At 57.1% G+C, this 57671-nt stretch carries 40 protein-coding genes and 2 pseudogenes (2 of these 42 cut by a window edge); 22 read left to right on the forward strand and 20 right to left on the reverse strand.

Annotated elements, in window-relative coordinates; genetic code table 11:
* The 4 genes from AC628_RS05865 to AC628_RS46085 all read right to left on the reverse strand — a co-directional run.
* On the reverse strand, positions 1 to 960 hold the 5' portion of the coding sequence (locus tag AC628_RS05865; RefSeq protein ID WP_074125784.1) for a nucleotidyltransferase family protein. 189 nt of this gene lie to the left of the window's left edge; the window shows 960 of its 1149 coding nt (coding positions 1-960); its start codon is at positions 958 to 960; its stop codon lies beyond the left edge, outside the window.
* A 731-nt stretch (positions 961 to 1691) separates the two neighbouring features.
* Positions 1692 to 2096 (reverse strand): DUF7694 domain-containing protein, encoded by a 405-nt coding sequence (locus tag AC628_RS46080; RefSeq protein WP_143201453.1) that lies wholly within the window; start codon positions 2094 to 2096, stop codon positions 1692 to 1694.
* Between the two features lie 1230 nt (positions 2097 to 3326).
* Complete coding sequence (locus tag AC628_RS05875) at positions 3327 to 4649, reverse strand: DUF3422 family protein (protein ID WP_074125785.1); 1323 nt, start codon at positions 4647 to 4649, stop codon at positions 3327 to 3329.
* Between the two features lie 107 nt (positions 4650 to 4756).
* Entirely contained in the window at positions 4757 to 5017 is a 261-nt protein-coding gene (locus AC628_RS46085) for a DUF4189 domain-containing protein (RefSeq protein ID WP_074125786.1), read from the reverse strand.
* A gap of 1521 nt (positions 5018 to 6538) precedes the next feature.
* Here AC628_RS46085 and AC628_RS05885 point away from each other — a divergent pair.
* From AC628_RS05885 to AC628_RS43750, 12 genes and pseudogenes are all read left to right on the forward strand, one after another.
* A complete protein-coding gene (locus tag AC628_RS05885) occupies positions 6539 to 7423 on the forward strand; it encodes a LysR family transcriptional regulator (RefSeq protein WP_074125787.1) in 885 nt (294 codons plus the stop codon).
* A 1457-nt stretch (positions 7424 to 8880) separates the two neighbouring features.
* Positions 8881 to 9225, forward strand: a complete 345-nt coding sequence (locus AC628_RS42585) for a hypothetical protein (protein ID WP_143201454.1) — start codon at positions 8881 to 8883, stop codon at positions 9223 to 9225.
* A gap of 903 nt (positions 9226 to 10128) precedes the next feature.
* The gene (locus AC628_RS05900; RefSeq protein ID WP_074125836.1) at positions 10129 to 11598 is read left to right on the forward strand and encodes an acetyl-CoA carboxylase biotin carboxylase subunit; all 1470 of its coding nucleotides are present in this window, start codon (positions 10129 to 10131) and stop codon (positions 11596 to 11598) included.
* A 1-nt stretch (position 11599) separates the two neighbouring features.
* Positions 11600 to 12103 carry an acyl-CoA carboxylase biotin carboxyl carrier protein subunit gene (locus AC628_RS43745; protein WP_168193310.1) on the forward strand — a complete coding sequence of 168 codons (504 nt, stop codon included), beginning with the start codon at positions 11600 to 11602 and terminating at the stop codon, positions 12101 to 12103.
* 1 nt (position 12104) lies between these two features.
* Positions 12105 to 13712, forward strand: a complete 1608-nt coding sequence (locus tag AC628_RS05910) for an acyl-CoA carboxylase subunit beta (protein WP_074125790.1) — start codon at positions 12105 to 12107, stop codon at positions 13710 to 13712.
* A gap of 783 nt (positions 13713 to 14495) precedes the next feature.
* A complete protein-coding gene (trpD, locus tag AC628_RS05915; RefSeq protein ID WP_074125791.1) occupies positions 14496 to 15521 on the forward strand; it encodes an anthranilate phosphoribosyltransferase in 1026 nt (341 codons plus the stop codon).
* Positions 15522 to 15524: 3 nt separating this feature from the next.
* Positions 15525 to 16344, forward strand: a pseudogene (trpC, locus tag AC628_RS05920) (indole-3-glycerol phosphate synthase TrpC).
* Positions 16345 to 16525: 181 nt separating this feature from the next.
* The gene (locus AC628_RS45150; RefSeq protein ID WP_245321045.1) at positions 16526 to 16909 is read left to right on the forward strand and encodes a hypothetical protein; all 384 of its coding nucleotides are present in this window, start codon (positions 16526 to 16528) and stop codon (positions 16907 to 16909) included.
* 466 nt (positions 16910 to 17375) lie between these two features.
* Positions 17376 to 17831 carry a flavin reductase family protein gene (locus tag AC628_RS05930; RefSeq protein ID WP_245321046.1) on the forward strand — a complete coding sequence of 152 codons (456 nt, stop codon included), beginning with the start codon at positions 17376 to 17378 and terminating at the stop codon, positions 17829 to 17831.
* A gap of 1186 nt (positions 17832 to 19017) precedes the next feature.
* Complete coding sequence (locus AC628_RS42590; RefSeq protein WP_143201455.1) at positions 19018 to 19287, forward strand: hypothetical protein; 270 nt, start codon at positions 19018 to 19020, stop codon at positions 19285 to 19287.
* Positions 19288 to 19467: 180 nt separating this feature from the next.
* A complete protein-coding gene (locus AC628_RS05935; protein ID WP_074125793.1) occupies positions 19468 to 21003 on the forward strand; it encodes a class I adenylate-forming enzyme family protein in 1536 nt (511 codons plus the stop codon).
* Between the two features lie 169 nt (positions 21004 to 21172).
* On the forward strand, positions 21173 to 22489 hold the full coding sequence (locus tag AC628_RS43750) for a preATP grasp domain-containing protein (protein ID WP_074125794.1): 1317 nt from the start codon (positions 21173 to 21175) through the stop codon (positions 22487 to 22489).
* 205 nt (positions 22490 to 22694) lie between these two features.
* Here the strand turns inward: AC628_RS43750 and AC628_RS05945 are convergent, their stop codons facing one another.
* The gene (locus AC628_RS05945; protein ID WP_074125795.1) at positions 22695 to 23360 is read right to left on the reverse strand and encodes a 2OG-Fe(II) oxygenase; all 666 of its coding nucleotides are present in this window, start codon (positions 23358 to 23360) and stop codon (positions 22695 to 22697) included.
* On the reverse strand, positions 23357 to 24472 hold the full coding sequence (locus AC628_RS05950) for a GFA family protein (protein WP_245321047.1): 1116 nt from the start codon (positions 24470 to 24472) through the stop codon (positions 23357 to 23359). Before AC628_RS05950 ends, AC628_RS05945 begins: the two co-directional genes overlap by 4 nt.
* Positions 24473 to 25421: 949 nt before the next feature.
* Here AC628_RS05950 and AC628_RS05955 point away from each other — a divergent pair.
* Complete coding sequence (locus AC628_RS05955) at positions 25422 to 26768, forward strand: MFS transporter (RefSeq protein ID WP_074125796.1); 1347 nt, start codon at positions 25422 to 25424, stop codon at positions 26766 to 26768.
* 165 nt (positions 26769 to 26933) lie between these two features.
* Here the strand turns inward: AC628_RS05955 and AC628_RS05960 are convergent, their stop codons facing one another.
* From AC628_RS05960 to AC628_RS06015, 12 genes are all read right to left on the reverse strand, one after another.
* Positions 26934 to 27776 carry an electron transfer flavoprotein subunit beta/FixA family protein gene (locus AC628_RS05960; protein ID WP_074125797.1) on the reverse strand — a complete coding sequence of 281 codons (843 nt, stop codon included), beginning with the start codon at positions 27774 to 27776 and terminating at the stop codon, positions 26934 to 26936.
* 509 nt (positions 27777 to 28285) lie between these two features.
* Positions 28286 to 30070 carry a nif-specific transcriptional activator NifA gene (gene nifA, locus AC628_RS05965; RefSeq protein WP_143201456.1) on the reverse strand — a complete coding sequence of 595 codons (1785 nt, stop codon included), beginning with the start codon at positions 30068 to 30070 and terminating at the stop codon, positions 28286 to 28288.
* A gap of 153 nt (positions 30071 to 30223) precedes the next feature.
* A complete protein-coding gene (locus AC628_RS05970) occupies positions 30224 to 31009 on the reverse strand; it encodes an SDR family NAD(P)-dependent oxidoreductase (RefSeq protein WP_074125838.1) in 786 nt (261 codons plus the stop codon).
* Positions 31010 to 31584: 575 nt separating this feature from the next.
* Positions 31585 to 32604: a nodulation protein NodZ gene (locus tag AC628_RS05975; RefSeq protein ID WP_074125799.1), complete on the reverse strand. Its 1020-nt coding sequence runs from the start codon at positions 32602 to 32604 to the stop codon at positions 31585 to 31587.
* A 211-nt stretch (positions 32605 to 32815) separates the two neighbouring features.
* Positions 32816 to 34849, reverse strand: coding sequence for a carbamoyltransferase family protein (locus tag AC628_RS05980; RefSeq protein WP_074125839.1), 2034 nt, complete (start codon positions 34847 to 34849; stop codon positions 32816 to 32818).
* Positions 34850 to 35021: 172 nt separating this feature from the next.
* Positions 35022 to 35810, reverse strand: coding sequence for an ABC transporter permease (locus tag AC628_RS05985; RefSeq protein WP_074125800.1), 789 nt, complete (start codon positions 35808 to 35810; stop codon positions 35022 to 35024).
* A 4-nt stretch (positions 35811 to 35814) separates the two neighbouring features.
* Positions 35815 to 36735, reverse strand: a complete 921-nt coding sequence (nodI, locus tag AC628_RS05990) for a nodulation factor ABC transporter ATP-binding protein NodI (RefSeq protein WP_143201458.1) — start codon at positions 36733 to 36735, stop codon at positions 35815 to 35817.
* Position 36736: 1 nt separating this feature from the next.
* On the reverse strand, positions 36737 to 38446 hold the full coding sequence (gene nodU / locus AC628_RS05995) for a nodulation protein NodU (protein WP_074125801.1): 1710 nt from the start codon (positions 38444 to 38446) through the stop codon (positions 36737 to 36739).
* Positions 38447 to 38459: 13 nt separating this feature from the next.
* Positions 38460 to 39089, reverse strand: a complete 630-nt coding sequence (nodS, locus tag AC628_RS06000) for a nodulation methyltransferase NodS (RefSeq protein WP_074125802.1) — start codon at positions 39087 to 39089, stop codon at positions 38460 to 38462.
* Positions 39090 to 39140: 51 nt separating this feature from the next.
* On the reverse strand, positions 39141 to 40472 hold the full coding sequence (nodC, locus tag AC628_RS06005) for a chitooligosaccharide synthase NodC (RefSeq protein WP_074125803.1): 1332 nt from the start codon (positions 40470 to 40472) through the stop codon (positions 39141 to 39143).
* A 15-nt stretch (positions 40473 to 40487) separates the two neighbouring features.
* A complete protein-coding gene (gene nodB / locus AC628_RS06010) occupies positions 40488 to 41147 on the reverse strand; it encodes a chitooligosaccharide deacetylase NodB (RefSeq protein ID WP_074125804.1) in 660 nt (219 codons plus the stop codon).
* Entirely contained in the window at positions 41144 to 41779 is a 636-nt protein-coding gene (locus AC628_RS06015) for a NodA family N-acyltransferase (protein WP_074125805.1), read from the reverse strand. The genes nodB and AC628_RS06015 overlap by 4 nt, the downstream gene beginning before the upstream one ends.
* 488 nt (positions 41780 to 42267) lie before the next feature.
* Between AC628_RS06015 and nodD1 the strand changes: the two genes are divergently transcribed.
* The 8 genes and pseudogenes from nodD1 (at position 42268) to AC628_RS06060 (ending at position 52913) form a co-directional block, all read left to right on the forward strand.
* Entirely contained in the window at positions 42268 to 43212 is a 945-nt protein-coding gene (gene nodD1 / locus AC628_RS06020) for a transcriptional regulator NodD1 (RefSeq protein ID WP_074125806.1), read from the forward strand.
* 703 nt (positions 43213 to 43915) lie between these two features.
* Positions 43916 to 44924: pseudogene (locus AC628_RS42005) on the forward strand (LysR family transcriptional regulator).
* 509 nt (positions 44925 to 45433) lie between these two features.
* Positions 45434 to 45643, forward strand: a complete 210-nt coding sequence (locus tag AC628_RS06035; protein WP_074125809.1) for a hypothetical protein — start codon at positions 45434 to 45436, stop codon at positions 45641 to 45643.
* Positions 45644 to 45762: 119 nt separating this feature from the next.
* On the forward strand, positions 45763 to 46476 hold the full coding sequence (locus tag AC628_RS06040; RefSeq protein ID WP_083632622.1) for a MerR family transcriptional regulator: 714 nt from the start codon (positions 45763 to 45765) through the stop codon (positions 46474 to 46476).
* Positions 46477 to 47188: 712 nt separating this feature from the next.
* Positions 47189 to 48292 (forward strand): pyridoxal phosphate-dependent aminotransferase, encoded by a 1104-nt coding sequence (locus tag AC628_RS06050; protein WP_074125842.1) that lies wholly within the window; start codon positions 47189 to 47191, stop codon positions 48290 to 48292.
* Between the two features lie 288 nt (positions 48293 to 48580).
* Positions 48581 to 49609: an LLM class flavin-dependent oxidoreductase gene (locus AC628_RS06055; protein ID WP_074125811.1), complete on the forward strand. Its 1029-nt coding sequence runs from the start codon at positions 48581 to 48583 to the stop codon at positions 49607 to 49609.
* 1364 nt (positions 49610 to 50973) lie between these two features.
* Positions 50974 to 51447 carry a NolY gene (locus AC628_RS42600; protein WP_143201459.1) on the forward strand — a complete coding sequence of 158 codons (474 nt, stop codon included), beginning with the start codon at positions 50974 to 50976 and terminating at the stop codon, positions 51445 to 51447.
* Between the two features lie 731 nt (positions 51448 to 52178).
* Positions 52179 to 52913, forward strand: a complete 735-nt coding sequence (locus tag AC628_RS06060; RefSeq protein ID WP_074125812.1) for an outer membrane protein — start codon at positions 52179 to 52181, stop codon at positions 52911 to 52913.
* A gap of 397 nt (positions 52914 to 53310) precedes the next feature.
* Here the strand turns inward: AC628_RS06060 and AC628_RS06065 are convergent, their stop codons facing one another.
* Positions 53311 to 54036 carry a LuxR family transcriptional regulator gene (locus AC628_RS06065; RefSeq protein ID WP_074125843.1) on the reverse strand — a complete coding sequence of 242 codons (726 nt, stop codon included), beginning with the start codon at positions 54034 to 54036 and terminating at the stop codon, positions 53311 to 53313.
* 1278 nt (positions 54037 to 55314) lie between these two features.
* On the reverse strand, positions 55315 to 56061 hold the full coding sequence (locus tag AC628_RS06075; protein WP_245321048.1) for a hypothetical protein: 747 nt from the start codon (positions 56059 to 56061) through the stop codon (positions 55315 to 55317).
* A gap of 1004 nt (positions 56062 to 57065) precedes the next feature.
* On the opposite strand from AC628_RS06075, the gene hemN reads away from it, so the two are divergent.
* Positions 57066 to 57671, forward strand: partial view of an oxygen-independent coproporphyrinogen III oxidase gene (gene hemN / locus AC628_RS06080; RefSeq protein ID WP_074125845.1) — the 5' portion only. It continues 729 nt past the right edge of the window; 606 of the gene's 1335 nt are visible here — the first part of the coding sequence; the start codon lies at positions 57066 to 57068; its stop codon lies beyond the right edge, outside the window.

Here is a 57671-nt window from a genome sequence, read left to right on the forward strand (position 1 = left end):
TTCCGTAAAGGCAGAAGCAATATCGGCATGCTGCCGGTTCGTGATCATCGCTTCGATGATCGATCTGGCCTGAAGCCGATCCTTGGCGCTCTTTGCGGTTGCATCGCGATCCTCCTTCCGGCGGGACCCGACGATGAGCTTGTGGATGGCGTATCGTTCCGGCGATGGGACAAGGACCGGCACGCCAGCCCCATGCAGCAGCACCGCGCGGATGGGCTGATAGATCAGGTAATCGAGGAAGCGGAGCGGAGACGCCGCCGCCCCGCCCAGCGCCGGCATCGGGACCGGCTTTCCTGCCTGGTCGTCGGACCACTGGTTCGGCGTCAGGAACTCGACGTTGAAGTTGCCCCTCGATACGTATCGGGTGGAGACCCTGCCGTCGGCCTGGCTCGGAACCTCGCGAAACGTCGGGTCGACTTGGCGAAGCACGTCAAGGATGGGTGGCATGGAGTCCTTGATAGCCACCGAGATTTCGTGGAATTGCGCAAAGTCGGCGTCGCCAGTCTGCATGGCGGCCGCCTCAAGGCGTCGACCAAGCACAGCGGCATAGCACTGGTACGCAACGGTGCCGACGAGCACTCCCCGCAAGCGAAAGAAGCCAGCCTTCGCTAGCCCCTCCACGACCTGGCCCGCGATCGGCAGAGGACGCGGCAGATAGGCTTCACGGATCAACGTGGAGACGAGACGGCGACGTCCTTTCAGGTCGGCCTTCAGATCCTTGAACGCCTCGACCCTCTTGGTGATCTCGGGATCGTCCACGGGACCGACATAGCGGCGATGTTGGCCGCCGCCCTCGGGTTTGGGCGTGTCGAAATACCAGTATTTCTTGCCCTTGACCTCGACAGCCACGAACCGTCCGTTCGAGGAAAACTCCGAGGTGAAGCTCTCGTCGAGGCTGCGCTGGACCAGTTCGGAATAGAGCGTTTGGTAGGCAACATCCAGGCCGTGGTTCGCCGGCATATCGGAACCTCGTTATACTATTTTTTCAAAAATAGTATAACTCTCGGAACTTCGGCACAAGTCCGCTATATTATTCTCGCTAAAATAGTATAACTTGTTTTAATTTCAGTATCTTAATGAGACAACGCGCAGTTTTCGCGCACGCTTCGCCAAAAGGAAATGAAAATCACCTGCCCTGTCCCGGGATGATCTGGACGAACTCAGGTTCGGGAAATAACGCGTGTGGATCCGAGCGCAAGACATCACCCACCTCTTTTGTACCCGGAGTCATACGGTGCCCGATGACACAATTCCTTGGCCCGCTCCATGCACTCTCATGGGAGCCAGGATTTTGCCACGTCCTTCCTGGGGCCGGACCAACGCCGCATCGCATGTATTTCAAGCGAGCGGCGTTGTTGTTTAAAGACCAACGAAAATGACCAATCCCGACTGTCCTAATTTGGCGGAGCGAGTGTCCTAACCAGGACAGCACCCGAGAGACGCCGATCTCAACGCTGCGTCCACCCGTCGCTCCCTCCGATGCGACGGCGGAATCACGACGCGCGATTCGACGGAATCTTGAGGGTTCTGTGAGGTCGCGTGGCAGGCGAACGCCTTGCGCCACTTCGAGTGCCATGTTGCTGCTGTTTACCTTCCGAACACCACGCCGAAGGGCGAGCGGCGGCGGCCTGAGTGATCACGGATATTCTCCCACTGGCGCGGCGGCGGTCTCGACCATCACGACATCGCGCTCATCCGCCAAACAACATTGCAGCTTCAGATGGGCCAAGCCCAATGATGCCTACAAAGCTCGGCGGCGGCATCGGAATGTCTCGATGAGTTGGCTTCCAGAGATGCAGGCAGTACCGGCTGTTGTTCACGTACCGCGAATGAGGCGGATGCAGCTGCATCGCGCATTCCTCTTCATCCCAGAATAGGTCTTTGACAAAGGACATCTCGTCCCAGTTCGGGCACCGCCGCGTGGTCGAGACGGACACTTGCTCCCAGCCTGGGCGTACAAGTCCGCTGATCTTGAGCTCGCAGCCGCAAGGCCCTTGTACGAAGAATAGGCCACAAGGACCTGATCCCGGAGCGCTAGCGAACCGGCCATGTCGCACTCGGCCCGCCTCCAGTTTCTCTAATATCTGCGAACGCACTCCCCCTCCTTTGCCTCGCGAATAGCCTTGAAATCGACGTAAATGACGTTATCACGCGACTCACTGAGCGGCGCCATCTGAGCCTTCGACACAGCGTTCCGGCACCATTCTCTAGTTTGAATTATCTGCCGCATTTCGAACAATCTGCTGAGCAGGCCGCAGATGTCGATCATCCCTTGTCCTCCACTGCACCCCTTCGCACTATCCATGCCCTTCTTTCGGCGATCCACCGAAGGGGTGTCAGCGGCACGGCTGGGCAGCGCATGCCCAATCCATCATCGCCGGATCGCGCGCAACAGCTCCCGCTTGCATCAGCTCGCGAGAGCCTCGTCGGCCTGCCCTTCGTGGCTTCAACATCCAGGCTCTCCTCTCTTTCGCCCCGCGCGACTTCGTCCCAGCCTGCCGCACGACGCATGACTTGGTCCCCGCGATTGGCAGGGATTGCCCAACTGTTTCGAACACCCGCGCGCCGAAGAGGGCTTCTGCCGTTCCTCTGCCAGCCAGTTCGGATGAACCCTGAACGTCTCGGTCATGAGCGAGCCTCATGCGAATAGCTCGGAGCAATTGATTATTGTTCATCGATAGCGGCTAGGCTGGCGTGAAAGCGAGCCTCCGCCCGGGCGCGGCAGCGGACGAGCGCGGCGGTCACTTGCGCCGCTTGCTAACCGTCGCTTATTGCTGCACGCATTCATGTTCGTGGGAATGCTTCAGCACATGAGGTAGCTGCGTCACCACATTTGTTGATCGCTGATGCGTCGACAATCGGTATGCTCAATATGATTGCATCGACGATTTTTCGTCAGTGTGTTCTCCATTATTACTGGTGAACCACCTAGCGGCTTCAGCGATTGAGGACCCCCAAAGGCGACGTTGTCCAATACTGGCTCTCCACTTAGCATTTTCAGCCCTCGCTGCTCGCCGCAGCCTGTAACAATGCCAATGAGTCATCTATGTGGCCACATCAACCAAGTTTGCGTTGAGCAGGATCGAACTCGCATTCGCCGCCGCGACCGGTCTCTGGCTAATAGGTGACTCGGCTCGCGCTGAGTCGGCCCGTGCACCGGTATGCTAGAGACGCCGGCCATCTGACCCGACGAAAACCGTATGCTCCGTCGCGTTTGACAGCTCCGTCGCTGCGTCTTCAAGTGGGGTTACGATTCAATGAACGCGACTATTGAAACGGGTCTGAGAACTTCGTGAGGTCGCCGTCGTAACCTTGCTCAAGGGACTTCACTCGCCCGCCACTGAGGATACGTTGTCGTGCTTGAGGTGCCGCTTTCGAACATTGTAACTCACAATCCAGATCACGCCGACCGCGATTGGTACGGAGATTGCGGTTAGAATAGAGGGATCTACACGCAGTCCGACGTCTTGCGCCCCCTTGGCGAGGTAGCCGAACAGGCTGACTACATAGTATCCTATCGCCGCGACCGATAATCCCTCGACCGTGAACTGCAGCCGAAGTTGCTGTCTCGTACGCTCGCTAATTGCGTGCAGAAGGTCACGATTCTGCCGCTCGATCTCGACATCGACGCGGGTTCGCAACAGATCGGCCGTCCGTGCCAGCTTCACCGACAGGCTCGCCTGACGGTCCTCCACTGTCGCGCAGGTCCGCATCGCTGGCGCCATGCGGCGTGCCAGAAAGGACGACCAGGTCGGATACCCCGCGACATCGCTGCCTTCAATGATGGACAGTCGCGATTGGACCAGCTCATTGTAGGCCCTACTGGCGCCAAAGCGAAACAGGCTGCCCGTCGCGCCTCTTTCGAATGAGGCGGCCAGCGCCGTCAGTTCGGCAAGCAGATGGTTGTTGAATTGCAGCCCCTCTGAGCCCTGCATTTCTTCCAGCGCCTCAACAAGACGGCGATCGATGCGATCGACGGACGGCGCAAGCTCAACGGCCGCCGACAGGCCAAGCAGCGCCAAAGGACGGTAGGTCTCGATTTCGAGGACCCGCTGGACCAACGCACCGAGATCATGCGGCGTTAACCCGAGGTCGCAGACAAGGATCCTGGAGAAGCCGCTTGCGTCCACGCGAAAGTCTGAGGCCACAACGCCCGTGGCCCCCTTTGTGGCAACCATGGCGAGGCTACCCTTGTCAAAAAGCTGTTCAGCACGTTTGATCGGCGAGGTGCCCTGCTCCACTTCCAACTTGTTTGCGACCAGTAATGGTCCGGCTTGGCGCAAGGCGCGGATCAGCGATTGAACAGTATCATCGACATCGTCGAATGGGCGAGCGGGACCATTTGCGGTACTCCAGATCCAGGTGAATGTCGCAAATTCCGAATGCTGCTCCCATCGTAACAGAGCGGGCCCGACCACGACCTGATGATGTTTCGCCGACGGTTCGGGCGGTGGGAGGTTGTGCTGCTGGCAGAAATCGACAAAGCGGTGGCGATCGCTGGTGGCCGCTTCGCTCTGCGCAAGAAAGGCGAAGTGAATCACGCTGAATGGCGAGACAAGGCGCATGAACGGCCGCGCGTGCACTTCATTGAGCACGGCGTCGCGTTGCGGATGCAGCTCGAAGGTTCGCAAGTCCAATTCATTGAACATGTATTGACGCCCTCGCTTCTAAAGGAGCAAGCAACAGCGAGCCTCGACACGAGCGGCTTTGGCGATACGGGAAACGGGCGCACGCACGGCCGCAAATCGAAATGACGTCAACGATCAATACAGAGGCCACCTTCAGCTCGAGACAGAGCCTTGGCGAGAACACGATCAAGGCTAGCAAATTGAGACCGAGCCGCATACTGCATTGCCGATCGACGCGTCGAGGCTGACCCCCATCCTGTTGCAGCGCCATCTTGCTGGCGCGCGAAAGCGGTGCAGGATTTGGGCCAGCGCTGAAGCAGCGGACACTCGTTTTCTTTGCATTGTGGATTTCTAAGATGTCGGCGGCGTGGTTTCCGGCGTGACGTCACGCTGCTTTTGACCGCAGCGCGCGTGGTGTGTACAGCTTACGGAGCTGCCTGCTTGAGCAAGCTAACCGCGTCTAGCCATTGCCAAGGCCTCGGAAATTCCGACAAGAGGAGGCTTGCAACAGGATGCTGAATATCTGACGAAAGAAAAACTGACGTGAGGTTTGGAGCAACACCGCGCGCTGCGATCCCCGCCGACTGTTCCCGGCGCCAGCCGGCAAAAGTCACAGCGTCTGATGATTGCAAACCAATCGAGCGGACTGCTCGATGACCGACGGGCCAGACGCCTCCTCAACGTTTGGCGACCTTGGGCGGGATGGGCCGCGAAACAGCGTACCGGCAGATAAGCACTTTTCAAGCAACGCCCCGTACGGCTGCTGGAGCCGGCTGCCTTGTACCGGCCATGACCGGTTGAAGACGTCGATGTAAGGAACCCGACGTCTTCCTCAACCAGCGCCGGCAAACATGGCTTTCCCATCTTAGGCGACGCGCAGCAGTTCTCGCAGATGGCATGCCGATTGCTCAGGATGGAAAACGTTCGAGCCGAGAGGCGGTATGCCGCTGTCCTTTAGCCATGATCGCCGGCATCGAGCAGATGTTCGTCCGGTTTGGTGACTTCATTTGCAATAACCCTAGCCCGGCTCTCCCGACTAGCGCAGTGCAAGAAGGTGTATGGATGACACATTGGCGCGCTTCAAAACAAGCCATGTTCGAGAATGACAAAGCCCCTCGCACGCCAGAGCCTCGCGCTCCACAGCCGCAGAGAGCCTGGAACTTCTGGCCGCTTGCTGCGCTTCTCCTTAATGCGCTCCTTTGGGCCGGGATCTGCTGGCTCGTCGTGGCATTATCGTGATCGAGTCATCGAAGAGGCAAGCCGGCGCACGGCAGGCGCCGCAGAAGGTCCGGCAGGAAGGCGAATCCGAAACCAGTCACTTGGTAACGTGCCGCTGAACCGCTCCATGGCGAGACGACTCACGACGCTCCATCGAGTTTGGCGACGTCCAATGCGGAGCAGACCCGGGATCGTTACGCAAGCAGGAGCAGTCGGCGCCCGCCCTTGATTGGGTAGCTGGCATAGGACTGAGGATCAAGCTCGAGAGTTCGATCTGCGGAGCTCTTGCGCGAGTGCACCCACCAGGCTCCTGCATGGCAGTCCGTCTACGTTCAAATGGTGCACCACGTTTGCCCTGATCACGGCGACGACAATCCGCGATTCACGTTTGATTTTCCCCACGACCAGCTGGTGCGCGAGAACAGCCCTCATCCCGCGGCGACGTTATTAGGTCCTCTCTCTCTTGGCTTGCATAGGCCTGGCTCGATTTGACAACCGGAAGGCAGGCGTGATGTTTGTCCTATCCGGACGAAACGAAGCATGATCCAACAGGCGGATTGAAGACGCGATATGTACGTTACGTACATATTCTTTTGTCAGCAGCCACTCTGGTCGTGCTTTGTTGGCGCCGTGTGATACTGAAGCGACAACTTTAGAGGCTGATACGGTTCGTCTTCACGTTGCGCGAAATAATGCTCCAAGCACTAAACATTCCAATTGAGGCGATCCGCACTATTGTAGCCATCGCTGAGACGGGCAGCTTGTCGAAAGCCGCAACCAAGCTAGGACTTAGTCAGCCTGCCGTCAGCGCACAAGTTAAGCGATTACAGGGCCTAATTGGCGGGCAACTGTTTGTCAAAACCGCGAACGGCACTACCTTCACCGACTTGGGCGAACTTGCCCTCCAGCAGGCACGGATAATACTCAACGCGAACGACCAGATGCTCAGGCTGGGAGGTGGTGGGACCGCATGCGTTTATCGCATCGGCTTAAGCAGCCTTTTTGCTCAAAGGCTTTTCGAGCGCGCCGGGAGGAGTGCTTTTTCGGACCTGTCTATACATGTTGATCAATCTGCTGCCATCCGCAAGGGTTTGATCGAAGGCTACATAGATGTAGCCGTCATTTTCGCTCCTCATGCCGATGCTGAACTTGCCAAGACTGTGTGTGAGCAGCGAGTATTCCCCGCGATCTGGGTTCGCTCGCGCGACTTTGTTCTCAGTCCGGGCGCTCCCATCCCAATAATAATGCTTCCTGGCCAGGATTGGATGACTGGCCCATTGGACAGGATGGGATCGGCTTACAAGGTCGTACTTCACACCTCTGACTACTTGGTGAGGCTGACGGCCGTACGTCTGGGCATCGGTTTGACCGCACTGCCGTCCTTCTCCGTGCCGGACGACCTGATTGAAGCGCCCGACTACTATTTGCCTCAATTATCTGATCTCCGAGCTGTCATATGTGCTAGGTCAGGACTGCGAGGGGACGTTGCGGCGAAGCTTGTGAAACGGATTAAAGGAATATTTGACGACCACATTCCCGATCCACCGGGCAAATGCGCACTGGGTAAGGGGCTCTGAGATCGTCGACGACCGGAAGCATCATGGCAGCCGGCGGGCAACAACGAGCAGAGCGCATTGCTCTCGGTGGAGGCGGCGGCGCCAAGAGCGGCCAACCGACCAATTATCTCAGCATCAACTCGTACAGACACTCAACCGCAATGACAGTTTCACCATCTATGAGGTCTGCGTAACGGGCTCAGCCTTCAGCTCCGCGTCCGGCTACCACGCCGCCGCGTTACCGCGAATTCCTCTCGCTGGCCTAACTTGGCTTTGCTGCACGGTCTCTGCGTCTGACAAGAGTGTAAGGGCTGCAACTTTGCGCTCGGAGATCCGCCGATATCCCCCAATGGCGGTTTCCAAGCGACTTGCGCTCTCCACGGCTGAGAAGATCGAAACCCGACGCACCTTGCTTGGGGGACAATGTGCGCCGGGTCAGTCGGAGCGTTGGTGCGACAAAGGACTGTCTCGACAACTCGCAGCAGCGGATCGTCTCAACGCTCCTTAATACTCAAAGCAAGTGTCGTGCCTGACTAAAGCTGCCGATCATTCTCATCTGACCGATGGGCGGCCCGATCGGATTCCAACGGCGGGCACGAGTTCGTTGCGCATCGCCGGAACACCGATATCTGATCGAACCACCAGGTCTTCACCAAGTGACGTAGATATCTCTTGTGGTGAGTTGCCTTCATGAGAAGCAAAGATCATTAGAAGTGTTGACCGGACTCTGGCTCGTCGTCGCTTCCGCTCGACTGCCACTCTTGGGCACGTCGAGCAAGCTTGTCGTATTCCTCGGCAATCTTGAGAAGCCTATCTCTTGACTTGCCCAATGCTAAGGATTCCGCTTTGGATCGCGTTGCTTCCGCGCGACTCCGCCAATGATTGGCATCGTAAAGTCTACTTTTCAAGTTCATGGCGTCAGCATGCAGTTTATAGATCAAAGGAATGCGACACCGGCTCTCCGTATATGTACGTAACCCCGCCACCGCAAATCGACCACACTGCCAATTCTTTCGCCAGGACCCAACATCGCTCCAACACCCGACGCATATGCACAGACCAGGGGACGCTGCATGCAGGTCTCGCCAGGTTCAAGTCCGCCTCGTTTTGGTCGAACCGCTGATCAACCCGACAATTTGCGCTTGCATTGTTCGAAGACGAAGGCTTGGCGGCGGGTCTCGCTACGCCCAATTGATTGCGGGTCAAACAAGTATTCCGACCTGCCCGCACAAAACGAGTGCACGCCTGCGCTGCAGCCTATCATGCGCGCTTGCGGCTCAATCAACATGAGATCGTCAGTCAGCAAGATATCGCCTTGTATTCGTGCGCCTGCGCTCGGATCCGCAAGATTGATATATATTCACAGGCCCTTCAACGCGGGACTTGAATCGTACGTAGCGTCAGATTGTACGATCCTCGACAAGTGAGAAGCACCTCGGACACTCGAGACGCTTCCTGACAGGTAATGGAAATTGCAAATGTCTCACAGTTCCAAGATAGCGTCGCGACAATCAGTTTCGTTTCACACACCTTCTACCGAACTCGGACTGCGCTGCGCACTGGATGGCACGGCCGGCAAGTCTCCACTGAACGACCACGAGCGCGTCACACTCGAGCTATGCCGTTCTCTCCTCAGCGCCTCCGGGGCTGCAATGACGGATGGAATACGTCGTATTGCAGACGGCCTCTGCGGCTCTTCAAAGGAGCCGGATAATAAGCCAGAGTTTTTCACCGACCGTCGTTCGGGCGCATCGCCCCTCGATGGTTTGCTATTCTCGGCCGGGTACGATCTCGGCGACACACCCAACGTCGTCCGCTTTTGATCGCCTCACCGCTACTGCGCCTCCAAGTATCACTTCGTACAGGCGACTACGGGCTCATCGGCCGTTTGCCGAACCACTGACTCCCGGCCGGAGGTTGCGGGCATGTCACAAACCTAGGCCCAGAGCTTGAGATTCCCGGCAATGAGAACGCCAACCGCACAGTCATTGGGAGCTAACAACTCAATTGCTCGGTCGGTCCAGCTGCAGTGCTGCAGGACGCTCGGTAGTGCGGTCCGGCTTTAACAGCGGCTCATGCCGACATTGTCGCATAGAGGCCACTAACCCAACGCGTTGTTGAGTTCGCAGATACAAAAGGCGCTTCAAACTGCCACTGATCCTTCGGTTCCGACCTGTTTCCGGTGGGCGGATCATATCGCCCCCTGCGCAGGAATAACAACACCGCATAACAGAACGCACAGAGGACATTATGAGTCAAAAGCAACGAGCACATTGGTCTTCGCTGTTCGAGGTCCACCAACTAGCAACTGTTTTCGTTGTTGCGACGATAGTTCTATGTCCCGAGTGGGCGCTCGCGCGCGACCAAGCTCCTACAACCGAGGAAAAGGAGGCCTGCATAGACGACGTATTTCGCCTGTGTAGCGGCCACATACCCGATCGAGCCGCGATCACCGCCTGCCTCAGGGCCAAGCAGGCGAGCTTGAGTAAGCAATGTCGGCACGTAATATCAGTCCGAGATAGTGACAAAGGCAAAGCCGATTTGAAATAGGACAACCACCTGTTCCTTAAGCGGTAAGGGCTGGGCCTATTCCCCGGCCCGAACCGCAGAGCGAAGATGCCGAATCTCGGATGCCAGCAGGTGAGCTAACGGAGGCAGTCGAGGGCGCACAAAACCGATTGCCACTTACGGAACGCCTTCTTCAGGTGTTGTTCGGACAGAAGCAGATGTACACACTTCCCTTTGATACTGTTTTAGTCGCCAACAGGGGCGAGATTGCCGTACGAATCGTCAAGACACTGCGTAAGCTGGGGCTCCGTTCTGCGGTTATCTACCACGAGGTCGATGCACACAGTCCTGCCGTCTCCATGGCGGATACCGCGATTGAGATCAGCGGTCGTTCACCCGTCGCGGCCTATCTGGACATCGAGCAAATGATTGCTGCCGCGCACAAGGCTCGCGCTGGCGCGCTGCATCCGGGTTACGGATTTCTCTCCGAGAATGCGGAGTTTGCCAGGGCTGTAACGAAAGCCGGCATTACATTCATCGGGCCGGCGCCCGAAACTATAGAACTGATGGGCGATAAGATCCGGGCCCGCAAATTCGTTCAGTCCAACGGCTTTCCGGTCGCTCCATCGGCGGTCGACGAAGATGATCCTGAGGAGTTTGTTGTTAGGGCTCGGGCTATTGGTGCCCCCCTGCTTGTGAAACCATCAGGGGGCGGTGGGGGCAAGGGCATGCGGATTGTGCGCGACCTTGATCATCTGGAAGACGCGATTGAGCAAGCACGCCGTGAAGGCCAGCGGCATTTTGCGGATAGCCGCGTTTACGTCGAACGCTATATTGAAAAGCCGCGCCATATCGAGGTGCAGGTGCTCGGCGACTCCTTTGGAAACGTCGTCCACCTCTTTGAGCGGGAGTGCTCAGTGCAACGTCGCTTCCAGAAGATCATTGAGGAGACGCCCTCGCCAGCACTGTCACCCCAATTGCGTAAACGGATCTGCGAGACAGCCGTTGGTATCGCCCGTGCCGCCAATTATCAGAATGCAGGTACCGTAGAATTCATTTTCAGCGCCGGAGAGTTCTATTTTCTTGAGATGAATACTCGCCTACAGGTTGAGCATCCCGTGACCGAGATGATTACCGGCGTCGATCTTGTTGCCGAACAGGTCTATGCCGCCGCCGGCCGAGCGCTTGGATTTTCGCAGTTAGATATCGTCTCGAATGGGCATGCAATCGAGATCAGACTGTACGCGGAAGCTCCCGAACGTGGATACGCTCCGACCACGGGCAACATCCTACTTCTCGAGTACCCCGATGGAGTACGGATCGACAGCGGCATCTTGCAAGGCCAGAGAATTACGGCAGCGTTCGATCCCATGCTTGCCAAGATCATCGCGCACGCGCCGACGCGGACAGAGGCGGCGCTGAAGGCGCATCGCGCAATCCGGGAGACGATTCTCCTCGGCTGCCAGACAAATGCAAACTTTCTCGCACGTATACTTGCCGACGAGGCATTCCTCGGAGGAGAGATCCATAGCGGATATCTTGAGGACAATCCGCACATCGCAACGGATAATTTTGCTTTCGGCTTATCCGCGTTTCTCGCTTCAGCCGCTCTACTGACGAGGCCAGTTCGCGAATCGGCCGACGCCGTGCCCCCGCTTCACGCGGTGCTGGGTAACTGGAGGAATTGACGTGTATCACTCCTTCGAGCTTGATGGTGTAGATCATCAGGTATGGCTTTCAGCGTCCCAGCAGGGCTACCGTCTTCACTTGCGCGATCAAGTGATTGCTCCAGTCGGGTTCGCCCATCACAGCAATAGTAGCGGCATCTTGACTATTGCCGGCGAGCGCGAGCCGGTCAGGTTCGTCATCGACGGCGACATGATTCACGTGCATATCCGTGGCAGGACACGCACGCTGCGCTATCGCGATCCGTTGCAAACGTTGGCTTCCGTAAGTCAAGAAGCAAGCTCCCTAGTGGCCCGCGCACCAATGCCGGGTATGGTCATCACGACCAGGGTCTCACCCGGCCAACCAGTCACTGCCGGCATGGCGCTTATGATGATCGAGAGCATGAAGCTGGAGACCATTATACGCTCTCCGCAGGACGGCGTGGTCGACCGAATTCACTTCAATGAAGGCGAGAGCTTCGAGCGAGACGCCGCGCTGATCACGCTTTCGAAGGAAGGATGTTGACATGCTGCGAATCGCTTCATTGGTCGACGTCAACTCGCAGGATTTCCGTCACAACGAGCTGCACAACAAGCGGCTTGCGGCCGAATTGAAGGATCGACAGCGTGCTGTTCGATTCCACCGAGCCGAGCGAGAGCTGGAGCGATTGCGGCGTCAAAACAAGCTATTTGTCCGGGACCGGATTGAGGCCTTGCTCGACCCACAGACCCCGTTCCTCGAGCTTTCGACCTTGGCCGCTAACAAGGCCTACGACGGCGAGGTGCCTGGCGCAGCGCAGGTCGTCGGCATCGGCATCGTCGCGGGGCGCGAGGTGATTGTTCACGCAGATGACGCTAGTGTAAAAAGCGGCGCATGGTATCCGCTCTCTGTCAAGAAGATCGTGCGAGCGTTGGACATAGCGATCGAGAACCGTCTGCCGGTCGTTCATCTGTGTGATTGTGCGGGTGGCTTCCTCCCTTTGCAAGCGGAGTTCTTCGCGGATCGCTACTACGCGGGTCGAATTCTCCGCAATCAATCCATTCTCTCCAAAATGGGAGTTCCGCAAGTCGCAATTGCCATGGGCCATTGCACGGCTGGCGGCGCCTACGTGCCTGCACTTAGCGAGTACAACATAGTTGTCGAAGGCACAGGAGCGATTTTTCTCGGTGGCCCACCGGTCGTAAAGGCCGCCACCGGCGAGAATGTGTCGGTCGAAGAGCTTGGCGGCGCCAATATGCATACCGCCGTATCAGGCACGAGCGATTATCTCGCAAGCTCCGAGATGCATGCGATTGCAATCGCCCGAGACATCGTCGCTCGTTTCCATCGTCCTGAGAAGACCTGGATCGACCAAGTCGCTCCGGAGCCGCCAGCCTACGATGAATCTCAGCTGTACGGTATCATTCCCAAAGATACCCGAGTGCAGTTCGATATGCGAGAAATCATCGCTCGCCTTGTCGATGGCAGCCGCTTCCACGAATACCAACAGCGCTATGGCGCCTCTCTGGTGTGCGGCTTTGCGCGGCTTCATGGATACCAAGTCGGGATTCTTGCGAACAATGGTGTGCTGTTCGGCGATAGTGCCCTTAAGGGCGCTCATTTTATCCAATTGTGCGAAAAGAACCGGACGCCCCTTCTCTTCCTGCAGAACGTCACGGGGTTCATGGTGGGTCGCGAATACGAGCGGAAAGGCATCACCAAGCATGGCGCCAAGTTGATCATGGCCGTATCCAGTGCATCGGTGCCCAAGTTCACCGTTGTTTGCAACGGCTCTCATGGCGCAGGAACTTACGCTATGGCGGGACGCGCTTTTGATCCTCGCTTTGTCTTCAGCTGGCCGCAGTCTACGATTTCAGCGATGGGCGCCGAGCAAGCTGCCGGTGTGCTCACTCACGTCAAGGCAAGACAATTGGCCCGCGAAGGCGGCCGATTGTCCGACATGGAATTGGCAACCATACGCGAGCCGATTCTCGAGGAGTATCGGGAGCGATCCAGCGCTTACTATGCTACTTCCGAAATCTGGGACGACGGCATTCTTGATCCCGTCGACACCAGAAGCGCCCTCGCAATCGCGCTGAGTGCATCACTAAACGCTCCGATCGCAGCTCCGCATTACGGCGTCTTCCGAATGTAGCAGCAGGATGCAACACGTCACATGGATCTGTCCGCCGCTACCTTGGGAACCAGAGCTAACTGATGACAGGTTCTGCCATCCACTTGGACGACGCTGCTCGAAACCTCAGCGCCGAATCTGACGCAACGTGCCGCCAACGTTGAAGACGCGGCTTATTGCCATTCGGGCTGGCGTACTCCTCATGTTGAATTGTTTTCAACTTCCCTTAGCCGGATCGGATTTCAAGGTTGGTCCAGCATCGGTTCTCGCAACGCGATGAGTTGGCATTGCATCGACGCGCCTGAATTGGATTGGAGCGAATGGATCACACTTGCCGGACCCGATGGGATGGGGCTTGAATCTTACGTAACGTCAAGTTGTAGGCTTGCAAAGCAAACCTAGGATCAAGCCAAGAGTTCACAGCGGGCTGCTACGCCGGGGGACGGTGGGTCCGCTGGCAATGTCGATATGGATGACGCCCGTTCTCGATCGCCGAGCCGAGGGGCTTGGCATTTCATGGCGAGCGTGCGGTCCGGCAAGGCGAGCCCTTGAGGATTGGAACAAGGCGGAGTCGGGTCCGCAAGTCCCGCTGAGGTTGAGAAGAACATGGCTGAAGACGTGATGAAGTTACCGCATGTATTCGAACCCGGGACGAGAGGGAGATTTTGACACTGGTCGGAGCGGCTCATGACGCAAGGTCATCAGCAGTCGTCGAGGTGAATATATGGGATATCGGCCGTCGATCTCTCCTATCCGCACGGCCTCGACTGAGATTGTCAACGAAAAGGAGCACTATAGCGCGCGATGGACGTCCTTAGATCGATCATTAGCAAAGTTGCTACTGGCGCCACGTTGACCCGTGAAGAAACCGCTACTGCCTTCGACAGCATGATGTCGGGTCAGGCGACGCCCTCGCAGATCGGCGGGCTGTTGATGGCGATGCGGGTGCGTGGCGAAACCGTAGAAGAAGTCACAGGCGCGGTTTCCGCGATGCGGAGCAAAATGCTGCGAGTGAATGCGCCATCCGACCCTGTAGACATTGTCGGCACGGGCGGCGACGCCTCATGCTCGGTCAACGTATCGACGTGCGCATCCTTCATTGTTGCTGGCGCAGGCGTCCCCGTCGCCAAGCATGGCAACCGCGCGGTATCCTCACGATCAGGCGCCGCGGACGTCTTGGCCTGCCTCGGCGTGAATATTGACCTCGCCCCTGAAGACGTTGGTCGCTGTGTGCACGAAGCCGGCATCGGTTTCATGTTTGCGCCAACTCATCATCCGGCGATGCAGCGCGTCGGCCGGATCCGGACCGCACTTGGCGCCCGCACCATCTTCAATCTAATCGGACCGCTCTCCAATCCCGCCGGAGTCAAGCGGCAGATCGTCGGAGTGTTTTCACCCCAATGGGTACAGCCCTTGGCGCAGGTGTTGAAGAACCTTGATGCCGAATCGGCGTGGGTCGTGCATGGCTCGGACGGCCTCGACGAGATCACCCTCACGGGGCCTACCTTCGTTGCCGCCCTTGAGGCGGGTACGATCCGCACGTTCGAAGTGACCCCGGAAGAAGCTGGACTGGCTCGTTGCGCCCCCGAGGCGCTGAAGGGTGGCAATGCCGACGCCAATGCAGTGGCACTGCGAAGCGTGCTTGACGGCGCGTCAGGCCCCTACCGCGATGTCGCGCTTGTGAATGCGGCCGCGGCATTAATTGTGGCTGGCCGAGCCTCGACATTGAAAGACGGCGTCATGCTTGGGCAGAAATCGCTCGATAGCGGTGCCGCGGCGGCGCGATTGGCGCACCTAATCGCAGTCTCCAACGCTCGACCGCCGAGCTGACCGATGTCCGACATTCTGACCGAGATCGAAGCCTACAAGCGCGAGGAAATTGCGGCTGCTAAGCGTGCGTTGCCGCTGCCGGACGTCGAGGCACTCGCGCGTCTTGCACCGCCTCCGCGTGGCTTCGTCAGCGCGATTCGTGCTAAACACGCCGCGCGTGAGTACGCTCTGATTGCCGAGATTAAGAGAGCCTCCCCGTCCAGGGGCCGCATTCGCGCCGACTTCGATGTGCCCTCGCTTGCGAGCGCCTATGAGGCGGGGGGGCGCGGCCTGCCTCTCGGTCTTGACGGACACACCGTCCTTCCAGGGACATCTCGACTTCATGGTGGCGGCGCGCGCACAGACGGACCTACCGGTGCTGCGGAAGGATTTTATGTTCGATACCTACCAGGTTGTCGAGGCGCGCGCCCATGGCGCCGACTGCATCCTGATCATCATGGCCGCGCTAGATGACGGGGCTGCCCGCGAGATCGAGGCTGCTGCCCTGGCCCATGGCATGGACGTGCTGGTCGAGGTCCATGACGGTGCGGAACTCCAGCGTGCCCTCACCCTCCGCTCGCCGATGATCGGCATCAACAACCGCAATTTGCGCACATTCGAGACCACGTTCGCAACCAGCGAGGCACTAGCTCCCCTCATTCCGAAGGACCGTCTGATTGTCGGCGAAAGCGGCATTCTCGGGCCAAACGATCTCGTCAGGCTTTCGCGCGTTGGCATATCGACCTTCCTCATCGGCGAGAGCCTAATGAGACAAGCCGATGTGACCGCGGCGAGCCAGCTGCTGCTGCGCGGAACAGCGATGGGGACCGGATTGCACCAATGACCGGAAAAGCCACTCAAGGAGGCCGGATCAGCTTCGAATTCCAATCACAAACGGCATCAAGGCGTCGCGGTAGTTCGATAAGCAACTCAGAACTTGTCAGTTCATGGCACCGAGTAAAGCCAGCTCTGAGACGCCACTCGCTTTCATTCCAGCTGCGCGCTCCAGTAGACGCGCGCGGAAGATGGAAACGCTATATGCGTCATCGCACCGCCGATGGCGAGGCGAGCTTGGCGCATTGGGCGAGGCTCAACTGACGACGGATCACTACCACTCGCAATATCAAGCGCGACGCTCTCCACCGAACAACCAACACGCTGTTGGCGAGATCAAGATTCTCAGCATCGTGCGCGCCGCGCGTCCAAGGAGACAATCAATGACGCCCTCGCCAATGACGGCAGCTTTCGATTCAATCGCACAGATCGAACACATTGTGCGGAAGTTTCGAGAACTGATCGACACAGACGCATCGATCCCGGCAGAGCTGCGCGGTGCGCTGCACGCAACGCTCGATCACCATCTTATTGCTGCAAAAAGGCGCGTTCTCAACGTTGTCAGAACTCAATAGAGGTGCTGATGCTCCACAACAGAGAGAATGCGGAATCCGCTCACTGCTATGGAACTCGACGTCAGTCGGCATCCGAGCGCCTACCGACGTCGTTCAGAGCAACCAGTAGCGATCGCGACCTCGGGTTCTCAAATCATCTTACCGCAAGAGTTTCGCTGCAATGAGCCGAACTGGTCAGGTCCTTGAGACTGCGGTCGTCGAGTGCAGTTCGGCGCAATGCGACGAGCCGTTCCGGGCCTTCTAGGTTCATCTTCGCTACCAACACACGGGATAGTCGTGCCCGGCTGCACTCTGGCCATGGTCACATCGAACAACAACCACGAGGCGCCAGATTAAGGCAAACCAAGGTGCGCATAGCGATGCACTGGAAACCGCGTACCCACTCTATAGGCAGGTTATGAGCTCTCAGTTTCCGTTCCCCATGTGGGACATTCCATCCATCCAAGCGAGCGAGTTCCGTCAGGCCATGCGAAACCTGGCGAGTGGCGTCGCCATTGTGACGACCGGAAAAACCGTCTGCCGACGTGGGCTAACGGTGAGTTCTGTGACCTCAATGTGCATCGACCCGCCTTGCCTGCTGGCCGCCATCAATTCCAGATCTGAGACTCATGACGCGATCCTCGCCAACAGACGTTTTGGAGTGAGCCTTCTCCGCGGTGATCAGGAGGACCTGGCCCTACGATTTGGCGGCCTGGATGCTGCTAAAGGTGTCCATCGCTTCGATACGGCGCAGTGGAATCAGGGCGTTCTCGATGTGCCACTTTTGCAGGGCGCAGTTTGCACGCTCGAGTGCATTTTGTACGATCACAAGACAATTAGCACGCATAGCATCTTTATTGGCCGGGTTGTCGCGACAGGCCCCGGTCATGGCGAACCGTTGATCAACTTGCAAGGCGCGCTTCGAACCCTATCGCGTGACTGAGTGCAGTCTCTGTGTATTTTCTATCGGGACCAAACATCGGCCGGGCTAATTCGACGGCCCGCAATGAGGAGCCCGCGCAAAGGGGATAGAGTATTCGCCACAAACGGTGTTCAAGTTGGCGATTCGTCTGACTTTTTACAACTTCAAGGATCCGGTTTGCCGTGACATTTTCGCTTTGAGAGGGATCACGCTCGTTGACCAAGACAATGCATTGGTCGGCTGCTTGATCTAGTGGCCACGTTGCCCGGTGGCCCCAAGAACCATGAGACCTAAGATCGCCGTACGCCAAGATGGTCGCAAGCGTCTGGAAAGCGGCTGGATCGACCCCGACGCCAATCCCATTCGCGCTGACTGCAAGCGGCCCCTGATCGGGATCGTTCCAGTCGGTTCGAAGGCGACGCAGACTTGGACAGATTGTCCACGTTGTGAACTCAGCATTAGCCGCGATACCCGCCAGCTCGGCAGCGCCGAATAATGTCGATAGGCGATAGCGACAGTTTTGCGAGAAGATCAAACTCAGCGCTCACAGCCAAACCACCACAATTGGTAGGCTGGTGGATCTTTCCACTTTCGTGCGGCGAACGTAATCTTGCAAGGTCGCAGGTTCGCGAAAGAAGCCCTTGCTCGTTGCCGCATTGGTCTAGTGCCTTGCTCACCACCGTCCGTGTAAATGCCAGGCTTCCAATTCGTGCCAGACGCCGGGGCTGCGTTCAGTCAATAAGCCGGAGCTTCGGACATATTCACAATGCGGAGCCAAAGGGCTTGAATCGGACGTAACGTTAAGTTGTACGGTTTCAGGGAGGTGGAGTCAGTCTCGGGACGGGCCGAGGTAAGGATTGCGAATGTCTCAACGTCTCAGAATCACGCAAGAGTTCACTTCACTCCAGCCTACTGATGACGGGCGTCGTCAGAATCCATCTTACTCTCCCGCGCGCTTCCAGAGTTTTGCGCGCTCGAAGCCGCGCTTTTCGGCCGGCTTGACCACGCCCCCAGGTCCGTTCGACGAACGAGCCTTTTCGTTCTGTTCGTCAAAGCTGGCGGGCGCTTCTGGTATGGCGCCAGTATCTCGCAAATGCACGAGGATCAATTTGATCGCCGGCCTTCTCAATGGGCTTGGGTTGTAAGTGTCGCCCGAAATGACTGGTGTGACATTGGAAGAGATTGCCGGGCATCTCGGAGCGGCACGGTGAAAAAACCCGATGGCACCAAGAAGGTTCTATTGACCGACCACACCGAGGGACAATGCCGAGCCATTGTCGGATTCAAAGATGGAGATCTCAGAGCCGCCTATATGTGCGGCGAACCGGTCATTCGACGACCAGGCAAGAAACAATCGTCGTGGTGCGAGTATCACCACTGGCAGATGCATGCAAACAATGCCGAGCAAAACTCGGCGGTGGACCAGGCACCGCGACTTTCAATTCTCAAGCGGCATCCGTCGAGGCAAGGTCCATGACTATTGACATCATCAAAAGCTCCACCTTTCCACTGAGACCGCCTGACGATCGTCCGCGCCTGAGAGACTCTCGACGCAAGCGCTCGCGATTGGGATCTCGCGATGAACTTCATGGGCGCAGCGAGCTGACGCCTCGAGGCAGACTTATTGCGGAGATATCAACGACGGAGAAGAACTGAGATGAATCTCTGCACACTGATTGAGCGTAACGCGGCGTTCGCTCCCGACAAACCTGCGATCCGTTTCGATGGCCGGACTTTAAGCTATGCCGCCTTCAATCAAAGGATCGAATATGTCGCCCGCGCCCTACAAAGCGAACTCGGAGTCGAGAAAGGTGACCGCGTCGCGATCCTAAGCCAGAACTGCCCTGACTATCTGGCCCTGCTTTATGCTTGCGCACGGCTTGGCGCAATCCTCGTGCCCCTGAACTGGCGACTTGCGGTCGGCGAGCAGCTCTTCATCCTGTCCGACGCCGGCGCCAAGGTGCTCGTGCTTGAACACGTCTTCGCGGCACTCCTGCCAGCTTTGAAGGAGCAACTGCCCGACACGCTCGTTGTCGGCCTGGATTTTGCGCCTTCCAGCGGGAGCAAGTGGGACAGGCTGCTGGAGCGAGGCTGCGGTGACGGCCGCAATCCCGGGGCAGACCTGCCCTGCCCTTTGCTGCTTGTCTATACGTCTGGGACTACAGGGCGACCGAAAGGGGCCGTGCTGCGCCAGGAAGCGTTGCTCTGGAATGGAGTGATGAGTCAGCACATGCATGACCTCAGTTCGGCCGATCATGTCTTGACAGTGTTGCCTTTGTTTCACGTTGGCGGTCTGAATATTCAGACTACGCCTGCATTGCATCACGGCGCGACGGTTACCATTCACTCACGTTTCACGCCAGAGGCAACGCTTGCCGCGTTTGAGCGCGACCGGCCTACGCTGGTCGTTTTGGTACCTGCCACGATGCAAGCGCTCACCAACCATCCTCGATGGCCGACGACGGATTTATCCTCCTTAAAGGCTATTTGCACTGGCTCGGCAATGGTGCCGCAACACCTTATCGAACGCTTTGCCGTACGCGGGGTGCCAGTTCTGCAGGTTTACGGCTCGACAGAAACTTGCCCCATTGCCGTATATACGAAACTCGGCGGCGACCTTGCGCGTAGCGGGTCGACCGGCTTACAGGGTCTATGCTGTGAAGCGACGATCATCGACGAAGCAGGCAATGCGTTGCAGCCCGGCACCCCAGGCGAGATCGCAGTGCGCGGCCCCAGCGTCTTCTGCGAATATTGGGGCAATCAACAGGCAACACGCGAGGCTTTTCACAACGACTGGTATCGTACCGGTGATATCGGCCACCGCGATGCCGATGGGTATTTCTCGGTCCTTGATCGGAAGAAGAATCTGATCATTTCTGGCGGAGAAAATATCTACGTGGCGGAAATCGAGCGTGTGCTGATCGAACATCCCGATGTCTACGAATGCGCCGTCATTGGTCGGCCCGATCAGCGCTGGGGTGAAGTGCCAATCGCTTTTGTGGTCAGGCGGCCGGGGGCTCGTATCGAAGCGGACGCACTGACAGCGCACGTCCAATCGCAGCTCGCCCGCTTTAAGACGCCGCGCGAAATTATCTTCACAGAAGAGCTCCCGCGAACGGCGTTAGGTAAGGTCCAGCATTTCATGCTGAAGGAGCTCGGTACTCGATCAAGTCGGCAGGAACACCGCACTTAAATATCGCGGACTGTCGCCTGGCAGGACTTCCATTGCCAACCGCAAGGTGAGCTTGCGTCTCAAGGGTTCAAGCACTTGCCAACTCCTTTACGCGAAGGCGCTGCTGCGAGCTTCTCGTGGCGGAGCATTGGGCTGTGTCCATTAGCGCCAAACGCTCCGGAGATTGTTGATGCCACGGATCCTGATTATGAATGCCGGTACCGCACAAATGTCGGGCACGGACCTGACGAAAATTCAGCTTTCGCTTGCCGCCAAGTCGGCTTTGCGCTCCGTTTGGTTTGCACAAGAGGACGACCTAATAGTCTCTCCCGTAGCTATCCCAACGGAACTGCTATCCTTGGTTGGCGCGACGCTCAACTTCGATGCTTCGACCCTGTCGGTTCTTGCGCCCGAAAGCGCGGACGAAGCGTCGATCCTTAGCGATTCCAACCTGCAGTCCGACACCATCGTCGAACGAATCAACCGCCACATTCGTCGGACCACTCCTTGGAGAATATCTGCTTGTTACCCTTCCGAAGGCGTTGCGCGCTTGGCCGCAGCGCTCGGCATACTTCAAAACGGGGACAACTTCACTCTGCAGCGGGGGCCTGATCTATTGAATCGCAAGAGCCACTTCCGTCAATTGGCAGCGAGCGCCGCACTTCCGGTACCCAGTGGTTGCGCAATAACAAGCCCAGACGAGCTCTTCAGAGCGGTCACCTTGCTGAGGTGTGAGACCGGCAGCGTGATTGTAAAGCTAGATAATGGGGCCGGCGGGCTTGGAAATGTCATACTAACCGGCAAGGAAAGCGACCCATTACCGGGGGCAAGAGAAACCCGGCAAGTCCTTTGGCCGTCGTTTGATCCGAACGCAATTTGGACAGAGATGACAACTCCGTCATGCAGGACAGCGGTCGTCGAATCGTATCACTTGGCTCGCTCTATATTTTACCTTGAGTTCGAAATCGAGGCAAACGGCTCAATTGCGTACGTCAATAGTGGGAGCATACGTCTGCGTCAAAGCAAAGATAGATCCGAAAGGGCTCTTGTGTGGACTGGACTCGAGCTTCCAAGCGATCTGAGCATTGAGCAATGCTCGACCGCTCGGGCGCATGCCAATCGATTTGTAGAGCTTGCGCGAACCTTGGGATATCGCGGAATGATCAACATCGACGCCATCTTCACAACCGACGGGCGGTTGCTGTTTAATGAAGCAAACGGCCGATGGGGCGGAGGCTCGGTGTTACATAGCATTGCTGCCCGACTGCTTGGCCCCGATTATTCCGATTCCTACGTAATTTCGTCTGTGCGAAACGTTCGATCGAACTCCCTCCAAACAGCCGTCGATCATTTCGCCAATGATGGATGTCTATTCGACAGCACATGGAAGGAAGGGGTGATTCCGCTTGCCGCAGACCAAGAGGCAGGCACGGTAGAGTGTATCGTGATCGCGCGAGGCAGGCTGGCGTGCCGCGATTTGGAGCATCGGCTGTTGAGGATGACCTGATCGGAATCATTGCGCGCTGTTCCAGCCCTTCAATTCACTTGAGCGGGCCTCCCCCATGCCCAACCAGCGCGCTTGAAATCTGGTGCTTGCGACTGCTGGGTGAGCAGTGATGCGGAGAGGCCAGCCAAGCTTGCGGATCTACGCCATGTATTCTAGACACGGTACGATCAAGCTATGCATAGCTGCGGCGCGCCGGCCGCCAAGCTCAACCGTCATGGGCGGAGTTCTTGATGATGCGGCGGTTCGCACCACCGCGCTTCGAACAAAAATAGACCAGTGACCGGCGCTCCCCGGCGTGCACCGGCTTTACTTCATGGCGGAACCTGCATGTGGTGATAACTACGGTCCCCAACAGGGGACGAAATACTTGGGCGTCGCGCTCTGTTGGATATACCACGAATTCACCGCCCTCGAAACCTTCGGCGAGCTGAACGATCACCGAATACTCGAAGTCAGGGTCGCTCTCAGCATCCAAATGGACGCCAACAAAAGACCCAGGCGGCATGCGATGCATTTGGCATCGGCGAATGATGTAATCTGACGACGCTCCGAAGATGTTTCTAAGCGCGAAGACCCGGTCATTCCTTTCGAGCAATTCGATGATCTGCGCCGAAGCTGTACCATTCACGTTACTAGGACAACGGCCGGGGCGATCTTCGCGCAGTCGTTTTACAAAGACCCTGTGGGAATCGCCAGCATCTCCCTTCCGAACCTCCGCTTCTGGAATGTCTAACTGCAGCCGATCGATCTCCGCCAAGTCATTTTGGGTGAACAGCGTCCCTGGGGCAACCAGGACGGTCCCTTTATCTCTCAGCTCTACGCGGTATTTGGCGAGGACCTCTTCTGAAAGCAGACCAGATCTATCACTCATTGTGGAGTCCTTTCAGGTTCATTCGAAACCTCATACTTCAGGGAGCTCCCTAATGCTCCTGGCATCCCGCAGATCGCCTGCTCCCAATCTTCGCCGTCGAAAACCTCTACGCTTACACTTTCAATGGTCGTTCTATCTAGGCATTGAACATTTACGCTGAATCCTGAAGGATTTGATCGCGGCCGATAAAATGGCTTTACACCACAAACCCGACAAAATGTGTGCTGGGCGATATTCTTGTTAAACCGGTACGTAGTGAGGAATTCTTCACCGCACTCGATGCTCAGGTTGTCGCCAGGAACGAGCATGTGCAAGAATCCGGACATTCGGCAGATTGAACAATTGCACTTCACCGCGGAGATCTTTTCTGGCGCTCGGACGTGAAACTTGACACATCCACAATGACAGCGGCCACGGTGTAGGACCTGCGGACGACTATCTCCGTCAAGTTGACGAATTCGGATCAGATTGCGGCACCACTCCAAGCTGACGCTATACGCACGATCGAATACATCCAAGAAACGATCATTGTCGCCGGCGGAGACCAGTTCGCTAACGAGCCTGCTCGTCATCTCTGCATGATATTTCTCTGCGGGATCGTAGCCCCCCACATGGATCCGGAAATAATCGAGATCCTCGGGCCGCACATCAAAGGCATTGACTATGGTGGTCCAGAGCGACTGGATCATTTCCGCAGCATGTAGCTCGAACGCGACCATATGAGCGCAACGCGCTATGGGGTCCCTCGACGCCAAACCATGATACAGCGCGCGCAGGTACCTTTTGGTTGTGGTGCTGTAGTTTGGCTGTATTGCTCGACCAAGTAGCCGCGACGCATCTCTTCTAAACAGCTTTGAGTGAAAGTTTTCTGTGTCCAGAATATCCGGTAGCGCAGCGTTGCCGCCTTCAAGAATCCGACTATGGCCTCCCGTCTCATCCCAGCAGATGAAATTCGCGACCACGCTGGTCATCTCGACGTCCCGCGGAAGGTCTCGATTTTGTTGCATTGCGTCGAATATGAGCTCTTTTTGCGACCCCGCTTGCAAGTACGGGAACGCTTGTGACATCGCGAAATATTCAGGTAATAGCCCGACTAGCTCATCTTTGGACATCCCCGCAGCGAACGGATGCGGGCCGAACACAGCCCGGGCTCGGTCACCCAAGTACTGGTCGACCGGTCTCTCTGAACCCTTATGCAGTTTAAAACGAGAAACATGGGAAGACGTCATTTAGACACCGGCTATGCTGGGAGAACGTTCGTTGGACGAAAGGAGCTAATAGTAGCGAACTGACATGTGCTGACGTTTTCCCAACAGCCCGTGCAGCGCTGAATGTCTGCAAGGCGTGGTTTCCATTTCCGTCTTGTATGTTCGACCTTCCTTTAGACTGCTGCTTGCTCCAGATCAGGTAGCCAGCACCGCTGGTGTAATCTGCGAGATAGTCGACTTCCGATGCCGCTTGTCGCGGAGTGTCTGAGTGACGACATGTTGCTTTTCCATCAACGGACTTGAAAACAGTTGCGCGTGTTGGGGCACGGATCCAAGGAAAGGAGAGCATCGCTCATCTTGCGAGTCTGCGTACACTCATCCCCCCTCGGCGTGGCTGCATTCACTTAGCAACCGCCTAGCAACCGCCGTGCCAGCGTTGTCCTTGTTCCTTAAGCCTACGCCGAGAACTTGCGGCCGACCGATACGCCAGGTGTTTTGAAGCTGACAGGATTGTCCAATGGCTAGAAACCAACAACGATCGCAACAACTGTTGGCAATTCTCCTTCGTGGCTGGCTTAGCCATGAAGATTGGTCTGATGGCGGATCGGCCTATCCTGAAGATCGGCTTATGCTCCGCCCGGTCCGCGGCCGGTTCCTCGCAAAAGCATGCAACAACCTTTAAAAAATCTGTGCACCCGCGCGGCAGTCGCCGAAAATATGCCGAAAAGATCGGGCGCTTTCGGGTCGGTCGTAGTGTCTATAATGAGAGATTCCGGCCTAAGTCGCAGTTGGGCTGGCGTGAAGATTTCCGCAACCGGCCATTTCAAACGGGGAGGAACTCGCAGTGCCACACATGTCCATCGTTCAGGGACCCATGGTGAAATCGCGCATCGGCGCAATCTTGCGTGCGACCAGCGGCAATTTTCTGGAGCAGTTCGACTTTTTTCTGTTTGGCTTTTACGCCAGCGCCATTGGGAAGGCATTCTTCCCGTCCGAGAGCGAAACGGCTTCGCTGCTCAACACCTTCGGCGTGTTCTGGCTGGGCGCCTTGATGCGTCCGGTCGGCGCGATCGTGCTCGGAGCCTATATTGACAAGATCGGCCGCCGGAAAGGTCTGATTGTCACGCTCTCAATCATGGCAATCGGCACTGTGATCATCGCCTTTTGTCCCAGTTACGCGACGATCGGCATTGCCGCCCCCATTATCGTGCTAGTCGGACGGCTGCTGCAGGGCTTTTCAGCTGGCGTCGAAGTTGGCGGCGTCTCGGTCTACCTGTCGGAAATTGCAGCTCCGGGCAAGCGTGGTTTCTACACCTCGTTCCAGTCTTCCAGCCAGCAGGTTGCGATCTTTGTCGCGGCGATCGTCGGCTACGCGCTGAACGAATCGATGTCGGCGGAAACAGTAGCTGCCTGGGGCTGGCGCATCCCGTTCTTTATGGGTTGCCTCATTATTCCCCTTATCTTCTTCCTGCGCCGGACGCTGGAGGAAACGCCAGAATTTCTGACCATGAAGAAGCATCCTACGGCCCGCGAGGTCTTTGCCTCGGCGCTCACCAATTGGCGCGTCATCATTCTCGGCATGATGATCGCGATCTTGACTACGACAACGTTTTATTTCGTTACAGTCTACACGCCCACATTCGGCAGGAACGTCTTGAAGCTATCCAGCCAGGACGCTCTCTTGGTGACGCTTTTGGTTGCTGTCAGCAACTTCATCTGGAATCCAATTGGCGGCGCCGTCTCCGATCGAATCGGCCGCAAGCCGGTTTTGCTAACCATTGCCGGCCTTGCGTTGGTGACCACCTACCCGGCCTTGCACTGGTTGGTGAGCGCACCCACTTTCGGCAAGATGTTGGCAGTAGCAATGATGTTCTCGTTCTATTTTGGCATCTATAGCGGCACTATGCTGGGCGCTCTTGTTGAGATTGTGCCGTCGCATGTGCGCACTACCTGCTTCTCTCTGGCTTTCGCACTCGCGGCCGCATTGTTTGGCACGTTTACGCCACTCGCCTCGACTTGGTTAATCGACCGAACGGATGACAAGGCTTCGCCCGGCTTTTGGCTGATGTTTGCAGCCCTGCTCGGCATCATCGCAGCACTTACCGTCTATCCAGGGACCGCTAAGCCATCGAAAGTTGCGAAACCATCCCGGTCTGAACGGCCGGGCAGGGCTTTAAGCGTACACGCCACACCACGCTAGCATCGCCATGGTCGACGCTTTCCTGGTTTCCGGCGCAATCCGGCCCCGACCATTGCTATCGACCTCTTGGTTTCGATCAGGCCCTCTCATTCCTGGCAGTGGTGTCCCCTCAGCGGGCGAGCCGTGTGCTCTAATAGCATTTGATCGTCGCCAACGTCCTCGAGATCAGGCATCTCGTGCCAGTGTCGCAAGGTCAGTTTCAAGCTTTGGTTGATGCTTGAAGATGGCATCGATCAACGCTTGCGCCGGCTGCTCGCCGGCCTCCACCAGCGCCGCCTTCTCAGCGCGCGCAGAGGGGGCAAACACCCGCTTGACGACGGTCGGGGAGCCCTTGAGACCGCACCTGGAGAGGTCTTCGACACCAGCATCTTGCGCGCTCCATTTCACGATTGGCACGCGAGCGGCACGCAATGCATCGGGCATGGCACCGCGGCGAATTTGGTTGGTCGCCTCCAGCATAGTGATGAGACACGGCAATCTGGTGTGCAGGACCTGGACACCGCCCTCGGAGCGCCGCTCCGCTTCAATAGTACGCGCGGTAAGATCCAGGGCTTTGACCTTGGCGACATAGGTCAACTGCAGCACGCCAAGCCGTTTAGCGATGCCGGGGCCAACCTGCGCGGTGTCCCCGTCGATCGTCTGCTTGCCGGTAAAGATGAGGTCTGGCATACCATATTCCTTAGCGATCTTTCGGATGGCAGTTGCCAGTGCGTAAGTTGTTGCCAGCGTGTCGGAGCCCGCGAAGCAGCGGTCGGTGAGCAGAACGGCACGATCGGCGCCAAAGGTCAGCGCCTTGCGTAGGGAATCCTCCGCTGAGGGGGGGCCCATTGTAAGTACGGTGATTTCGCCGCCAAACTGATCGCGCAGCTGCAGCGCGGCCTCCAGCGCGAAGAGGTCGTACGGATTGATGATAGTCGGCACGCCCTGACGCATGATCGTATTAGTCACCGGGTGCACGCGGATCTGCGCGGAGTCAGGGACCTGCTTGATGCAGACGACACTGTGCATATGCTCCTCCAGAAGCTGCTAGCCTGACGAAGAGAACAGCAAGTGTCATACCAACGCGCGAAGGCTCATACTTGACGTCAAAGGCAATGACTTAAACGAAACGCCAGTACTGCCGCCTCGCGTTCGCCGACGAAATAAACTTGACATTCATGGTTGCTGCGACAGCGTCTTGTAACGACATGGTGCGTGGCCAATCTGATCGAGGAGAGCTTAATCTAACGAAAGGCGCTTCTATCCCGAGTCAATCCAGACGCAGAATCGACCCGCCGCAGCGGGTTCAGCGCCTAGGCCCCTGGATCCTCACCCAATTTCCAGCGGATGGCGCCTTGCACGGCGAGGAGCAAGTCGATCGCTCGTGGACCTCGTGCACTCTCCTGTACACCTGACTAGCACGGCATCGTCGATCATGACCAAATTCGGCGCCACACACCGGGCGCATCCGATCTTGCACACGATTGTCATGGTCACGATCGTTGCGATTGGGATCGGCCGCGAGTCTGATAGCCTGTTCAAAAACGCTTGATCTCGATGCCGTATTTCCTCAGCGCGTAGCCGATCTGGCGCGGCGTTAATCCAAGCAGGCGTGCTGCCTTGGCCTGTACCCACCCGGATCTTTCCATGGCCGCAATGACCCGCTCACGATCAGTTATCTTCGCGCCACTTACCAAGGCTGCGCCCGCAGGCGCCAGCGGAGCGAGATCGCCCCCGACAGGCGAGGCTGGCGCAGCAGCTTCTGCTGGCGGCGCTGCGACGCTCGCGGCCAAGGATGCTCTCGGTCCCGGCTCGTGCGCTATCTCGTCCAATCTGCTCTTCCACAGCACCGCAGACAGACACTGACCATGGCAGCATGCGAAGTCATTTCTGCCGATCGATGGACCGGGCGCCAGGGTCGCAGTACGCGCGACGCAATTATCGAGCTCGCGGATATTGCCGGGAAAGCCGCACTTCATCAGCACTTCAATAGCACTCACATCGAAGGTCAGTGCACGGCCGTTCTCGCGGTTGAATTTTTTGAGAAACTCGGCGGCGAGAAGCGGAATATCGCTCCGCCTTTCACGCAACGGCGGCAGCAGCAAAGGAACAACGCTGACCCGATAATAGAGGTCGGCGCGGAACTCATTTCTTGCCACAGCCTCTTCAAGGTTCTTGTTGGTCGCGGCAATCACGCGAACATCGACCTTGATTGTCTGGTTACTACCGACACGTTCGAATTCCTGCTCTTGTAGCACCCGCAGCAACTTGGCTTGGAACGAAGCTGAGATCTCGCCGATTTCGTCCAGGAACAACGTCCCTTTGTCGGCGAGCTCGAAGCGCCCCTTGCGCGAATTGAACGCGCTGGTAAAGGCTCCCTTCTCATGCCCGAACAATTCGGATTCCAAGACGGTCTCAGGGAGGGCCGCACAATTAAGCTTAACGAAGGGTCGCTTGGCACGCGGCGAGAGCTCGTGAATAGCTTTGGCGACGAGCTCCTTGCCAGTACCGGACTCGCCTCGTACCAAGACCGTGCTGTTCGATTTGGCTATCACCGCGATCTTCTCCAGCAACGCTCGCAATGGCGGGCTGTCGCCAATGATCCCGTCGATATGAACCTTTTTGCGTTCTCGCGGAGGTTGCTTGAACTCTGGCTTCTGCAACCGATCCCTCTCGGTCATCAACCGCTCGTGGTCGCCCGCAGACATGCGATGTAGCTTCACCGCCTGGCCCACCAGATTCGCGATCATGGCGAGGAAGCGCACGTCGTAATCGAGCCGCCCGCTCGAGCTTTCATCGAAGATGCGGTCGATAGTCAAAGTACCGACGACTTTCGCATCAATCCGAATAGGAACGCCGATGAACGACACTGATATGTTGTCGCAGGCTCCGAGCGCATTTACATCCGCAGCACTGAAAGCCGCCTCCGTTGTTACGTTCTCCGCAATCAGCGGTTTATCGGTCGCTACGATATGGTCAATGGCCTTCTTCGGCAGGCTCATTCGGTAGCGCTCATCGCTACCTTCGCTCCAGCCGGCGCCCACGGTCATGTCCGGCATTCCATCATCGTCGAAGAGCAAGACAATGCCGTTTCGCATTTGCACAAACGATTGAAGAAGATTGACGACATTCGCCAACGCAACTTCGAGCCGGCCTGGCGCCGCCAGTACCTTCGATATTTCGGCAATTCCGGTTAGCGCGCTCTCGCGTGATGACTCAATGGAGACTTCACGGCCGCCCTCGGACTGTGAGATAAGCTTTTCACGTGCGGAAGGGATATGCAGCATGACACCTTGTTCGGGTTTGCGAGCTTCGTGTTGCATGTCATTGTCGATCTAGCGTCAATTTTTGACGAGATGACATAGAAAGATGGCATCTTTTCCTGCACGGCGATCAATTGGATACGCGGATCTGGCGGCAAGCAGGAGTTTCATTGACGTAGCTCAAATCAACTGCAAATTGCCAAGTCTCGCCGACTATAGGTGTTGCCCACCATTGATCGGCATTTCGGTCCCCGTGACATAGCTTGCCGCATCCGAGCAGAGAAAGAAGATGACCTTAGCCACTTCCTCGGGTGTGCCCACGCGGCGCAGGGGGATATTTGGCACAAGACGCGCTTCCGTGTCCGACGACAACATGTCTGTCTTGATCTCTCCGGGCGCGATTGCATTCACACGAATGCCGTGCGGTGCATAATCATGTGCCATTTCGCGGGTGAGGCTCGCGAGCGCCGCCTTTGACGTCGCATAGGCGCTGCCGGCAAACGGATGGACCCGCGAGCCCGCGATCGAGGTGACGTTGACAATCGATCCTGACGCGGCCTTCAGCTCGTCGAACAAACCTTGCGCCAGCAGGATCGGCGCCACGAGATTGAGGTGGAACACCCTCATCCACGTTTCGATTGATGTGGTCAACGAGGTCAGCCGGGCGCCATCTGACGTTTTCGGTGAAGTTCCAGCGTTATTGATTAATGCGTGCAACGGTGCACCCGCGAGGCGCTTTTTCACCTCGGCGATCGCGCGGGGCAGTATTCGATGGTCACTGAGGTCGACCTGCAGATGGTCGTCGGCTCCTGACTCCCAAGGGCAGCGCCCGCCATCGAACGGTTGACGAGCACATGAAATGATGCGCCATCCCGCTTCCGAAAATAGCTTGGCGGTGGCGTGACCGATACCGCGGGACGCGCCGGTCAGAAACAGTGTCTTCCGTTCTGCGTGCTGGACGCACGCCGTCTCGGCGTGAAACCGACGGCCTACGTCCACCGCCGACCCCGCACCGGCCACCGTGTTGCCGTTTGGTAGATCGATAAGCAAGGGGCACCTCCCATCCTCTAGTCGCGCCCACGCGCACGCTGCAGGATTTGGGCCACTGCGATGACGCGGAATGCTTGGCAGTTTCGCGGCCAAATGTCTCGTTCTGTCGGATTCCAGACACTTCCCGTTTGCTTTCCGACAGCAGCAACGCTTGATCTGGCGAGCCTGGCCTAGTGTACACTCAACTGTGAACATGCGTTGCGACACCGCGTGTCGCGGATTCTCAAGAATTAACCAACCGAGCCGCGGTGCTGCTTGATTCCTCCGCACCGCCCACGGACGATCTCAACGAATGAGTTGGTCAGATGGCTGCAGCCTCTGATCCCGGCGCTCGCTTTAAGCTACCCCTCATATTACTAAACAATGTGCGGAATAAAATTCTAGTCGAGAACTCCACCGGGAACCAGCATCCTGTTCTTCAAATGGATCATCAGTTGACGTGACGGAGAATCTGACGTGACCCACTTGCTAGGTGAGCTTCGTCCGCGACGGGCCACAACTGGTACAGGCCTTCATCATTTGCTTTAGCGGGAGGGATCGACCAAATTCAAGCTTTCACGGAACTCGAGATCTCCAGATAGTTCCTCAATCACGGTTATCCGACTCGGATCGTTCAAATCGAACTCAAAAATCCGCGGCACGAAGAGGCGGGCATAACGCGTAAACGCGCTCGTTGGCGGGAAGCGGATCACGGTGTCGCAGCGCGCGAGGAGATACATCTCGATGAGAGCGGAGACGCCACCATCGACCCCGAGCGCCGGACTGTGCAAGGGGCCGGCCTGCTGGGTGAGAAAGTGCTTTGGGATAGTCATGAGATCAGGAAACGCGGCCGTGAGCCGCTCAAGCACTTGCGCGCTGTCCGTGCATAAAAGCACCTTCACGGGCTTGGGATGCGGAGATTCCTTTGCCTTGTGAATGGCCATGCATACTTGCTGCAGCGCGAATTCCGGATCGGCCCAGTATGGAGTATGCCCCATGATATCTTCGCCGTTGCCGTGCCGCACATGAACGCCGATTATGCTATGTCCCGCAAACTGATCTCGATAGATGGCGTCGATCCGCCTCTGGATTTCAGACCGAGGCCGGACGCTCCGAAAGATCTGTCGTTCGGCATCTTCATCGCACCCCCACATCAAGCAGGCGTCACACACCACCGTGTTGGCCTCGCAATCAGCTTGGCTTTCAAACAGCTGACGCAGTTCGTCACGCTCTCGGAAAATTTGTTCATCTGGACGGAAGATGCTGTCGATCGATGGCTTATTCCACCACCCTGGAAAGAATGGGCCGGGGAACGAGAATTGATTGATCTGATCATCGCAGATGACCCGTACGCCAGCAATGTCGTGAATCGGTTCAAAGAACACCGAAAAGGCGTTCACGAATGGCTGATCGAGATAACAGGAGCCCCGCCAGTCGATAGCGAGCGTCCGATTGGTTCGCTTCGCATAACTCCAAGCCGCCGCCAGCGACCACAGGCAATCGCCGAACCCCGTACGTCGGCGAGAAACCACGAATCGCTGATTCATCGAGCCACTAACCCGCATTAGCCTTGCCTCGTTCCCGGTTACCGCCTGGATAGCGGCGCATTTACGCCAGACTTTTCTCAATGCTATTGTCGTCGAACGTAATCCAGATCAGTTCCGCTCTACGCTTCACAGCATGGCGCACCGACTTGTCAGGGCACTCCAGCCTGTTAGCCTGCATCAAACTCAAGCAAGCTTGTGCGACGACGCAGAAAACGCCGTATTCTTCGCCTCACGTTTGAGCGGTGCCTGGATGCATGCGCGCGGCGTGTGAAGGATACAGGTTCACGCGGCGCTGCTCCCACAGACGCCGCAGTTCGTTCACGAGAGCTTCTCGCCTCGCCTGATCGAGCGTCACTGCGTCAAGGAGGTCTCCGATAACGCCCTCGCCTTTGATCCGCATCAGCAGATCAAACAAGTCATGCGAGAGCGGCACACTGTTGCGACTGGAGTGACCAGTACGGATTTCGCACACCGTCTCCTGGTGATCTGGCGAGGTATGCGCACGAACTTGATAGAGAGACGCATAAGGCGGCAACGAAATCGAGAACGCTGTCCAGTCCTCAAGCTTTGTCGCCCGCTTTTTGACTAGGAACGGCCCAACCACAAGTCCATCCAGGTCTGTTGTCAGAAAGGTTGCGATCGCGTCCGCAACCGAATCCACGATCGGCTCGGCATGATTGTTAAATGAAGTATTGAGCAAGACCGGAATGCCGGTCTTCCGCTTGAACGCATTGATGACATCCCAGTAGGCCGAATTTGTCCTCTGCGACACCGTTTGCAGCCGCGCAGTGCCGTCGACGTGAGTGATGGCGCCCAGCAAGCCGCGCTTATCGTTGCGGACGCGAACGACGAAGTTCATAAAGGGAAAATGGCGCTTGCCATCAGGAAGTTCAAAGAACTCGTCCGCATCCTCCTCGAGCACTGACGGCGCGAAGGGTCGATAGCCCTCACGCTTCTTGACCATCGCATTGATTCGGTCCTTGTTGGCGGCCGGCCGCGGATCGGCAAGAATGCTACGGTTACCAAGAGCACGTGGCCCGAACTCTGAACGACCCTGAACCCAGCCAATCACGGCGCCGTTGGCCATCCATTCCGCCGCACTGCCCGCGACGTCATCACTGCGTTCGATGTCGAGGTGATTGGCCCATGCATTCAGTTCCTGCTCCACGGCGCTATCGCTGCCGAGGTGGGGACCCCAATAAACCGCCTCAAGGCGCTCACGGGGAGCGGGCCGCCCCAGCTCGTCGGACACCATAAGGGCAGCGCCTAATGCACAACCGGCGTCGTGCGCCGCAGGTTGCACGAAGATATCTTCGAAAAGCCCCGAATACAGTAGCTTACCGTTCACGGTGCAATTGTGTGCCACGCCTCCAGCCAGGCACAACCGCTTCATCCCAGTGAGCTCGCGATAGTGCCTTAGGATATGAAACACGATCCGCTCCAGAGCCTCCTGCAATGAAGCACTCACATCTCGATGCTGCTGCGTGAATGGCATTCCCTTTCTCCGAACCTCGATGTTGCGGAGTAACGCCGGTCCGATTCGGTCCAGATGGACGCGGTAGCCACCATTGTCTAAGAGTTCGTAGAACTGTTCGAAGAGCTTGCGATAGACTTCGGGATTACCGTAAGGGGCCAGCCCCATCACCTTATATTCGTCGAATAGCCCGTAACCGAGATATCGAATTGCCTCGAGATAAAACAGCCCCAGAGAGTTACTCTCCGGGAAGGCTGTGAGTCGCTCAATATGAGCGCCAGATCCCACCGCCACGAGGCCAGATAGAAAGTCACCGCCTCCGTCAATCGAGAGGATCAGGCTTTGCTCAAAGCCAGACATGGCAAACGCGCTAACGGAATGGGTCAGGTGGTGATCCACGAATGAGATGCGTGACGGATCAACCTCGGTGCCGAACTCCTGCATTAGCAGCTTTTGCAGCAAGAGTTTGGCATCCAACGGAATCGAGAGATCCGGCTGCGAAATGAACAAACGCTCAAGCATAGCGTTGCAATAGGCCTCGGTCGCATAGAATGCGATGCGATCGATGTCGCACAGCTGCACTCCGGCCGATGCCAGGCAGTGTTGTATAGCACTGCGTGGGAACTTGTTCGAATGCTTGATCCGATTGAGTCGCTCTTCCTCGACCGCTGCTATCACACGTCCGTCGCGGACCAGTACGGCGGCTCCATCGTGGAGAAATGTGCGAGGCAGTTCGAGTGGATTTTCGTGGACCTTGTCTAGACCGCCGCTCATTCCAAGACACAGCATTTTTCTCTCCATTTACCCGACAGCGAGGCCGCGGTGGCCTGTCACACAATCATTTTCTTTATGCGTAAGGTGCTAAACGCGCGCCCAGCCGAAGCTCGTCGCATTTGGGTTGGCCGCAAGCCGAGTTCGCAACAGCACCATATTCGTCTCCTTCGTCCCGTCGCGCTTCGCGTCAACGCATCAGGCGCCGGCGCAAAATCGCCGTGGACAGGAAGAACGGCAGGACCGCGTAGACGCAAAGTGCACTGATATGCAGGCCGGCGCTGCCCGCTGGCCGTCCGAGCATCGTAGGGCGGATCAGGTCAACCGAATGTGCCAGAGGCAGAAAGCTCGCTACGTGCTGCACTGTGCTTGGCAATTGATCCAAGGGAACCACGGCGCCGCACAAGAACACCATCGGTGTCATGACAAGCGTTTGGTAGAATACGAAATAATCGTAGCTAGGCGCGAGAGATATCACGACCATGGCCAGGCTTGCGAAAACGACGCCAGTGAGCGCGATCGCCGGCATCGAGTAGAGAATGGATGGCCACTCCGCATAGCCTAGGATGGCTGCAACGGTCCAAATTGCCGTTCCTGCCAGAACGGCCTTGCTGGCTGCCCAAACCAACTCACCTAAGACGATGTCGCCAAGTGTTAGCTGCGTGGACAGGATAGCGTCCCAAGTGCGCTGACTATCCATGCGGGCGAAAACCGCATACAGAGTTTCGAACGTCGCGGCGGTCATCGCGCTAGTTGCGACCATGCCAGCTGCGAGAAACGCGATGTATGAAGTGCCGTCGACTCGCCCTACAATTATTCCGAGACCAAAACCGAGGCCAAACAGATTGGTCATCGGGTCGGCGAGGTTCCCGAGAACGGATGCGAGCGCGACCTTCCGCCATGCCAGGAAGTTGCGATGCCACACCGCGATCCAATTGTACGCGTTGGCAGGCATGACCGGTGAATAGCCTTCACTCATCGCTTCAATTCTCCAACTCCCGTCCGGTCACTCTAAGGAACACGTCCTCGAGGTTCGGAGGCCGCTGCAGAAGCCGTAGACCCGCGTACCCACGCAGTTGCGCGCGCACCTGCTCCGGATCTCGCGCGTAACAAAAGAGGGTCTCGCCGCTCACCTCCATGTGTCGCACATAGGGTCTCACCTGCGTACACAAATCATGAGGGTTTCCGCCATAGATCTCGACCACGTCACACCCGATATGCGCGTCAATCAATTCTTGAGGCTTGCCTTCAGCGATCTTGCGGCCCTGCTCCAGCACGCACAGCCGGTCGCATAATCGCTCGGCTTCTTCCATGAAATGCGTGGTCAAGAGTATCGTCTTGCCGCGCGCCAGCAACACACGCAAGCGCTCCCATATCAGGTGCCGAGCGTGGGGGTCTAACCCGGTTGTTGGCTCGTCCATTATCAATAGATGCGGATCGTTGATCAGCGCACGGGCCAGCGTCAACCGCCGCTTCATGCCGCCGGATAGCTCCGCAACGCGCGCCCCCGCCTTATTCTCGAGGCGGGCGAACTCAAGCAGTGAAGGCATGAGCGCTTCGATCTCGCGTACGCTCTTATTAAAGTAGCGCCCGAATACGAGCAGGTTCTCGCGTACGGTAAAATTGAGTTCAAGGTTGTCGAACTGTGGGACCACACCGATCCTCACTCGCGCCAGGCAGGCGCGCGCGGGTACGTGCTGGCCGAGCACGGTGATCTCGCCCAGGTCCGGCGATACCATCCCGAGCAGCATACGCGCGATCGTGCTCTTGCCCGCGCCGTTCGGTCCCAGCAGACCGAAGCACTCCCCCCGCGCGACCGAGAACGACAGCTCGTTGACAACGATCTTGTCGCCAAAGGCCTTCGTTACGCCAGCAAGGTTGATCGCTAGGGTGGACATGTTCATTTTAGGCTGAAAGAAGTCGCTCAGCCGGCGACGACTCCCTTGCCGCTGTCTTGGTCCAGAGCCGCCCGTCGCACCAGATATGCTCAACACGTCCCCATTGACAGGCCGCGGCCACATCCGGGAAAAAGCCACGCCCGAGGTGGTTGGCACTTGTATTGCAAAGCAGCGGAATGCCCGTGAGCCGTTCGTACTCAATGAGAAGCTCGGCGACCTTATGTTGGGAGGTTCTGGAAATCGTCTGCAATCGCGCAGATCCGTCCAGATGTATGACAGCGGGGATTTTGTCCCGCCACTCCACTCGCGTCTGGTGATCGAAGAGCATGTAAGGATCTGGTGTACCGGGGTCGAAAATTTCCGGCGCCCGATCTTCCAGACATATCGGCGCCACCGGTCGAAAGCGTTCGCGACGTTTGATGTCGTTGAGATGATCCTTCATTCCGGGGGCCGTCGCCGCCGCGAGAATACTTCTGCCCCCCAAGGCCCGCGGTCCGAGCTCGGCGCGACCCGCGAGGAAGATCACGGGCTTGTTGTCGGCAAGAAGTGCTGCAAGCTCGCGCATACCGCACGGCACGACCTCCCATTCAGCCGGACTCTCATTAGCTTGCAAGGCCGGCCCACTATAGACCGACCATTCCAGCGGCACGAAGCCATTCTGGGTTGCCATCGCGCAGCACGCGGCACCGATCGCCGAGCCACTGTCGTTAGGAAAGGGCGGAACCCAGACATCATCGAACAAGCCCGTACCGCGCAGGGCACTGTTCCACTTGATATTGAGCCCGCACCCGCCTGCTATACATAAATTGCGCGCTCCCGGAAGCGACGAGTGCCGCAGCAGCGCCATCGCGATTTCTCGGACCAGAAGACGCTCAAGGAAACAATGAAACGACGCAAGTACATCTTCATGCCGCTTGTCGGTCAATAGCAACGCGCTCGCCTCGAAGAACTCATGCATAGCGGCAAGTGACGATTCCGCGCTATTGATATCGGCGCGGTAACGACGGGCTGACTGCGTGTCGCCTGCAAAATGCTTTTCATAAAGCTCTTGAAACACCGCAATGATGTCCTCATCAATAGACCCAAGCGCGATGTACGCCATCAACTTGCCTGCGACACCCAAGTCCCAGTTGCTGCGATCTGCCTTCTTATAGGGTCCGAAGTGATGACCAGCGGCGGCATAAGCATGTCCAATCATCGGAAAGAGACATTTGATGAACCGCGCGCCTTGGCGCTGTACATGATACAGGCGCGGTGTAATTGACCCGTCCCACACGAGGCAGAGCGCGGGCTGTCCGGCCTTGACAAAGGGACTAGTACAATAGGCCGAGGCCACATGGCCTGCGATGTGCGGATAGCTGCTATAAGGGAAGTCGCTCCCGTCGAGCATCAGGCCAAGACCGTCACGTGAATTGAGAACGCCATCGGCGTGGCGCTCAACATAGGGTGCTCCTTTGAGCGTGAGCGATGCTGCGCCGCTGAGGACTTTGAACTGCGACTCGATCTCCCCGTCCCATCCGTCGATGACAAAGTGATCAACATCCTTCGGGCTAAGACCATGTTCCGCCAAGGCGGCGACAACTGCATCGAGATTGTCGATTACCTGATAACGCGGATTATTGCCGCGCTTCTCCTGCTCGACGCAAAAGACCAGCCGCCCGTCTTCGACAAGAGCGACCGCCCCGTCATGGGTCAGCTTGATACCGCAGATGCGCATCGTATCTCCGTATCTAATGGTGCAAATTCGATGAATTCGACGTTTGACCAGGATTTATGAAGCTTGCGAGCAGGCAATCTTCGTCAGCCGACTCGCCATGACATTCCAGCCGCTCAACCTCGATCAATGATTCACTCAGCACGGCCATCACCGTCTCGGCGCCAGCCGCATGCCCCCAGCGTTGGCATATCGCATCACGCGCGGACCCAAACACCAGACACCCTTCTGGCGAAAGCATCTGCACGAGGTTACGGATGGCCGCACGTATTCTGGCTACATCATCGAAGTAATAGAGAACCTCGGCCACGACGATCAAATCGAAGCGCTCCGCGGTCGAAAATCGCTCAATGTCGGAGACTGTCCAGGTAATGTGCGAGCATCGCTGCATCCGCTGCCGCGCGCGATCAATCGCTCGCGGAGCGACGTCGACGACGGTGAGCCGTTTGCAATAGGGCGCGAGCTTCGTCGTGAAAGCGCCGGCCGCACACCCGACCTCCAGCGCATTCCGGATAGCTCCTCTTGAACGCGACATCCTGAGCAATTGTGCGTGACGCTCACGCTCGAAAGGGTTGCTATCAAGTCGCCACGGATCCTCGACGGCCAATTCCCGATCCAGCAATTGATACGTCTTGTCCAGGCTCACGAGTTATTCCTTCTCACCAGAGTGCGCGTTAACTCGTTACAGCACGCGGTTTCAGACGTCTTCAACGTCGACAAGTCGCGTAACATGTCCTTTTCTGGTCGGCCCGCCGCTTCCTGCGACGCTGGTCGCGCTTGTCTCAATGATCGGATCTAAGGAAATGACCTGCTCTTTCGCCTTGTCGGTCGGGTTTGTGGACTTGCGCGACAGCCAATCGCTGTTGCTCAATGTGCACAAGGCATACGCTTTTACCGGAAGCAGGAGAAAGAGGTTGATAGGGGTGTGCAGCGAAAAGCCGACAAAGCGAATATCTCGGGCTCGGAATGCGGCGACGCAGCAGCGCACCATGGTCATCGCTGCGATCGTCACACCTGTGAACCAAGGCAAAGTCACGGTGAATGCAAGTTGCGCGAGTCCTGCCAACAATGACAGAGCGAGCAACAGCGGACCGAGATTCTGTCCGACCACATCGAGCGTGAGATAGCGCCCAAGCCCCGGCAGCAGGTGGAGCGAAAGCAACGTGTCCCGGAATGTGCTTCTTGCCCAACGAAGCTGCTGCCGCAGATAAGGTCGTAGCCGATCAGGCACTACCGTTGCGGCGATTGCGTCCGGGACGTACTCGGTTCGAAAGCCGGCTTGGAGCATCAGAATCGTGAGGTGACGATCTTCGCCGAAGTCACTTGGCTTCCCACGGAACAACTGGGTCTCGTACTGATCCAGCAGTGAGAGAAGCGCAGACCGGCGGTACATTGCACATGGGCCACAGCAACACATGACAGCGCCGAAGCGGGCCTGTGCCGCGCGCTCCTCGTTGCAAGCCAGCCAATACTCCATATCGATCAAGCTGGTTAACCAGGTGTCGTCCCGATTGCTGGCAGTCAGCTGGCCCATAGCCGCACCGATCGCCGGATCCCGCATCTTCATTGCGAGCTTTGTGACCACGTCGGCCGCAATCATCGTATCGGAGTCGACGTTCAACACGAGATCTCCGCGCGAGCGACGTATCGCGGTAATCTGCGCCTTGCGCTTTCCAACGTTCTTGCGCTCCAGAATAATATGGAACCTCGGGTCGCGCGCGTAGGCATCATATACAGGTCGGACAGCGTCGCGGTTTGAGGACCCGTCATCAACCACGTATACCTGCAGCTTTCCCGAGTAGCTCTGCCTTGCGATGGCCTCGAGGCACGCAGACAACGTCTGTGGGGTCTCATTAAAGCAAGGAACGATGATATCCACGCTCGGCAACGCGTCAGCGTCCGGCACATCGTCCGGCAACGCTGGTCCGTCGCTCTTGATTGCATAAATCGCTTGCGCGCTCTTGTAGACAGCCGAAAGCAACGCATAACATGAGATCGCAACAGTACTAGTAGTGGCAAGCAGGTTCATGGAGCCCGGAGCTGTTTAGTGGGGTTGAGGAAGCGGGCGAATTGCAAATCCGCAGTCGCGCATTGCTGGAATCAGGCGGGACAGTGCCTTGACGGTCTGCCCGCGTGGACCCTTAGGGTCGTGACGTTGCTGGTCGCCAGGAGGACATCCGTCATGGAGAAGCACAATTGCTCCCGGCCGAACGGAGGCCATCACCGTGTCGACAATCGTATCGGCGCCGGGACGTGACCAGTCCCGCGGATCGACCGACCAGTGCACAGCAGCGAGCCCGGCTATCTCAGATGCGTCCAACACTTCCTGGGTCCACGCCCCATACGGGGCGCGCATGTGTCGCAGGGAGGCGCCGGGGCACACACTTCTGATCGTCGCGCTTGCAGCTAGTATCTCGTGCCGCACTTCGGCAGGCTCGCATTCGGACAGATTCGGATGACTCATCGTGTGATTGGCGACTTCGTGTCCCTCTGCGATTATTCGTCGGATTAAGTCCGGCTGCTCGCCCGCATAGACGCCGATGACAAAGAACGTGGCGGGAGCGTTGTGTACGGCCAGCACATCCAGCACATCCGGAGTGCAAATGGAGTGAGGACCGTCGTCAAACGTCAAATAGACGCTGCGACTCTCGTTGGCGTCAGCGTACTCGCTGCACACTCCAAGTCCGAGGTCGAGACGTCTCATAGCTCTGGCCCGTTCCGATCAATCATCGTACCGCTCGGCCACTCGCTCATGGGCCGGGCAACCGGCAGAACGACCACGAGCGCCTCTTCAACGAGCGTGGGTGGCACGTTGAGATACACATCCCGACGGGTCGACCGCACGCGAACTCCCGTAACAATGTTGGCCATCCCGCTCCTGCCAATCCGTTCGATGTGCTTGCGCATCGCTGGGCGCACTGTGCCGAAGCCGAACGGAGCATTAAGTTTCTGCAGCATCGGATATCCGAAGCACATTGCTCCCTGATAGCTGACTCCATGCCCCTCCACGTCTCGACGTACCGCGTAAAGCCCTAGTTCGGCCACCAGCAGATCAGTCTCCCCGACCTTGATGAAACGTCGCAGGATGCCCGCATGGCCAGCTACGCCGCTTGAGTCGTAAGCGATTATCCGCAGTTCAGGTCTTGCACCCGCCCAGCTTCGACTGCCTTCAAACGGCGCTGCATTAAACTCACCGTTTGGCCCGTACGCTTTTCGGAAGAACTCGGCGAGTTCAGTATGATCGGCGAGCGTTAATTCATTTTCCCAACACAATCTCCACCGCACCTGAGAGCGCGCTAAGAGATTGCCTGTAGAGCTGGATACAGACATATTCATCGGTGCCTCTGACGTGCTGCCGGGCGTTCGAGAGTAGACTTGCTTTCAAGACGATTTGACTGCCCAGAGGCGATCGTTTTGCCTCTTCGTAGCGGCATCTGACACCTACAATCGGCAACTCGCTTGGCCGCGAAAGTAGGAGCAACTCGACACTACCTCCAGTCTACGGAGGTAAGCGGCCGATATGGAAAGGGTTGGAAACGCTATACGAAGGTTTATCGGACGCCTTCTTAAGCAGGCACGTGCATGTCGCCGCACGCCTACGTGATGCATCTTGCGCGGCTTGAAGAGCTTGCCGGCCAGGATGTCCGTGTGTCTGCTCGGCGTATAACTGAGGCTTCTTGCCAGAGCCCGTGCGAAGACCGCCAGCCATTTTGATGTGCCTTGTCTCGATTTCTACAAACTGATGTTTGCTATCTAACATTCCACAGTTTGGTAAAATCGATTGTATCGATTGAACTCATCCACACGATGGATCGACTCACAGCATGCGGTTCAAGGGCCTTGATCTAAATCTCCTCGTCGCGCTCGATGCGCTGATGACCGAGCGCAATCTCACTGCAGCGGCGCGCAAGATCAATCTGAGCCAGCCCGCCATGAGCGCCGCCGTTGCCCGGCTGCGCACCTATTTTCGTGATGAACTATTTACAATGAGAGGCCGGGAACTCGTCCCAACATCGCGGGCGGAAGGACTTGCGGCCCCGATTCGCGAGGCTCTGCTGCACATCCAGCTCTCTATTATTTCGCGCGACACGTTCGATCCAGAACACTCGACTCGCCGCTTCAGGGTGATCCTTTCGGACTTCATGACGATCATTTTCTTTCGAAAGATTATAGACCGCATCGCGCGGGAGGCCCCCGCAGTCCGGTTTGATCTGTTGCCGTTTTCAGATGAACCCGACGAACTCCTACGGCGCGGTGAAATCGATTTTCTGGTCGCCCCGGAGCTGTTCATGTCGGGTGCGCACCCCAAGGCGACATTATTTGAGGAGACACTTGCCTGCGTAGGCTGCCGCACAAACAAGCAGCTATCACGCCAGCTTACAATTGAAGGGTACATGTCGATGGGACATGTTGCCGCCAAGTTCGGGCGAACGCTAAGGCCCAATATCGAAGAATGGTTTTTGCTGGAGCACGGCCTCAAGCGACGAATCGAGATCGTCGTGCAGGGTTTTAGCATGATCCCTCCAGTCGTGTTGGACACCGTCCGGATCGGGACGATGCCTTTAAGACTGGCTAAGCATTTCGAGAAACTGATGCCCCTACGGATCGTCGAACCGCCGCTCCCACTTCCTGCTTTTACCGAGGCTATCCAATGGCCGGCCTTTCATAATACTGATCCAGCGAGCATTTGGATGCGACGACTGTTGTTGGAGGAGGCGTCCAACATGGCTCTCCCAGCTAAGATGTCCTCAAGTCGCAGACGCTGCTAATTCCTCTCTTAGCACTCTTACCGATAGATTCGTTCGGTTTCTTACCTGAAGCGGTTCTTATTCTTATGCCTTGGATCGTCTGATGATCTGCTTGTAGGGCCCAGGCTACATTTCGAACAGCGAGCCTCAATCCGTCATTTGCCGCAACGCGCCCGAGTCCCACGTTAAAGTGCTACTCGTGAGTGGCCTATGCCTCCTCGATTGCCGCGCTGCAGCCAACGGTCTTTGCGCAGCGTCGCGCTGCCGTCCTCAATGCCCACGGCATCATTGGGCAAAAGTAGAGTGAGCGTCCGTGCCGCACTGACACTGCATACTGCTTTGTGACCAGTGCTTTCTAACGCAACCTGCTTGAACCCGACGTAGCGTCAGGTTGTAGAGTTGCAAACAGCACCCCGCAAGAGGGACCACAGCTCTGCGCGTTCCGTATCGCTCTTGCGATGCTTTTTGCGCAGGCACCAGGGCTCGGCGCTAATGATCTCCGCGGTGATTGACATGGTATGGCACTCCGGTGGTCGATGCAGCACTAAGCCATTTGGATTGTTGGCGGCCTCAGGGATGCGGCAACCCGCTTGCTGCGAACAATCGCGGGTGCATCCTTCGCGCGGTAAGTCAGACCGATTCTGACACAGCTGCGCGATTGAGATTGTCATAGGCGCTATTGCTGGCTTGTACGGCAGAAGCGCACACGCTTCGAAGAGTGAGTATGCGCTTCAAGGGCCTGGATCTTAATCTTCTTGTCGCACTTGATTCTCTGCTGACCGAGCGGACACTCACCGAGGCCGCCCGTAGGATCAATCTCAGCCAACCCGCCATGAGTGCCGCCGTGTCCCGGTTACGCGCCTACTTCGGGGATGAGCTATTCGCGATGAAAGGCCGCAGACTCGTTCCGACGTTGCGTGCGGAACGCCTCGCCACGCCTGTTCGCGAGGCTCTGCTGCAGATCCAGCTTTCCATTATCTCGCATTATGAGTTCAACCCGACTGAATCAGATCGCCGGTTCGTGATTCGTCTTTCGGATTGCAGTACCCTTGTGTTTTTCCGACGGGTCGTTGCGCGCGTTTCGCGGGATGCTCCCAACGTCAGACTTGAGCTGCGCCCCCCCCGCCGACGATCACGATGAGCTCCTCCGCCGCGGTGAAGCTGATTTCGTCATCTTGCCCGACACATTGATGTCCAGCGCGCATCCTAAGGCGAAGCTATTCGAGGACCGGCTCGTGTGCGTTGGCTGCTGCACAAACAAGCAGCTATCTCGCCGGCTCACATTCGAGAGATATATGTCTATCGGACAGGTCGCAGTTAAGTCTGCGCTTGCGCGAAAGTCCGCGATCGAAGAATGCTTTTTCCTTGAGCAAGGCCTCAAGCGGCGCATCGATGTTAGCGTGCAAAGCTTCAGTATGATCCCAGCCATGCTGTTGGGCACGGACCGTATCGGGATGCTGCCCTTAAGGCTGGTGAGGCATTTAGAGAAAACGACACCACTACGGATAGTTGACCTGCCGTTCTCACTTCCCGCATTCACCGAAACAGTCCAGTGGCCAGCCTTTCACAACAGCGACCCGGCAAGCACATGGATGCGAGAGCTGATCTTGCAGGAGGCTTCCTGCATGGCCCCGCCCGACGAGCCCACGCAAGCCTCTGGCGTCTTAAAATTGGGGCAAGACGTCGCATCAGCTCCTCCACCCTGTGATCCGATCTCCCTGGATGCTCCATGAGAACCCATTGCTATCCTTCGTAATTGTCGATTCTTGAACCACTTATGTTCCAACGACCTCCTTGGCTTGCATTGTACTCTCGCCGACCGACTCGCGCCTGCACTCCAAACGCACACAGCAGCTCGTCGCCCCTGACTCTATTCTCACGCTATTGTGCACACCGCGGCAAATTGCTATCGAGCCCGCCGCGCGAGCAACGGCTCAAGCCGGCAGTTGGACTCGCGGTAGATATAGAGCCCAGTAATCGACAGCAGAAACAAAGTGCGATCTTCGCTCGGCTCAATCTCTCCCGCGCACCTGTGCCCCGCCAGAGGATTGGCGCGAGCACAGTTAGCTCAGATCTTTCGCAGGGCCTGGATCGCGCGCTGCTGTGTTGCCCAACCGCATCACTGCAGCGCGCACGGCATCAGTACCGCTCTGCGCCGCCGGTACGTCCCGTTTTGGCCCTACCGCGGCCACACGCCTTGCCCACGTGCGCTCGTCTCGCGCAATGATATCGGGAGCTGAACGTGCAGCGCTACTATGATTTCTTGGGGCCGGAGGATCTTTCGGTATTGGGTAGGATCTTTGATACTGCCGTCACGGCTCTGCCAGCGTCTATGCGCACCCCCGAGAATCGCACGGCAATCGCTAAGCTTGTGCTGATGCGTGCAGGTGCAGGCGAGCCACAATTGGCGTCATTAATGAGTTTGCTGAACCTGATTTCCCCTGCCGCTTAATCGAACGACGATCCAAAATATCCACCATGCTTGCGCCGGAATGGAAGAAGGTTCAGCTAGCCCATTGAAATAGCTTGAATCTCACGTGACGTCAGGTTGTAGGCTTTGAATTGAAACACATGACCAAAGCCACACCACGAAGGCGTCGATGGCGCATCGGAGAACTTGCAGATGCTACCGGAGTGACGGTACGCACCCTGCATCACTATGAGCACACGGGTCTGCTTGCCGCGTCGGAGCGCACCGACGGCGGCCACCGAATGTACGATCGTGAAAGCGTACAACGAGTTCATCAAATTCTAGCGCTGCGTGAGCTTGGTTTCTCCCTTCACGAGATACGTAAAGCCATGGAGGGGCGCACTTCGCTTACAGATCTATTGCGCTCACATTTGGAGCGGATCGAGCTGCAGGTGACGCGTACGACGCTGCTGCGGGATCGCTTACGCAACATGACGACGGATGGTGATGTACAGGTGAGCGTAGACGAGTTGCCTGCCACCTTGAATGCCATGTCGAGGGTCGAGAAGCGAACCCAGCCCCACCGATGCACATGCAAGCTAGCCGCCGAGCGAGAGGAGCGATGGCGACGAATCCGCGACGAATTGCGCGATTGCATGGATCGCAGTGAGCATCCCTCCAGCGAGCGCACGAGAGCCGTAGCGCTAGAGGCGCGCTTGCTGTTCAGTGAAATCGCGGGAGTTGAATCGACCGTCTCGACAATCCTGAAGGTCCTTGCACGATTGAGCGCCCCTCGGAGCCTGGCGGGCTGGGACCCTAATCTAATGCAATATCTCGATCTCGCGCTTGCCGCGCTGGAGAACCAGTCGCACTGACGCTTGCCCCGCGCGATGCGGGGCACGATCACTCTTGTGTTTTGGAAGCCGCGATTCCTCGACGTCGGTGAAACGTTCGATTCGGACCCGCGTGTCGTGATTTGAGAACTCAACGCGCCCCTCTTACGGTACGGGCTCTCCAATCCACACGCCTCGCGAGTGGTGATTGATCGCTTTGACCGACAAGAAAGCGCTTGAAACGCACGTAGCGTCACATTGTACGGTCCAGCGCAGATAGCCAGTACTTCCAGACAACGACACGATGATCCTGTGAAGTTGCCAAGCGGACCTGATTGTCTTGGCTCACGCGGCGCCCCGTAGATCCGGCAAAGGATTCTGAGTAATGAGACGCCTTGACAACATAGCAGTCGCGATACTCGCGTCCTTTCTCGCGGTCGCAGTCGTCGCGACGTTGCTGTTGCTGGTGACGGGGCTCGCAGAACTGTCTAATGCTGACGTGCCAGATTGCCAGTCGATACCGGACAGCAAAATGCTGACACCATCGCGGATCTGGTACCGCGGCTCTCCACTGACTAAGAGGCTGTGACAAGCAGTCTGTCTGCTTCTTCAGATTATTCTTGGAAGAGATCCAACTACCGCCTGACGATCCCGCGTCGCCTAGCCAGTTTGGTTTGCCGTTTTCCTCGCCGCAAATGACAGCGCTCAATTGCTGACATTACGACAGCTCTCGGCGATCCAGAGGGAGAACACCATGTCGGACGAAAAGCTGCGAAACGTGCTTTCTTCTCTTGCTCCGGTGGCGCGCCAGTTAGATGTCCTGCCATCCGGCCGGCCTGCCGCGGACGCGAGCTATGTGAAACTGGATACGAATGAGAATCCATTCCCGTTGCCATCCATTGTCATGCAAGGCGCGCGCGCGGCTCTTGAGCGGCAGTACCTGTACCCAGAACATGACAACATCAGCTTGAGGGAAGCAGCTGGCTACGCCTATGGCATCGCGACGGATCAGGTGATCGCCGGCAATGGCTCATCCGAACTTCTTGGGCTGCTCTACAGAGCTTTCCTAACCCCTGGTGATCGCGTTGCAATGCTGTCTCCCGGCTTTTCATTCAACCGCAAGCTTGCAATGTTGCACGCTGCCGAGCTCGTTGAGATAGAAAGTGCGGAAACCCCTTCCTTACCAATCGAGAAGTTGCTTTCCGGCCCAGCGAAAGACGCCAAGTTCGTTCTGTTGGCTAATCCGAACAATCCCACCGGCCTCTACGTTCCGCTCGCCGATGTCGAACGTCTGTTGGCACGATCGGAACGCCTAATTGTCCTCGACGAGGCCTATGTCGACTTTGCACCCGACAATGGCTTACGGCTCCTGAGCCGCTATGCAAATCTTCTGATTCTTCGAACGCTCTCAAAAAGCTATGCTGCCGCCGGCATACGCGTCGGCTTCGGCTTCGGTCATCCAGCGCTTATTGGCAGGTTACGTAACATCCAGAACGTTTTCAATATGAACGTTATCGGCCAAGCAGTTGGTATCAGCATCCTCACGCATCGCGCAGCTTATGAAGGTAACCATCGACACATCAGAGATGAAAGGCAGAGAGTTTCAGCTGTGCTATCTCAGCTCGGCTTTTGCGTACCACCTTCCCACGCGAACTTCGTGCTAGCCCGCGCCCCTGTCGGACAAGATGGCAGTTGGTGGCAAGCCGCTCTGGCGAAGGAGAAGATTCTCGTCGCCTCCTTCCCCGATAAGAGCCTCGAACGCTGTATCCGCATTAGCATTGGCACTAAAGATCAAATGGATGCGTTTCTGGCGGCGATCAAGGCGATTTCAGCGCGCATAAAGACCCGCAGTTGCTAACTGCGCGCGTTTCCCGGCCAATCGGCAGGAAACTGACATGAGGGCAAGACAATCCCGACGGATTCGCGCTGTTTTGATCGATGAACGGTGTAGTGCCCCGAACTGAGCTCCGATCCGGACAACAGCGGCCAGCACTTTGACGGTCACCTTTGCGGATCGGCACGTGATCAGGTGCCGATCAGTACACCCAGAATAGAGATCTAACGGCGATCATATGACAGACGTCGACAATGCTCGCGGCCTGACGCCGACAGGCCCTTCCCGCGTTCTACAATCGGAGACAATCGAGTGACGAATCGCAAGCCTTCAAAACTGACCTGCGGCATTTTCGATCATCTGGACGACGACGGCCGCGATGCCGCGCGACAATACGCAGATCGCCTGAGCTTGGCAGAAGCGTGCGACTCTCTTGGCTTCTATGCATATCATTTGGCCGAACACCATTGCACGCCGCATGGGAGAGGCCCGTCCCCGAATCTGTTCTTGTCGAGCGTCGCTCAACGCACGCAGCGGCTGCGTATCGGTCCCCTGGTAATGTTGCTTAACCTCTATCACCCGCTGCGAGCATTCGAGGAACTGTGTATGCTCGACCACTTGAGCGGTGGCAGACTAGAACTCGGCATCGGACGGGGCTCACTACCGATCGAATTGGGTTATTTCGGCGTTAGCGCCAACGATGCCCCAGGACGGTATGAGGAAGCCAGCGAAATCCTCTCGAACGCGATGAAAGACCACACGCTTTCCTACCACGGGCATCATTTTGAGCTGAACGATGTTCCCTTGACGCTAAAGCCGCTTCAGCGTCCAACTCCGCCAACCTGGGTCGCCAGCAATCGGCCCGAATCGGCGGCCTGGGCAGCTACCAACGGCGCGAATCTCGCGTGCGTAGGCCCCTCCTCTATCATTCGAAAAACTACTGATGCCTTCCGCGCGCATCTACCCCGCACCACTAATCCTGATGGTCGAGAGCCATTCACCGGATTGCTCCGCATGGTCGTAATTGCGCGTTCTGATGAAGAAGCATATTCGCTGGCGGCGACTGCGTACGAACGATGGCTCGAGAGCTTTATGTTCCTTTATGAGCTCAATACCGTTCCGACACCGCCTAATCTGCCGTTGACTTTCGATGCGGCACTTGAGAGCGAGTTGTGCGTCGTCGGAACGCCCGCTTCCGTCCGACAACATCTTCTTAGTCAGATGGAAGAGGCGGGCGCCAACTACCTGCTTTGCCAGCTTGCATTCGGCAATCTTCCGCTGGATGTTTCAGTTTACACCGCAGCCAAACTGCAATCCGAGGTTGTCGCTCGACTTTGCTGACGATGCATCTTTCGACTATTTGACCTCGCTCGATAACAGGCGAGCTTCTTCAGTCCAGGCGTTACGTGCCACGGAGTGGCACGTACACTGCCGAGCAAGCAGCCGTTCCTCGTCCCTCAATTGGAAGTCCACGAACTATCTCCGCGAGCCGCTTAGCGCGTCGGCACGCCGCGGAGCCGCGTCAGCGCTTGGCAGGCGCATTCAAAAATGGGCCGTCTTGAGCACCGGGCGCGTCCTGTCAATATTTCGGATGCTTCGCGGATTCCGCGGGTATCGCGATAGCAAAGAACGACATCTACTCAATATCTGCTTCGTTCACTGAAGTTGATAAGCGCGCACGACACATCCCGCATGGCCCATTGGCGATCTGGATGTGTCCCATCAAAACAATCGATTGTACCGCTTTTACACGAATACAATACATAATCGCCTGCCTTCAGGAGCAGTTTCCCGGACCGTCGCATGACCATGAACTCTCCACCTTATACATTTGCATCCGAATTCGCCATGGAACGCCCAGAGGCCATTCGCAGCACGTTGGCGTCGTCAGCGCGTCGAAGCGGCCGCTCGCACAGCGCCGTACACTGTCCGGCTCCATACAATCGTTCGCTTGCAAGGTGAATGTCGTCCGCGGTTGAATTCGCACCAGAAACTTAATCCGAGCTCCGCAATGTGTTCGTGCTTCTCGCCTCGTTATCAGTGCCGCTTGATCACGAGTCCCCCCCCTTCGCTTGCTCAGCCTCGCTGAGCAAGCGAGCACTCCATGAACCTATTTTTCCACAACGGGCTCCGCCGCAATCACGTGTCATGCGCTGCTTTCGACAATCATTAGACGCACACAAGCGCTTGATTGCCTGGCGACATAACGTTCGCCACTTTTCGACGACGTCGTCGAGATGGTCGCTCTGCCTAGCTGGTGCGTCGGCGCCTCCGCAGCAGCCTCGTTCGGCAGGATGTACACCGCTATCGCGCAATGCTTACGTTGCGCCCGCTGCTCCAGCGGACCCGCCATCTTACGCGACAGGTCGCCTGACGGCACTTCACTCGACAGCTTCTCAGTCTTTCGTCATGAGCAGCGTTCATCAAAATCGTACGCTACGCCACAATGTGGCAGCAGATAGGTGTGCCGACCGCGGCAGGGACCTTGGTGCATTGCGGGTGCCCACCGACACTACGTGCTCGACATCATTTCTTTTCTCGACACAGAAATCCCGCGCTCGCTCACTTCCCATGACACCCGATACGTTGGTCCACAATGGCAATAGCAATTGGTCCTCACGCAGGGCTGGAGTTTTACGAGACGGGAATGAAGGACCGACCCGTCATCCGCACCTCGACTGCATTAGTTAATCTGGAGAGACATCATGAACTTTGATTGTAGTAATTCGCGCGTCGATCACCTCAAACAAAGCATCGGCCGGCAAGTGGAAGCAGTTGCCGGACTAATCTGCGAGGACAAGAACGCATTCGACGCGATGCAGTTGCTCAACAAGCTAACAAGTGCACTTGTTGCAGCAGAACGGGACCAGGATCAGTTAGGCAAGACGACTACCCGCCGCGAGGTAGGCGATAGGCGGAATATCCCGTCACGAGCGGGAAATAATGCGGTTTACTATCCAGAAGACCTTCAGGTTTTGGGGACACTTTTTGACCGAGCAATCGCGGCCTTACCAGCCGCCATGCAAACTACTGCTAATCGGATTACACTCGCAAAGTTCATTCTTGCACATGCAGTAGTCATTGAAGGTCGAATAGCTGTCTTAGATGCGGTCGATGACGCTCTTTGTTTTTGTCAATTGATTAAGGAGAGCGCCGGTTCACGCTTATGCTCTGCATAGATAAATGCGAGCAATCCGCCTGGGATCGCTCAAAGCACTCTCCCCAATTTGCCAACTAAGTTGATTCACGCCGCTGCTGGCTCGCCTCCAGTTTCTCGGCGCGGAATGACGTTGCCGTTGCCAGCCATGACCTTAGGTACATTACCGGATTGTCATTCACCGGCCAGGCATCGCACGGCAGAGAGGACGCAACTGCGTCCTCTCCACTGTCTGACGACGATCAGAGCGATCACCCAGCTGTCCGTTTGATCAGTGCCTGCTTCGACGCTACCCGATCTCGATAGGAACGCGCTCTGGTCTCTTACGTCCTCGGGGTCATTAATCTTTCCGGCAGACTCTCTGCCGCCTGCGGAGGAATCTCGAGGTTAGCTCAGGCGGCCGGAAATGCAGCTTACGGACAACCTGCTCATGCTTCTTTTCGTCTAGGAGTCGTTCCCAAAGACCGAGCATGCGGCTCGTCGAGTTCTCAAGCCAGCGCGCGAGACAATTGATTGCTCTGCGATAACTTTGCTAGGGCGCGGCCGTTCTATTAGCGTGATTTGATCCTCAACACCTTCAACACGCACTGGTGAGCGCCCGACGTTTCATCCGAATATCCTGGTTCGACAACCTCCCGCTACGTGAGATTGCGGCCATTTCTCGCGATGGCATGTTGTGTTGGAGTTACAGCAATTCGCAGTGATGTTGCTAATACGCAATTCGCCGGGGCAATGGAAAGGAACGAAACTCGAATGAAGAATTTGCTGCTTTTGACTGCAAGCATCATCGCGCTTAACGCGGCGGCGCCCGCATTCGGCGCGGATCTCGGCGCGCAGCCGGTCTTCACTAAAGCGCAACCGCCGCTAGTACTGCCTCCAGCGATCTATGACTGGACCGGCCTCTATATCGGCATCAACGGTGGCTGGGCGTCGAGCAACAATTGCTGGGACCTCTCTGCAATCGCTCCCGAAGGCTGCCATGATGCAAGCGGCGCCACCGTCGGCGGTCAGGTGGGTTATCGTTGGCAGATATTCAATTTGGTCTATGGCGTCGAGGCTCAAGGCAACTGGGCTAACTTCAGCGGCTCTAATGTCAGCACCGCCGTCGTGCCAACAGTCAGCAATCGTACCAGAATCGATGCGTTCGGATTGTTCACGGGCCAGATCGGATACGCGTTCAACAACGTTCTGCTTTTCGCCAAAGGCGGCGCTGCGGTGACCAGCAATAGCTATCAGATCAGCTTGGCGTCTACTGGCGCGGAGTTTGCCAGAAGCGACAATCTCCGTTGGGGTGGCGCGCTTGGCGCTGGGCTCGAGGTCAGTTTTGCGCCAAGCTGGTCATTTGGCGTCGAGTATGACCATCTTTTTATGCAGGACAATGACATCATCTTCCCCTCGACCGGCGGGTTCAGCGATCGCATCCGGCAGGACGTTGATCTTGTCACTGTTCGGCTCAACTACAAGTTCGGTCCGGGTTTCACCAGATAGCGACATCTGCGCGCATCGCGTCCGAGAACCGAGAGCCCCGACCTTCGGCCGGGGCTCCTTCTTCAGATGATCTCCGATGCGTCACTGACTCGCTCGGCTGGCCTTCCAAGAGCCACATTTCGTACTGCGCAAACCTACTCTGTGGGCGCACCCCATCTCGGCTGGCCATCAGGAGGTACTCGTCAGCGCCGCATGCCCAATTGAAGACACGAGCCGTTGTTGCGTAGCGGGAAGGTGATGATCCTAGGTCGGACCCGATGAGATGCGCCTACAACGACGAGCCTAGCTCGGGTGCCTATTTACGAGGTCGCATTTCGTCGTAACGATGACATCACAAATTTCCCGCTCGATTCAGAAACACCACTTCGCAATCCAACTCAACTGCCATTGCGGAGATTCAGATGAGATCGAGCCGAATCGTCATAACGATAGCATGGACGCGGCTGGTCGTGCCCAACTTTCGCATTGCGTTCTTGAGATGAAAGTTCACCGTATTCTCGCTGATTTGCAGTATAACGCCAATTTCCCACGACGATTTTCCTTCCGCGACCCATCGCATGCACTCTAGCTCCCGCTCCGATAACGTTACTTTCATGTTGCACCTACTCTCCGAGGGACGCGAGATCTCCGCACACGCGGTGTGAAAGTTCCAGGCCAGTGCGTGGAGATGACTTATACGGACTTGAGGATCAGCATCATCGAACCGAGATGCAAATGATACCACCGATAGTCGACCCAGGGGTCCAAACAAGGGCACGCTCATGCCGTGTTTCAGACCCGCCTCTCTGGCCTCTGTGAGCACTCGCCGTTCGTCCGGCTGTAGTTGATAGTGCTTGGGGAGTTGGTCCCACAGAAATGGCCGCGAAAGCATTGGTGTGCGCCGGAACACGGGATCGATTGTGTAGTATTTGCGCTCAAAGTAACGGTCGCACCAATCCGGCGGCCAGTTCACTGCCACTGTGGGTGGTGGATACTCCGGTAGGCGAAGCGGCTCCACAAAATTGAGAGCTCCGTAGGCAACCTCACTAAAGCCCTCTACGGTCGCGCAATTCACAAGGAGCTGGAACAACGCCCTAAGGGATTGCGTTCGATTTGCGCATTCTGTGAAGCTAAAGATATCCATTTTGGGCGCCACGGGATCCCGGTCCAAAAGACCGGTGTTGCGCTGTTCAATCGAGTTCGTTTCGGGTGGAGCTAGCTTCCATTTCATCGTTTGAACTCTTGGCTTCGCTTCTCGTGAAATATGAACGCTCGCGGGCTACAGCGAATGCTCTCCCCAAACTGCTTGGTCTCCGCGGCTGGGCCCCTGGTCGCGGGCGGGTCGATGAAACAGCGGGCCGGCACCGGTCGACCTTGACCAAAGCCTGACCGGAGCGGCACGACCGCCGCGCGGACATCATTTCGTCGTCCACCTGGCTCGCCGATGCGGCCGGCAAGGACGCTGATGTCGGCCCAATTGAACCTCGGCGCGTTCTCCTCTGCCTTGATGGCGACCATCAGGCCTGCACCTTCCATCCCGAGCTGTACCGCGGCCGCAAACACCGGCGATGACCACAATCCATTGACAGCTCGTCTTGCAAATATGTCCGATCAGCCGATCGGATCTGATCCTACCTTACTGCAAAGGTTGGTAAGCGCAGCCCCCTCGGATCCGAGCAGCGGTGCAAGCTGGCACGCGTTCGAAGAGTTGATCTGTCCAGGGGCATAAGCGAGATCGTTCTTCGTGAAAGCGGGCTCCGTTTCGAACGAACGCTCGTCACTTCGCGATGCCGACCGCGGCGCGATCCCCGGTATGGCGCTTCGCGAATTAGCTGAGGTACAGCGCGCCAACCAGTTCGGCCATACTGAGCTCGATCCGCGCGCTAAAAGAGCTGACGTTGCGGTCCCAAGCGACGATGACATCAAATGGGACATATTTCGTTTCCGCATCCACAGGTCATCACCAGTCCGCAGCTGGTCGGCGGGTCCTGGCCAGCGGAGTGCGCTGTGCCTGGAGACTATCGGCAGGTCGTTCCATAGCCTAGAGCTCGTGCGGATTAAGGATCGCCTGTCACGCGCATGAGCAGGCTGGACAAGGACAGCACCCAGACGCGCAAAACATCGGAGTACCTGCGTGCTGCATAGAACACTTCGCATGCGCATCTCCAGTAGGAGAGGACCTGGGACGGAAATAGCAAGTGCCGTACCAGTTGGCGCGCTCAGGAAAACGAGTTTTGCTACAATAGCTTGAGAGGATTGGAGAGGATTGCTCGCATCAGATGCATTGGAGCAATCGCGACATCGGGATGGAATCCGGACATTACCACGTGACTTCGTTGATCAACTGAGCGCGACTTGACAACGGAGCAGCCGAACGACACAGGTCGGCGCCGGCCTCGCCCATTCCGCAGGTGGGTCGCTATCAATTTGGCCGGCGGTTGCTTTCGTCTTGCTCTGCCGGGAAGAGCGGCTTGGCAACATTTCTAAGGATCGTGGCGCGGCAGTTGGCGAGCAACTCCTTCGTGTACGCCTTGCCGAAATAATCCAGCACGAAGGTGCCAGTATAAGTCGTATCGTCAGTAATGCCGCTGATCAAGCTCTCGAGGATTACTCCAACTTCGCTGACGCGATCGCAGTACCGGGCGCGGATTACATTAACGGCATTCATTGAGTGAACCGCTTCGTCGGCAATCACTTCCCTGAGCCAAAGCAGAAAACAACTGCTCCCAAGTCCGGCATAAAACTCCCTCTCCGCAGCATAGGCGCGGCAGGTACACATTTCATCAAACGCGATCATAACGATAAGCGAGAATTCATCCTCCAAGAACTCGCTGATTGCGTTAAAATCATGCGGTCGCGCGTCCAATCTTTCTCGAAGATCCGGTTCGGATCCGCCAGCGACGAGCTCCATGATTTGGATGAAACCGTCGGTATGGCGCTCTTCGTCTGCAGCCCACGCATTGAAGAATGCCTCCGCTTCGTTGGTTTTGATCAAGTTGCGGATGAACAACTCCTTCTTCAAATGCCTCGCGTCGTATTCCGTGTACAACTCAGGCCACAATCTGTCCCAACGTGCCCGCACAACCGATGCGTCAGCGGTAAACATCGCCGGCGTCAGGGCATTGAACAATTCTTTTGGACTCCAGTGCCGTCGGACCGGCGCGCTCATTCGACTACCCTGAACTACGAAAGGCGTGAGCGATCTGGCGGACACATTTGGCGCCCAATGCTCGACCGCATACTAACGGCGCGCAGAGTATGCTGTCGCCCCCTTGTTTTGGGGGGATAGGCTTTTAGGCCATACTCCTTCAACCCCAAGCGATCGGGTCGACGTCAACAGAAGCCATCAACTCGATCACCAAGGCGCCCCGACGCACTTTGCCGGGATGGAAGTGCGCCGGGTCGTCCCAACCATCATCAGTGCATCCGTGATGATGATGCCCGGAATGAAACAACCAGCGTGGCGGAATTGAGGCTCGTCGCTTCTTTGATCGTCCAATCCGAACATTTCGTGTGCGGTCTTCAGAAGGAGCTCAAATCACACGTAACGTCAGGTTGCACGACCGTGTCGTGCGGGCCGCACAATTCGGTGCAGGACGACCTGTGATGATTGTCCGTTAAATCAAAGAACCTGGTCAACAAGGCAGACAATTGTTGGTCTGCTTGCGGATCATCCAACCCCATTTCCGCAATCTGCTCGCCGACCGGTCGAAGTCCACGCCTTTGTTCAGCCGCTTCTAAGTCGAGGGACGAGATAATCGAAACGCCTAGCGGTTTGTTCGCAATGGGCCGCATCGATACTGATGGAATACCCTGCTTCGGGTCCGGCGGCCGCAGCGGGAGATTACAACAGAGTTCTCGATCATCATGATTATCATTTCCTCGCGCTAGGCATATAAAAAAGGCCGTTGACCTCTTCCTACACACGCCAGGGCAAAGACCAATCGGGTCAAAAACCTCTGGCGCAGCTTAACCGGTTGATAAATGCAGCTTTAGATACCTTCGTTTCTCGGACGCTATCGGTTCTGACGGCACACGAAAACGATATCGGCCACCTTAGCTAATTCGACGGGACGGCGCATTTCTCAGCTAAAGCGGACCAATTGACATAGCGCAATGACACAGGCGAGCGCAGCCGTCAGTGTCATGCTGGTAAAGCCATGGGCGGCACCGTTGCAGATCTCAATCCTGGAAAAGTATTACGATGCCCGCCTGCCTTGGTACACCATCTATCCAACTGTACCGGAATTCTCCGCGGTTGTCGGCGCCGAGACTTGTGGGAAATGGCTGAGAAGCTTACCGGCCGACGCCGCTGTGTCGCTCTATCTCCATATTCCGTTCTGTCGCTCAATGTGCTGGTATTGCGGCTTCCCTACGACTTTCACTCGCCGGAATGCGCCAATATTCGATTATTTGGCGGTGCTGCGTGAAGAGATTCGTTTGGTAGCGGAGCAAGCACCGCAAGGCCTGCCTGTGAGTGACGTACATTTTGGAGGTGGCACGCCGACGCTCATCAAGCCCGCGGAGTTCCTGGCCCTGATGGACGTTTTGCGTCTTCGCTTCGCATTTAGGAAAACAGCTACAATCGCAGTCGAGATCGACCCGCGCACGTTTACGATGGAGATGGCCGAAGCCTTGGGAGAAGCCGGCGTGTACCGCGCAAGCCTGGGCGTGCAAAGCTTCGATCCCATCGTTCAAAAGGCGATTAACCGCATCCAGAGTGAGGCGCTGACGGCAGCCGCCGTCGAAAATCTACGCCAGCATGGAATAGACCGTATC

The organism is Bradyrhizobium sp. NAS96.2 (assembly GCF_001908235.1).
In the GTDB taxonomy this organism is placed as follows: domain Bacteria; phylum Pseudomonadota; class Alphaproteobacteria; order Rhizobiales; family Xanthobacteraceae; genus Bradyrhizobium.

Coding starts and splice junctions, on each gene's coding strand:
- nodC (WP_074125803.1), bottom strand. CDS start 40,472: ATGAACCTGCTTGCCACTACTAGTACTGTTGCGATCTCATGTTATGCG.
- AC628_RS05950 (WP_245321047.1), bottom strand. CDS start 24,472: ATGTCCAAAGATGAGCTAGTCGGGCTATTACCTGAATATTTCGCGATG.
- AC628_RS05885 (WP_074125787.1), top strand. CDS start 6,539: ATGCTCCAAGCACTAAACATTCCAATTGAGGCGATCCGCACTATTGTA.
- AC628_RS05980 (WP_074125839.1), bottom strand. CDS start 34,849: ATGCTGTGTCTTGGAATGAGCGGCGGTCTAGACAAGGTCCACGAAAAT.
- nifA (WP_143201456.1), bottom strand. CDS start 30,070: ATGCAACACGAAGCTCGCAAACCCGAACAAGGTGTCATGCTGCATATC.
- nodU (WP_074125801.1), bottom strand. CDS start 38,446: ATGCGCATCTGCGGTATCAAGCTGACCCATGACGGGGCGGTCGCTCTT.
- AC628_RS05875 (WP_074125785.1), bottom strand. CDS start 4,649: ATGTTCAATGAATTGGACTTGCGAACCTTCGAGCTGCATCCGCAACGC.
- AC628_RS06050 (WP_074125842.1), top strand. CDS start 47,189: ATGTCGGACGAAAAGCTGCGAAACGTGCTTTCTTCTCTTGCTCCGGTG.
- AC628_RS42585 (WP_143201454.1), top strand. CDS start 8,881: ATGTCTCACAGTTCCAAGATAGCGTCGCGACAATCAGTTTCGTTTCAC.
- AC628_RS06040 (WP_083632622.1), top strand. CDS start 45,763: ATGACCAAAGCCACACCACGAAGGCGTCGATGGCGCATCGGAGAACTT.
- trpD (WP_074125791.1), top strand. CDS start 14,496: ATGGACGTCCTTAGATCGATCATTAGCAAAGTTGCTACTGGCGCCACG.
- AC628_RS43750 (WP_074125794.1), top strand. CDS start 21,173: ATGCCACGGATCCTGATTATGAATGCCGGTACCGCACAAATGTCGGGC.
- AC628_RS05935 (WP_074125793.1), top strand. CDS start 19,468: ATGAATCTCTGCACACTGATTGAGCGTAACGCGGCGTTCGCTCCCGAC.
- AC628_RS05930 (WP_245321046.1), top strand. CDS start 17,376: ATGCGAAACCTGGCGAGTGGCGTCGCCATTGTGACGACCGGAAAAACC.
- AC628_RS05975 (WP_074125799.1), bottom strand. CDS start 32,604: ATGCGGGTTAGTGGCTCGATGAATCAGCGATTCGTGGTTTCTCGCCGA.
- AC628_RS05985 (WP_074125800.1), bottom strand. CDS start 35,810: ATGAGTGAAGGCTATTCACCGGTCATGCCTGCCAACGCGTACAATTGG.
- AC628_RS06075 (WP_245321048.1), bottom strand. CDS start 56,061: ATGAGCGCGCCGGTCCGACGGCACTGGAGTCCAAAAGAATTGTTCAAT.
- nodI (WP_143201458.1), bottom strand. CDS start 36,735: ATGAACATGTCCACCCTAGCGATCAACCTTGCTGGCGTAACGAAGGCC.
- AC628_RS45150 (WP_245321045.1), top strand. CDS start 16,526: ATGGAAACGCTATATGCGTCATCGCACCGCCGATGGCGAGGCGAGCTT.
- AC628_RS05945 (WP_074125795.1), bottom strand. CDS start 23,360: ATGAGTGATAGATCTGGTCTGCTTTCAGAAGAGGTCCTCGCCAAATAC.
- AC628_RS05955 (WP_074125796.1), top strand. CDS start 25,422: ATGTCCATCGTTCAGGGACCCATGGTGAAATCGCGCATCGGCGCAATC.
- AC628_RS05960 (WP_074125797.1), bottom strand. CDS start 27,776: ATGCACAGTGTCGTCTGCATCAAGCAGGTCCCTGACTCCGCGCAGATC.
- nodB (WP_074125804.1), bottom strand. CDS start 41,147: ATGAGACGTCTCGACCTCGGACTTGGAGTGTGCAGCGAGTACGCTGAC.
- AC628_RS05900 (WP_074125836.1), top strand. CDS start 10,129: ATGTACACACTTCCCTTTGATACTGTTTTAGTCGCCAACAGGGGCGAG.
- AC628_RS42600 (WP_143201459.1), top strand. CDS start 50,974: ATGAACTTTGATTGTAGTAATTCGCGCGTCGATCACCTCAAACAAAGC.
- AC628_RS06060 (WP_074125812.1), top strand. CDS start 52,179: ATGAAGAATTTGCTGCTTTTGACTGCAAGCATCATCGCGCTTAACGCG.
- nodD1 (WP_074125806.1), top strand. CDS start 42,268: ATGCGGTTCAAGGGCCTTGATCTAAATCTCCTCGTCGCGCTCGATGCG.
- AC628_RS06015 (WP_074125805.1), bottom strand. CDS start 41,779: ATGAATATGTCTGTATCCAGCTCTACAGGCAATCTCTTAGCGCGCTCT.
- AC628_RS06065 (WP_074125843.1), bottom strand. CDS start 54,036: ATGGATATCTTTAGCTTCACAGAATGCGCAAATCGAACGCAATCCCTT.
- AC628_RS05910 (WP_074125790.1), top strand. CDS start 12,105: ATGCTGCGAATCGCTTCATTGGTCGACGTCAACTCGCAGGATTTCCGT.